The organism is Streptomyces sp. NPDC008092, from assembly GCF_042957285.1.
Classification (GTDB): Bacteria; Actinomycetota; Actinomycetes; order Streptomycetales; family Streptomycetaceae; genus Streptomyces.
This window is the reverse complement of sequence record NZ_JBIBHY010000019.1, coordinates 1-56,651: the sequence shown is the minus strand read 5'-3', so window position 1 is coordinate 56,651 and position 56,651 is coordinate 1. Positions and strand designations below refer to the sequence as shown.

The 56,651-nt window shown below is 69.0% G+C and carries 51 protein-coding genes (1 of these 51 running past the window's edge); 28 read left to right on the top strand and 23 right to left on the bottom strand.

Features of this window, described 5'->3' with window-relative positions; translation table 11 throughout:
- The 4 genes from ACFZB3_RS43080 to ACFZB3_RS43065 all read right to left on the bottom strand — a co-directional run.
- On the bottom strand, positions 1 to 459 hold the 5' portion of the coding sequence (locus ACFZB3_RS43080; RefSeq protein ID WP_391387461.1) for a DUF1918 domain-containing protein. 438 nt of this gene lie to the left of the window's left edge; the window shows 459 of its 897 coding nt (coding positions 1–459); the start codon lies at positions 457 to 459; its stop codon lies beyond the left edge, outside the window.
- A gap of 591 nt (positions 460 to 1,050) precedes the next feature.
- Entirely contained in the window at positions 1,051 to 1,509 is a 459-nt protein-coding gene (locus ACFZB3_RS43075; protein ID WP_391387458.1) for a CBS domain-containing protein, read from the bottom strand.
- A 61-nt stretch (positions 1,510 to 1,570) separates the two neighbouring features.
- Positions 1,571 to 2,560 carry an Acg family FMN-binding oxidoreductase gene (locus ACFZB3_RS43070; protein WP_391387456.1) on the bottom strand — a complete coding sequence of 330 codons (990 nt, stop codon included), beginning with the start codon at positions 2,558 to 2,560 and terminating at the stop codon, positions 1,571 to 1,573.
- Between the two features lie 306 nt (positions 2,561 to 2,866).
- Complete coding sequence (locus tag ACFZB3_RS43065; protein ID WP_391387846.1) at positions 2,867 to 3,172, bottom strand: CBS domain-containing protein; 306 nt, start codon at positions 3,170 to 3,172, stop codon at positions 2,867 to 2,869.
- Positions 3,173 to 3,393: 221 nt separating this feature from the next.
- Between ACFZB3_RS43065 and ACFZB3_RS43060 the strand changes: the two genes are divergently transcribed.
- The 4 genes from ACFZB3_RS43060 to ACFZB3_RS43045 all read left to right on the top strand — a co-directional run bounded on the left by ACFZB3_RS43060 (position 3,394) and on the right by ACFZB3_RS43045 (position 9,242).
- Positions 3,394 to 4,299 (top strand): universal stress protein, encoded by a 906-nt coding sequence (locus tag ACFZB3_RS43060; RefSeq protein WP_391387453.1) that lies wholly within the window; start codon positions 3,394 to 3,396, stop codon positions 4,297 to 4,299.
- A gap of 256 nt (positions 4,300 to 4,555) precedes the next feature.
- Positions 4,556 to 5,623 (top strand): alcohol dehydrogenase catalytic domain-containing protein, encoded by a 1,068-nt coding sequence (locus ACFZB3_RS43055; RefSeq protein WP_391387841.1) that lies wholly within the window; start codon positions 4,556 to 4,558, stop codon positions 5,621 to 5,623.
- A gap of 188 nt (positions 5,624 to 5,811) precedes the next feature.
- Entirely contained in the window at positions 5,812 to 6,684 is an 873-nt protein-coding gene (locus ACFZB3_RS43050; RefSeq protein ID WP_391387451.1) for a universal stress protein, read from the top strand.
- A gap of 179 nt (positions 6,685 to 6,863) precedes the next feature.
- Positions 6,864 to 9,242 (top strand): glycosyl hydrolase family 65 protein, encoded by a 2,379-nt coding sequence (locus tag ACFZB3_RS43045; protein WP_391387448.1) that lies wholly within the window; start codon positions 6,864 to 6,866, stop codon positions 9,240 to 9,242.
- 117 nt (positions 9,243 to 9,359) lie between these two features.
- Here ACFZB3_RS43045 and ACFZB3_RS43040 read toward each other — a convergent pair whose 3' ends face one another.
- Both ACFZB3_RS43040 and ACFZB3_RS43035 read right to left on the bottom strand, forming a co-directional pair.
- A complete protein-coding gene (locus tag ACFZB3_RS43040) occupies positions 9,360 to 10,121 on the bottom strand; it encodes a hypothetical protein (RefSeq protein ID WP_391387445.1) in 762 nt (253 codons plus the stop codon).
- Entirely contained in the window at positions 10,118 to 11,770 is a 1,653-nt protein-coding gene (locus ACFZB3_RS43035) for a protein kinase (protein ID WP_391387442.1), read from the bottom strand. The genes ACFZB3_RS43040 and ACFZB3_RS43035 overlap by 4 nt, the downstream gene beginning before the upstream one ends.
- Before the next feature lie 274 nt (positions 11,771 to 12,044).
- Between ACFZB3_RS43035 and ACFZB3_RS43030 the strand changes: the two genes are divergently transcribed.
- The gene (locus ACFZB3_RS43030) at positions 12,045 to 13,061 is read left to right on the top strand and encodes a helix-turn-helix domain-containing protein (protein WP_391387439.1); all 1,017 of its coding nucleotides are present in this window, start codon (positions 12,045 to 12,047) and stop codon (positions 13,059 to 13,061) included.
- A gap of 47 nt (positions 13,062 to 13,108) precedes the next feature.
- On the opposite strand, the gene ACFZB3_RS43025 is transcribed toward ACFZB3_RS43030, so the two are convergent.
- The gene (locus tag ACFZB3_RS43025) at positions 13,109 to 13,594 is read right to left on the bottom strand and encodes a hypothetical protein (RefSeq protein WP_391387436.1); all 486 of its coding nucleotides are present in this window, start codon (positions 13,592 to 13,594) and stop codon (positions 13,109 to 13,111) included.
- A 380-nt stretch (positions 13,595 to 13,974) separates the two neighbouring features.
- Here ACFZB3_RS43025 and ACFZB3_RS43020 point away from each other — a divergent pair, with 380 nt between their 5' ends.
- Positions 13,975 to 14,424 carry a hypothetical protein gene (locus ACFZB3_RS43020; RefSeq protein ID WP_391387434.1) on the top strand — a complete coding sequence of 150 codons (450 nt, stop codon included), beginning with the start codon at positions 13,975 to 13,977 and terminating at the stop codon, positions 14,422 to 14,424.
- 148 nt (positions 14,425 to 14,572) lie between these two features.
- Positions 14,573 to 15,463 (top strand): hypothetical protein, encoded by an 891-nt coding sequence (locus tag ACFZB3_RS43015; RefSeq protein ID WP_391387431.1) that lies wholly within the window; start codon positions 14,573 to 14,575, stop codon positions 15,461 to 15,463.
- On the opposite strand, the gene ACFZB3_RS43010 is transcribed toward ACFZB3_RS43015, so the two are convergent.
- Complete coding sequence (locus tag ACFZB3_RS43010) at positions 15,411 to 15,815, bottom strand: hypothetical protein (protein WP_391387429.1); 405 nt, start codon at positions 15,813 to 15,815, stop codon at positions 15,411 to 15,413. The genes ACFZB3_RS43015 and ACFZB3_RS43010 overlap by 53 nt on opposite strands.
- Before the next feature lie 168 nt (positions 15,816 to 15,983).
- Here ACFZB3_RS43010 and ACFZB3_RS43005 point away from each other — a divergent pair, with 168 nt between their 5' ends.
- On the top strand, positions 15,984 to 16,178 hold the full coding sequence (locus ACFZB3_RS43005; RefSeq protein ID WP_391387426.1) for a VOC family protein: 195 nt from the start codon (positions 15,984 to 15,986) through the stop codon (positions 16,176 to 16,178).
- 981 nt (positions 16,179 to 17,159) lie between these two features.
- On the opposite strand, the gene ACFZB3_RS43000 is transcribed toward ACFZB3_RS43005, so the two are convergent.
- Positions 17,160 to 17,831, bottom strand: a complete 672-nt coding sequence (locus ACFZB3_RS43000) for a hypothetical protein (protein ID WP_391387424.1) — start codon at positions 17,829 to 17,831, stop codon at positions 17,160 to 17,162.
- Between the two features lie 615 nt (positions 17,832 to 18,446).
- Between ACFZB3_RS43000 and ACFZB3_RS42995 the strand changes: the two genes are divergently transcribed.
- Together ACFZB3_RS42995 and ACFZB3_RS42990 are read left to right on the top strand one after the other, a co-directional pair.
- Entirely contained in the window at positions 18,447 to 19,253 is an 807-nt protein-coding gene (locus ACFZB3_RS42995; RefSeq protein ID WP_391387422.1) for an SDR family oxidoreductase, read from the top strand.
- A gap of 27 nt (positions 19,254 to 19,280) precedes the next feature.
- A complete protein-coding gene (locus ACFZB3_RS42990) occupies positions 19,281 to 20,174 on the top strand; it encodes a helix-turn-helix domain-containing protein (RefSeq protein ID WP_391387420.1) in 894 nt (297 codons plus the stop codon).
- 425 nt (positions 20,175 to 20,599) lie between these two features.
- Here ACFZB3_RS42990 and ACFZB3_RS42985 read toward each other — a convergent pair whose 3' ends face one another.
- Entirely contained in the window at positions 20,600 to 21,868 is a 1,269-nt protein-coding gene (locus tag ACFZB3_RS42985) for an MFS transporter (RefSeq protein WP_391387417.1), read from the bottom strand.
- Between the two features lie 1,951 nt (positions 21,869 to 23,819).
- Positions 23,820 to 24,287, bottom strand: a complete 468-nt coding sequence (locus ACFZB3_RS42980; protein WP_391387413.1) for a redoxin family protein — start codon at positions 24,285 to 24,287, stop codon at positions 23,820 to 23,822.
- A 78-nt stretch (positions 24,288 to 24,365) separates the two neighbouring features.
- Between ACFZB3_RS42980 and ACFZB3_RS42975 the strand changes: the two genes are divergently transcribed.
- Positions 24,366 to 24,818: a MarR family transcriptional regulator gene (locus tag ACFZB3_RS42975; protein WP_391387411.1), complete on the top strand. Its 453-nt coding sequence runs from the start codon at positions 24,366 to 24,368 to the stop codon at positions 24,816 to 24,818.
- Positions 24,819 to 25,046: 228 nt separating this feature from the next.
- Here the strand turns inward: ACFZB3_RS42975 and ACFZB3_RS42970 are convergent, their stop codons facing one another.
- The 3 genes from ACFZB3_RS42970 to ACFZB3_RS42960 all read right to left on the bottom strand — a co-directional run bounded on the left by ACFZB3_RS42970 (position 25,047) and on the right by ACFZB3_RS42960 (position 28,305).
- Positions 25,047 to 26,021: an amidohydrolase family protein gene (locus tag ACFZB3_RS42970; protein ID WP_391387407.1), complete on the bottom strand. Its 975-nt coding sequence runs from the start codon at positions 26,019 to 26,021 to the stop codon at positions 25,047 to 25,049.
- Positions 26,012 to 27,079: an amidohydrolase family protein gene (locus ACFZB3_RS42965; protein WP_391387404.1), complete on the bottom strand. Its 1,068-nt coding sequence runs from the start codon at positions 27,077 to 27,079 to the stop codon at positions 26,012 to 26,014. Before ACFZB3_RS42965 ends, ACFZB3_RS42970 begins: the two co-directional genes overlap by 10 nt.
- 326 nt (positions 27,080 to 27,405) lie before the next feature.
- Complete coding sequence (locus ACFZB3_RS42960; RefSeq protein ID WP_391387401.1) at positions 27,406 to 28,305, bottom strand: alpha/beta fold hydrolase; 900 nt, start codon at positions 28,303 to 28,305, stop codon at positions 27,406 to 27,408.
- Between the two features lie 203 nt (positions 28,306 to 28,508).
- Between ACFZB3_RS42960 and ACFZB3_RS42955 the strand changes: the two genes are divergently transcribed.
- On the top strand, positions 28,509 to 29,330 hold the full coding sequence (locus tag ACFZB3_RS42955) for an IclR family transcriptional regulator C-terminal domain-containing protein (protein ID WP_391387398.1): 822 nt from the start codon (positions 28,509 to 28,511) through the stop codon (positions 29,328 to 29,330).
- A gap of 167 nt (positions 29,331 to 29,497) precedes the next feature.
- Here the strand turns inward: ACFZB3_RS42955 and ACFZB3_RS42950 are convergent, their stop codons facing one another.
- The gene (locus tag ACFZB3_RS42950) at positions 29,498 to 30,253 is read right to left on the bottom strand and encodes an FCD domain-containing protein (protein WP_391387395.1); all 756 of its coding nucleotides are present in this window, start codon (positions 30,251 to 30,253) and stop codon (positions 29,498 to 29,500) included.
- Between the two features lie 122 nt (positions 30,254 to 30,375).
- Between ACFZB3_RS42950 and ACFZB3_RS42945 the strand changes: the two genes are divergently transcribed.
- The 4 genes from ACFZB3_RS42945 to ACFZB3_RS42930 are packed head-to-tail and all read left to right on the top strand — an operon-like array spanning position 30,376 to position 33,960.
- Positions 30,376 to 30,897 (top strand): flavin reductase, encoded by a 522-nt coding sequence (locus ACFZB3_RS42945; RefSeq protein WP_391387392.1) that lies wholly within the window; start codon positions 30,376 to 30,378, stop codon positions 30,895 to 30,897.
- Between the two features lie 32 nt (positions 30,898 to 30,929).
- Positions 30,930 to 32,123, top strand: a complete 1,194-nt coding sequence (locus ACFZB3_RS42940; protein ID WP_391387389.1) for an acyl-CoA dehydrogenase family protein — start codon at positions 30,930 to 30,932, stop codon at positions 32,121 to 32,123.
- Positions 32,124 to 32,156: 33 nt separating this feature from the next.
- A complete protein-coding gene (locus ACFZB3_RS42935; protein ID WP_391387386.1) occupies positions 32,157 to 33,017 on the top strand; it encodes a fumarylacetoacetate hydrolase family protein in 861 nt (286 codons plus the stop codon).
- A 19-nt stretch (positions 33,018 to 33,036) separates the two neighbouring features.
- Positions 33,037 to 33,960, top strand: a complete 924-nt coding sequence (locus ACFZB3_RS42930; protein WP_391387383.1) for a VOC family protein — start codon at positions 33,037 to 33,039, stop codon at positions 33,958 to 33,960.
- A gap of 559 nt (positions 33,961 to 34,519) precedes the next feature.
- Here the strand turns inward: ACFZB3_RS42930 and ACFZB3_RS42925 are convergent.
- Positions 34,520 to 34,744, bottom strand: a complete 225-nt coding sequence (locus ACFZB3_RS42925; RefSeq protein ID WP_391387380.1) for a MarR family transcriptional regulator — start codon at positions 34,742 to 34,744, stop codon at positions 34,520 to 34,522.
- A 180-nt stretch (positions 34,745 to 34,924) separates the two neighbouring features.
- On the opposite strand from ACFZB3_RS42925, the gene ACFZB3_RS42920 reads away from it, so the two are divergent.
- Together ACFZB3_RS42920 and ACFZB3_RS42915 are read left to right on the top strand one after the other, a co-directional pair.
- Complete coding sequence (locus ACFZB3_RS42920; protein ID WP_391387378.1) at positions 34,925 to 35,344, top strand: Ohr family peroxiredoxin; 420 nt, start codon at positions 34,925 to 34,927, stop codon at positions 35,342 to 35,344.
- 280 nt (positions 35,345 to 35,624) lie between these two features.
- Complete coding sequence (locus tag ACFZB3_RS42915; protein WP_391387375.1) at positions 35,625 to 36,038, top strand: ester cyclase; 414 nt, start codon at positions 35,625 to 35,627, stop codon at positions 36,036 to 36,038.
- A 263-nt stretch (positions 36,039 to 36,301) separates the two neighbouring features.
- On the opposite strand, the gene ACFZB3_RS42910 is transcribed toward ACFZB3_RS42915, so the two are convergent.
- From ACFZB3_RS42910 to ACFZB3_RS42895, 4 genes are all read right to left on the bottom strand, one after another.
- Positions 36,302 to 36,715 carry an SRPBCC family protein gene (locus tag ACFZB3_RS42910; RefSeq protein ID WP_391387373.1) on the bottom strand — a complete coding sequence of 138 codons (414 nt, stop codon included), beginning with the start codon at positions 36,713 to 36,715 and terminating at the stop codon, positions 36,302 to 36,304.
- A 172-nt stretch (positions 36,716 to 36,887) separates the two neighbouring features.
- Positions 36,888 to 38,336, bottom strand: coding sequence for an aldehyde dehydrogenase family protein (locus ACFZB3_RS42905; RefSeq protein ID WP_391387369.1), 1,449 nt, complete (start codon positions 38,334 to 38,336; stop codon positions 36,888 to 36,890).
- Between the two features lie 52 nt (positions 38,337 to 38,388).
- Positions 38,389 to 39,573, bottom strand: a complete 1,185-nt coding sequence (locus ACFZB3_RS42900; protein WP_391387366.1) for an oxygenase MpaB family protein — start codon at positions 39,571 to 39,573, stop codon at positions 38,389 to 38,391.
- A gap of 423 nt (positions 39,574 to 39,996) precedes the next feature.
- On the bottom strand, positions 39,997 to 40,662 hold the full coding sequence (locus ACFZB3_RS42895) for a TetR family transcriptional regulator (protein WP_391387363.1): 666 nt from the start codon (positions 40,660 to 40,662) through the stop codon (positions 39,997 to 39,999).
- 295 nt (positions 40,663 to 40,957) lie between these two features.
- Here ACFZB3_RS42895 and ACFZB3_RS42890 point away from each other — a divergent pair, with 295 nt between their 5' ends.
- Genes ACFZB3_RS42890 through ACFZB3_RS42865 form a run of 6 tightly spaced genes read left to right on the top strand, consistent with a single transcriptional unit; the run spans position 40,958 to position 46,561 of the window.
- A complete protein-coding gene (locus ACFZB3_RS42890; RefSeq protein ID WP_391387361.1) occupies positions 40,958 to 41,719 on the top strand; it encodes an aldolase/citrate lyase family protein in 762 nt (253 codons plus the stop codon).
- A gap of 16 nt (positions 41,720 to 41,735) precedes the next feature.
- Positions 41,736 to 42,848: an NAD(P)-dependent oxidoreductase gene (locus ACFZB3_RS42885; RefSeq protein WP_391387358.1), complete on the top strand. Its 1,113-nt coding sequence runs from the start codon at positions 41,736 to 41,738 to the stop codon at positions 42,846 to 42,848.
- Positions 42,849 to 42,875: 27 nt separating this feature from the next.
- On the top strand, positions 42,876 to 44,120 hold the full coding sequence (locus ACFZB3_RS42880; RefSeq protein WP_391387354.1) for a cytochrome P450: 1,245 nt from the start codon (positions 42,876 to 42,878) through the stop codon (positions 44,118 to 44,120).
- Positions 44,121 to 44,125: 5 nt separating this feature from the next.
- Entirely contained in the window at positions 44,126 to 44,320 is a 195-nt protein-coding gene (locus ACFZB3_RS42875; RefSeq protein WP_391387351.1) for a ferredoxin, read from the top strand.
- A gap of 20 nt (positions 44,321 to 44,340) precedes the next feature.
- Positions 44,341 to 45,342, top strand: coding sequence for a phosphotriesterase (locus tag ACFZB3_RS42870; protein ID WP_391387348.1), 1,002 nt, complete (start codon positions 44,341 to 44,343; stop codon positions 45,340 to 45,342).
- Position 45,343: 1 nt separating this feature from the next.
- The gene (locus ACFZB3_RS42865) at positions 45,344 to 46,561 is read left to right on the top strand and encodes an FAD-dependent oxidoreductase (RefSeq protein ID WP_391387345.1); all 1,218 of its coding nucleotides are present in this window, start codon (positions 45,344 to 45,346) and stop codon (positions 46,559 to 46,561) included.
- 320 nt (positions 46,562 to 46,881) lie between these two features.
- Here ACFZB3_RS42865 and ACFZB3_RS42860 read toward each other — a convergent pair whose 3' ends face one another.
- From ACFZB3_RS42860 to ACFZB3_RS42850, 3 genes are all read right to left on the bottom strand, one after another.
- Positions 46,882 to 48,213 (bottom strand): aldehyde dehydrogenase family protein, encoded by a 1,332-nt coding sequence (locus ACFZB3_RS42860; RefSeq protein WP_391387342.1) that lies wholly within the window; start codon positions 48,211 to 48,213, stop codon positions 46,882 to 46,884.
- A gap of 116 nt (positions 48,214 to 48,329) precedes the next feature.
- Complete coding sequence (locus ACFZB3_RS42855; protein ID WP_391387339.1) at positions 48,330 to 49,769, bottom strand: aldehyde dehydrogenase family protein; 1,440 nt, start codon at positions 49,767 to 49,769, stop codon at positions 48,330 to 48,332.
- Positions 49,770 to 49,776: 7 nt separating this feature from the next.
- A complete protein-coding gene (locus ACFZB3_RS42850) occupies positions 49,777 to 51,327 on the bottom strand; it encodes a carotenoid oxygenase family protein (protein WP_391387337.1) in 1,551 nt (516 codons plus the stop codon).
- A gap of 101 nt (positions 51,328 to 51,428) precedes the next feature.
- Here ACFZB3_RS42850 and ACFZB3_RS42845 point away from each other — a divergent pair, with 101 nt between their 5' ends.
- The 4 genes from ACFZB3_RS42845 to ACFZB3_RS42830 all read left to right on the top strand — a co-directional run bounded on the left by ACFZB3_RS42845 (position 51,429) and on the right by ACFZB3_RS42830 (position 56,530).
- The gene (locus ACFZB3_RS42845) at positions 51,429 to 52,052 is read left to right on the top strand and encodes a WHG domain-containing protein (protein ID WP_391387334.1); all 624 of its coding nucleotides are present in this window, start codon (positions 51,429 to 51,431) and stop codon (positions 52,050 to 52,052) included.
- A gap of 698 nt (positions 52,053 to 52,750) precedes the next feature.
- On the top strand, positions 52,751 to 53,437 hold the full coding sequence (locus ACFZB3_RS42840; protein WP_391387331.1) for an alpha/beta fold hydrolase: 687 nt from the start codon (positions 52,751 to 52,753) through the stop codon (positions 53,435 to 53,437).
- A gap of 112 nt (positions 53,438 to 53,549) precedes the next feature.
- The gene (locus ACFZB3_RS42835; RefSeq protein ID WP_391387329.1) at positions 53,550 to 56,333 is read left to right on the top strand and encodes an AAA family ATPase; all 2,784 of its coding nucleotides are present in this window, start codon (positions 53,550 to 53,552) and stop codon (positions 56,331 to 56,333) included.
- A gap of 14 nt (positions 56,334 to 56,347) precedes the next feature.
- Positions 56,348 to 56,530: a hypothetical protein gene (locus ACFZB3_RS42830; RefSeq protein WP_391387326.1), complete on the top strand. Its 183-nt coding sequence runs from the start codon at positions 56,348 to 56,350 to the stop codon at positions 56,528 to 56,530.
- The last annotated feature ends 121 nt before the right edge of the window (positions 56,531 to 56,651 follow it).

Sequence of the window (56,651 nt, the reverse complement as noted above, 5' to 3'; positions counted from 1 at the left end):
GTCGACACCGCCGCCGTACAGCGCGTCGACGGTGGTGCCCAGTGCGTCGGCCAGCCTGATGAGCGTCGCGAGGGTCGGGGACGCGGGCTGCTCCTCCAGGTAGGCGAGGTACGCCGGGGCCATCCGGGCACGGGCGGCCGTCTCCTCCCGGCTGAGCCCCAGCCGCAGCCGCGCCGCGGCCACCCGTCGGCCGATGTCTCCGGGATTGGCCGCCTGGGTCGGCGGCGGAGACACGGGCCCGGTCTTCACCTCACCCGACTCCGTCCGGCCGCTGTCGAGGTGGTGGATGTGCGCGTCGGGCCCGGGAAAGACGAGAGTGACCTCGTCCGAATCCGACCAGCGCACGTCGTAGGGAGGCGTGCCGTCCTCGTGGTGGAGGCCGACGATCTCCCCGTCGCGCCGGGTGGCGCCGGTCGCCGGGCTTTCGATGACGAGTTGGTCGCCGAGGTGAGCTCGCATGATCGCCGCCCTCTCCTCAGAGTCGTCCGGCAAGCGTTGCTTCAGGCGGACCGTCCGGTCGTGGCACCGCTGCCGGGCTGGTCCGCCCCCACGCCCTGGATGTCCCGTTCGGCGAGTGGAGGTTCACCTTCCACTGTGCCGTGTGCATCGCTGCGCTCCTCACGTCGGCATGGAACCGTGGCCCGGTGGCCCGGTGGCCCGGTGGCCCGGTGGCCCGGTGGCCCGGTGGCCCGGTGGCCCGGCGGTCGTGCCGGTGCCGGACATTCATCCCATTGGTCCGCTTTATCCATCGTATTCGTCCACCGTCGATCGGCTTCGGACTCCCTTCACAGGGCCGAAGGTCCCCGCCGAACCGCCGAACCGCCGAACCGCCGTCCGGCCCTGGACAGGGCGGCCTTGCGGCTCCCCGCAGGCGACGATCGCCGGAAGGCCGGGTGGATCTCCTGCCCGGTCGCCTCGTGCGGGACGGGCAGCAGTTCGTCACCCGGCAGGTGCCGCGCGTCGGGGCCCGGCGCCGTGCGACGCCCGTGGCACACGATCGTGGCGGCGACGGTCCCGGTCGGCGGACCGGTCTCGCCCGATCGACCTGGTTCAGGCTTCATTCGGACCACCGTCGACCGAGGGCGGTCCGGGCGGCTCCTGGAGCACGCTCCATGCGACGGGGCCGAGCAGGTCCGAAAGCTGCCGGAAGACGTCCAGGAAGAGATCGTCGATCGTCAGTACCCCGACGACCCGGCCCCGGTCGAGGACCGGCAACCGGCGCACGCCCGCGCGGCCGAAGGTGCGGTACGCGGCCCGGAGGTCGTCGTCGGCGTCGACGGTGAGGACGTCGGCCGACATCACCGCGGTCACGGTCGAATCCGGCGCCAGGCCGCTGCCGAGGCCGCGCAGCGCGAGATCGCGGTCGGTCACGATGCCGCACAGCTCCCCGTCCCTCACGACGAGGACGGAGCCCACGCCCCGCTCGGTCATGCACCGGGTCACCTCCTTCAGGGAGACCCCGGGGTCGACGTGCACGGGAGGCGCGGTCATCACCTCGGACACCTTCATGCGGATGCTCCTTGTCGTCGAGTCGTGCGGCGAGGGTCTGTGCGGGGCGAGTCGGCGGGTTTCACACGATGTCGAGCACGTCGCCCAGGGGCCGCCGAGGGCTCGGCTGCCCTTCGGGGCCGTGGCCGAGCCGGAGCACCATCTGCACGTACCCCATGGCGGAGAGCGGGTCGCGGGCCGCCCACCGGAGGTCCGGCCATTCGAGCGGCTGGGAGGTCACGGAGGCGACCAGCCCGTCCGCGGTGGCCCGCAGCAGGACCCGCTCCAGCGCCTGCCCGGCGTGCAGCCAGTCCAAGGGACCGTCGTCGGCCGTGCCGAGCAGGGCGATGTTCGGCGTCTTCTCGAACGACGCCCGGGGACGGTCCGGCATCGGGCGTCCTGCCGCGAAGTCCCGCACCGGGGCGCCGCCGCCTCGGCGTACCGGGCCGAACGCCTCGGCGGGGATGCCGTCGGACGGTGCCTCGGCCCCCGAGGGTTCCGTATGCGCCCACCGCGCGGTCTCGCCGCGTACCCCAGCGTCCAGCGCCTCCCACTCCTCGGCGTCCCGCACCAGCTCCAGGACCGACCGCACGTGCCAGCCACCCGGGAACAGCAACTGCGCGCCTTCGGCCTCGGCGGCTTCGCACAGGCCCTCGCGTATCGCCGCCGGGATCTCCTCGTCCTGGAACGGGTAGCGGCTGGAGTGACGGCGGCCGACCGCGGGACGCAGCAGGGCCAGCGCGGTGTCCGGCGGACTGCTGCCGCACAGATGCACCTCGGCGAGCAGATCCGGACAGTCCGGATCCGGGAGGAGCCGGACGACCGGCGCCAGCGAAGCCGCGGCGGCGGCCACCCGTAGGTTGAGCAGTGCGGCTCCGCAGCTCATGTGCAGACCGCGTTGCTGAGGATCGGTGTGCGGCAGGGTGCGCACCAGGTCGGCGTACAGGCGCAGGACACCGATGTCCCGGAGGTAACGGAACCGCCAGGGCTGTGCGTTGTGCTGCGAAGGAGCGGCGACGGCGTCTGCCACGAGCGTCTCGACGGTGTGCGTGTCGACGGGTTCTGAGGTCATGGTGGCTTCCCTTCGCTTCGGCCGCGGGAATCACATCCGGCTCGGACGGCACGGCGATGACCGGGCACCGCGCGCGGTGCAGGACCCCTTGGCCGACCGAGCCGAGCAGCAGGCCGACGGATCCGCCCCGGCCCGGGCCAGGGCCATCCGGTGGGCCGGGTCCGGATCGACGCCCACCACGATCGGCCGGGGATCACCGGGCCTGGTCATGACGGCCTCCGCTCGCAGTCTGCTTCGCCTCGCCGGTGCGGCCGTCGGTCCCTGTGCCGCGGCCGTCGGTCCCTGTGCCGCGGCCGATGATCCGGCTCACAGACGGGCGAGCCCTCCTTCCGGGGCACGTGGCACTCGACATCCACCCCTCCCTCGACAGCTCGAACGAGCCGCGCGACCACGGGTACGAGGGATCTGCCGCCTGTCCTGCCCCTGAGCGTGGTGACACCGTCGTGCCCGTCCGCCGCCGAACTCCGAGTCCGGCGGCGGGAAGAGGTACGGAACGATGGCACGCCGTATCTGCGACAGGCCGTGCTCGTCGACCACGGGCAGGCGTTCGACCTTCTTCCGGGCCATGGTGCGGGCGGCCTCGGCCGGCGTGGCCTTCGCCCGGATCGTGATCGCCGGCGGCCGGGCGGGTCATGGCATCGCCGACGGGATGAGAGGTCCCGTACATGACGACTCCGTAGGGGTCCGAGTCAAGCGGACTGACTACTTCCATCATGCGGCGCCGCCGAGTGGCGCGACAGGGGCCCCTCGGCTGCGAACCGGGCCGTTCGGCCCCTACCGGCCCACCGGCGTGCGGTCAGGCTGGAAGGGAACGCTCTCCGGAGGTGGAGATCATGTTCCGAACCGTCACCGTGGGCCTGGACGGGTCGCCCGAGAGCCGTGCCGCCGCCGAGTGGGCGGCGCGCGAAGCGCGGCTGCGCGGCCTGCCGCTGCGGATCGTGCACGTGGGAGAGCCTGCACCCGTTCCCGTGGCGCAGGCTCCTCTGGTGGGTCCCGAGACCCGTCAGCAGTGGACCCGGCAGATGCCCCGCGAGTCCGCGGAGGGCATTCGTCTCCGGCATCCCGGCCTTGAGGTGTTCACCGAACAGCTGGCAGGGAACGTGGCCGGAGCGCTGTGCGACGCGGCGGGCCCCGCCGAGCTGCTCGTGCTGGGCTCGCGGGGTTTCGGCGGCCTCGGCGGGTTCGTGGTCGGCTCGGTGAGCCTGGCCGTCGTGGCCCGTGTGGAACGGCCCGTGGTGCTGGTGCGTGCGGGCGAGCAGGCCGCGGACGAGCACAGGATGGATCCGGCGGGCGTGCCGTCCGCTGCCACACCGTTCCGGCCGGTCGTCCTCGGCCTCGACGTCGGTCACCCGGACGACACGCTGCTGGAGTTCGCCTTCGACGCGGCGGCCCGCCGGGAATCACCTCTGCGCGTGGTGTCCGCGTGGCCGGAGACGGCCGCGTCCTCCTACCGCTTCCCCGGCGACGTGGAACTCCAGGACGACCTCGAACGGAGCCACCGCAGCGCGCTGGCCGAGGCGCTGCGTCCCTGGCGGCAGAAGTTCCCGGGCGTAGACGTGACCGAGGCGAGCCGCTGCGGCAGCGCCGCGCAGGCCGTCGTCGACGCGGCCCGCGACGCGTCCCTGGCGGTCGTCGGCCGGCGCATCCGTTCCGGTCCCCTCGGCGCCCACATCGGCCATGTCACCCACGCCGCCCTGCATCACATCGCTGCACCTGTCGCCGTCGTGGCCCACGGATGAGACGGGAGGCAGGATCGCGCGCGTCCGCGTACCGCTCCGTGCGTACGTACGGCGCAGGTGCCCGGTGTCCTCCCGGCGCGGTCACGCGGGCGACGATCAGCCGATGAGGGCCGGACGGCCCAAGCGGACCCGTCCGGGACAGGACAGGCTGGATCCGTGGGGCAATACCGGTGATGCCGCGACGTCCGGCAGGCACCCGCCGCCGGCGGCCGCCGGCCTCCTGCCCCGCAGTGAGCCAAGGACGGTGAGCGACCCCATGAAGGCCTTCGTCTTCCACGGCCCCGGGCAGTCCGCCTGGGAAGAGGTCCCCGATCCTGACGTCAAGGAGCCCACCGACGCCGTCGTGCGCGTGGACGCCGTCACGATCTGCGGGACGGACCTGCACATCCTCAAGGGCGACGTCCCCGAGGTGCCGCCCGGCACGATCCTCGGTCACGAGGCCGTCGGCGAGATCGTCGAGGTCGGCAGTGACGTCCGGACAGTACGGCCGGGAGACCGTGTCCTGGTCTCCTGCATCAGCTCCTGCGGGCGCTGCTCCTACTGCCGGGAGGGGATGTACGGCCAGTGTCTTGGCGGCGGAGGCTGGATCCTCGGCCACCTGGTCGACGGCACCCAGGCCGAGTACGTCCGGGTCCCCTTCGCGGACCTGTCCGTCCACGCGCTGCCCAGCACGGTCCACAGCAAGGACGCCGTGCTCCTCGCCGACATCTTCCCGACCTCCTACGAGGTCGGCGTCCTCAACGGCCGGGTGCGCCCCGGCGACACCGTCGCCGTCGTCGGCGCGGGCCCGATCGGGCTTGCGGCGATCACCACGGCACGGATGTTCTCCCCCGAGCGGATCGTCGCCGTGGACCGGGCCCCGGCCCGGCTGGAAGCGGCCAAGCGCCTGGGCGCCGACGCCGTCGCGGACGCCCGTGAGGCCCCGGAGCAACTGATCGCCGACCTCACCGACGGACTCGGCGCGGATGTCGTCATGGAGGCCGTCGGCCTGCCGGAGACCTTCGAGCTGTGCACCCGCATGGTCCGGCCCGGCGGTCGCGTCGCCAACATCGGCGTGCACGGCAAGCCGGCCACGCTGCATCTCGAAGACCTGTGGATCAAGAACGTGACCATCACCACGGGCCTGGTGGACACCCGCTCCACCCCGACCCTGCTGCGGATGGCCGCCGCCGGCCGGCTGCCCACCGCACAGCTGATCACCCACACGTTCCCCCTCGATCACATGGCCGAGGCGTACGACGTCTTCGGCCGCGCCGCCGACACCGGCGCGCTCAAGGTCGTACTCGGCGGGGAGCAGCACGAGGTCGCCGTCCGCGGGACCTGACCGAGGGGAGTCCTCCACGCCGGTACGCCCGGGCCCGGCGTCCGGCGCGCCGCTCCGTACCGACAGGGGCTGACCGGGTGCACGAACGGGCCGAGTGGCCCCTCCGACCCGTCCCCGGAAGATGGCACGGTGACATCGGAGCCCCCCTGCTGCACGACGTGGCAGTCCGACGAAAGGCGGTGGGGACGATGGCACTTCCCCTGGTCGTAGGCATCGACGGATCGGACGGCAGCCTGCTCGCCGTCGACTGGGCGGTGGACGAGGCCGCCCGCCACGACCTTCCGCTGCGACTGGTGTACGCCTCCCGCTGGGAGCGCTACGAGGCCGGGGTGCCGTCGGAGGACACGGAGCGCCCCTCGGAACGCGTGCTGGCCGAACACATCGTCGCCTCCGCCGTGGAGCGCGCCGCACAACGCTGCCCGGACGTGCAGGTCACCGCGGACATCCTCCCCGACGACCCGGTGTACGCCCTCCTGCACGAGGGCGACACCGCACACGCCCTGGTCACCGGGTCGCGCGGCCGGGGCGAGCTGACCGGGCTGCTCCTGGGCTCCGTCGGCCTGGCCGTGGCGGCCAGGGCGCGCTGCCCGGTGATCGTGGTCCGCGGCGACGGTACCGGCCCGGCCGGCGGCCACGAACGGATCCTGCTGGGCGCGGGGGAGCCCGACACCGCAGGTGAGGCCGTACGGTTCGCCTTCCAGGAGGCCGAGGCCCGCGCATGCGCCCTGTACGTCGTCCGGGCCTGGCGTTGCCCCGCCCACGAGGTCGGCAACCAGGTGGCGCTCGCGGAGCTCGCCCGCCGGCACGAGGGAAAGGCGTCGGCACTGCTCGACGCACTGCTCCGCGAAGCCATGGCCGCCCATCCGAAGGTCAGGGTCCGCAGCGTGACGGCCGAGGGGCCCGCCCACCGGATCCTGGTGGACCGCTCGGCCGCCGCCGACCTCGTCGTCGTGGGCGCGAGGCGTTGGCACGGACATCTCGGTCTGCACCTGGGCCGGGTGGCCCACACACTGCTTCACCATGCGGCGTGCCCGGTGGCGGTCGTACCGCAGCCGGAGTGATCGTTGTACCTGTCCGGACACCCCGAGGCGGGCGCCCACCCAGTCGGTTCCCGCAGCGGAGGGGAGCACCGCGTGGCCGCTCGGCCTCATCACACGATCACCCCGGTACTGCGGGGTGCGTCCCCGGTCGAACGGCACGCCCGCCCTGCACACCGGCCACTCGCACGGAGGGAGCCGAAGTGAGCGGCCGGACGTGGGCGTACGACGGTTACCTGCCCGCCGACGAGCGGTTGCGGGAGTCGCTGTGCACGCTGGGCAACGGCTACTTCGCCACCCGCGGGGCCCTGCCCGAGTGCACCGCCGACGACGTGCACTACCCCGGGACCTACGCGGCCGGCTGCTACAACCGGCTCGCCTCGGACGTGGCAGGGCGCCGGGTCGAGAACGAGGACATGGTCAACCTCCCGAACTGGCTGCCGTTCCGGTTCCGGCTGCCGGGCGGTGACTGGCTCACCCCGGACACCGCCACCGTGCTCGACCACCGGCAGGTCCTGCGCCTCACCACCGGCCTCCTGGAGCGCCGGACCCGCTTCGCCCTCGGTGACGGCGGAGTGCTGCACGTCCGTCAGCAGCGCGTCGTCCACATGGCCGACCCGCATCTGGCCGCCCTGCGCACCGAGTTCACGGCCGAGGGCTACGCCGGGGAACTGGAGGTCGAGGCCGCCCTCGACGGGAGGGTCACCAACAGCGGGGTGCCGCGCTACCGCGACCTCGACGGCTGCCATCTGACCCACGTGGACGGCGGAGTGGCCGCCCCGGACACGGTGTGGCTCCGCTGCCGCACCAGCACCTCCGGCATCCGCATCGGCATGGCGGCCCGGCTGGTGGCCGACGCGCCGATCACCGAGGCGACCCCCGCGCCGCTCCGAGCCGTGCAGCGCCTCCGGCTACGGCTGACACCCGGACGCACCCGCGTCGTCGACAAGATCGCGGCCGTCCACACCTCGCGCGATCTCGCGGTCGGCGACCCCCTGCGGGCGGCCGTCGACCGTGCCGGCGCCGCTCCCGGCTTCGACGCTCTCCTCGGATCGCACCGGACGGTATGGGAACACCTCTGGCGGCGGGCCGAGTTGGACGTCCCCGGCCGGGCCGGACGGATTCTGCGGCTGCACCTCTTCCACATCCTGCAGACCCTCTCCCCGCACACGGCGGACCTGGACGTGGGCGTGCCGGCCCGGGGACTGCACGGGGAGGCGTACCGGGGGCACGTCTTCTGGGACGAGCTGTTCGTGCTGCCCTTCCTGAACCTGCACTTCCCTGAGGTCTCCCGCGCCCTGCTCCGCTACCGCCACCGGCGTCTGGACCGGGCCCGCGCGGCCGCCCGCGCGCTGGGCCGGCGCGGTGCGCTGTACCCGTGGCAGAGCGGCGGCGACGGCCGCGAGGAGTCCCAGGAACTGCACCTCAACCCCCGCTCGGGGCGCTGGCTCCCGGACCACTCGCGGCTCCAGTGGCACGTCGGCTCGGCGGTCGCGTACAACGTGTGGCAGTACTGGGAGGCGAGCGGCGACACCGGCTTCCGGGACACCGAAGGCGCCGAGACCCTCCTGCAGATCGCCCGCTTCTGGGCCGACTCGGCCACCTGGGACGACCGGCTCGGCCGGTACCGCATCCGGGGTCCGATGGGCCCCGACGAGTACCACGACGCCTACCCCGACGCCCCGCGGCCCGGCCTCGACGACAACGCCTACACCAACGTCACCGCCGCCTGGGTCCTCGCCCGGGCCCTGGAACTGCTGCGCGGGCTGCCCGGGCCGCGACGCCGTGAACTCGCGGACCGGATCGGCCTCGAAGAGGGGGAGCCCGGACGCTGGGAGGACGTGTCGCGCACCCTCCACGTCCCCTTCCACGACGGCGTCATCAGCCAGTTCGAGGGTTACGGCGACCTCGCCGAGCTCGACTGGGACGGCTACCGCGAACGGTACGGCGACATCCGCCGCCTCGACCGGATCCTGGAGGCGGAAGGTGACACCGTCAACCGCTACAAGGCGTCCAAGCAGGCCGATGTCCTGATGCTCGGCTACCTCTTCTCGCCCGCCGAACTCCGGTCACTCTTCGAGCGGTTGGGCTACACACTGGACGACGGGACCTGGGCGCGTACGGTCGACTACTACCTCCGCCGCACCAGCCACGGCTCCACCCTCAGCGGTCTGGTCCACGGCTGGGTGCTGGCCCGGGCCCGGCGCACGGACGCGTGGAGGTTCGTCCAGGAGGCACTGCGCGGCGACATCGCCGACGTCCAGGGCGGCACCACCGGAGAGGGGATCCACCTCGGCGCGATGGCGGGCACCCTCGACCTCGTCCAGCGCGGACTCACCGGCCTGGAGACCCGCGACGGAGCGCTCTGGCTCGACCCGGTGCCGCTGCCGGAGCTGTCGTCGTACGCGATGTCCCTCCGCTACCGCGGGCACTGGGGCGTACGGCTGCACCTGGAGCGAGGACGGCTGGAGATACTGGTGCCGGCCTCGGACCGTGCGCCGATCGACATCCGGCTGCCGGACCGCGCGATCCGGGTGGCGCCGGGAGAGACCTGCCGGCTGGTGCTCCCGGACGGCCCCTGACACCCCCCCCGAGAGGCGCCCTTTGGTCCGTGCTCGGCCCGGGACCCGGGTGTATGCGTGGTGCGAAGGACAGATGGGGTGGGCCGGCCCGTGTATGGTCCGGATCCCGGTCGGCCGTCAGGGACAGTCGTACGAGAAGTGGGCGGCGGTCGCCCGGTGACCGGGGGACAGGATGCGCAGTTCCGCCCGTGCCGCACGGTGGCCCGGTCCCTGGTAGGTCCATCGAAGGTGCAGGCGCGCGTGTCGCTCCCCGCGGACCATCTCCTCGTGCAGGACGCCGGACGAGGTGCCGTCGCTGCGGACCCATCGGTAGGAGAGGGTGCCGGGACGGCCGTTGGTGGTGACCAGACCGACGATGTCCGCGGTGCCGTCGCATCCCAGAACCGCCGGTCTCGCCGTGACGGAGACCTGGGTGACCGCCACGGACTGCCCGAAGCGCTGCCAGGCCAGGAACACGAGGACGGCCACCACCAGCAGTGTCGGCAGGGCGTTCTTGCGCAGCCTCCGACCGGTGGGCGCGGGAGCCGACGGCGTGGCGGGAAGTGCCGGGACGGTGCGGTGCGCGACGGCGGCCGTCACGCCGGGCCCGAAACGCAGCACGCTGCCCTCGACGCGGTCGGGCCGGGTCGGGGGAGCGCTCGCCGGGACCGGTTCGACGAGGGTGTCGTCCGTTTCGGGTCGCTGGATCCAGTGGCTGGCCAGCACGGTGGCGCTGTACTCGCTGTCGGGGTCGGCGGGCCGGTCGGCGGGGACGTGGCCGTCGGCGGGTCCGAGGCGGAGTGTGGTGCTGTGCGCGTCGGCGGGTGCGAGCGCCCGCGTGGGCTCCTCGCCCTTCACCGCAGGCGTGGGCGTGGGCGTGTCGTCGTTCTGAGCAGTCATCCGATCTCACACTGCCTGGTCAGGATCTGCTGCGAGGCGACGCCGGAAGCCGGCGCCGGAGTGGTCGTGGCCTGGATCGTCCAGTAGCAGCCGTCGTTCTGGAAGGTGTGGTCGACGGTGATCGTGTACTGGGTGGCTCCGCTGCGCTCGAAGGTCTGGGACGCGCCGTCGGGGGTGCCGGCCGCTCCGCTCGCCCGGTCCGTGGACCACGAGACGGTGACGGAGATCGGCCCGCTGCCGTCCGTGGTGACGGTGACGGTCGCGGTGGAGGTCGTCGGGCCCGTCTGCTGGAAGGCCGATACCGCGACGTTCTTGACGGCGGGAGCGACGGGCGGGGTGGAAGCGGCGGTGGTCGGTGTCGACGGCGTGGACGTGGTCGCCTCGCTGGGCGTCGTCGACTGGGTGGGTGAACCGGTGGCGGAGGCGGAAGGCTGACCGGTCGGGGTGGTCGACGGGTCCGAGGGGGAGACGCCGGGCGTCGGGGAGACACCGGGTGTCGGCGACAGGTCACCCGACGGGGTGGGCGCCGTGGGCGGGGCGGTGGGCGGCGCCGCTCCGGTGCCGGCCCGGGCCGTGGTGGTGGCCAGGGCGGCTTCGGCGGTCCGCTCGGCGGCGCCTGCCGAAGCGTGCTGCATTCCGTAGGTGAGCAGGAGGCCCAGGAGTACGACGGCAGCCGAGACCAGCATGCCGGGCCGGCCGGGTCGCCACGACCGGGCCCAGCCGTGGCGCGGTGCCTGGCTCAGGACCGTACGAGCGGTGTCCGTGGTGGAGCGGGGAGAGCGGGCCGAGGGCAGCAGCAGCGCCAGAAGGGCCACCAGGGCGGCGAGCCGGGCGCGGCCGCGCTCCTCCCAGTCGGCCCCGTAGGCGGCGCCGGCGATCGCCTCCAGTTCCGTCACGAACGCCTCGGCCTGCGCCGGCCGCTGGTCCGGTTCCTTGGCCAGACCGCGACGGACCAGCTCGCGCACCGCCGCGGGGACCTCCTCCACAGGGACGGGGGCGTCGACGTGCTGCAGGGCCAGTTCGGCGATGTTGTCGCCCGCGTACGGCTTGTGGCCCGTCAGGCACTCGAAGAAGGTGGCCGTGGCCGCGTACACGTCCGCGGCGCAGGAGGCGGGGGCGCCGGTCCACTGCTCGGGGGCCATGTAGGACGGGGTTCCGGCCACACCCGCGCTGGTGCCGGCGTCCACCGCGATGCCGAAGTCGACGAGCTTGGACGATCCGTCCGTCTCGACCAGGACGTTCTCCGGCTTGTAGTCGCGGTGGACGACGCCGATGCGGTGTGCGTCGGCGAGACCGAGCAGCGATCCCTTGAGAAGGACGAGCGCGGCCTCGGGATCGAGCGGCCCCTGACGGGTCAGCAGCGTCCGCAACGAGACACCGTCCACCAGTTCCATGACGATGGCGGCGCCCTGCGGGCTCTCCACGTACTCGTACAGGCCGGCCACGTGCAGGCTCTGCAGTCCGCCGAGCAGGCGCGCCTCCGCCCGGAAGTCGTGCACGAAACCAGGCCGCGTGCGCAGGGACTCACTGAGGTACTTCACCGCGACCCGTACGCCGGTGTCCGCGTGCACGGCCAGCACGACGCGACCGCTCGCACCCGACCCGAGCTCGAAAGACTCCGTGTATCCGGGCACCACCCATGTGTTCACGTCATCCCCCCAGACGGCGTGCCGCCGTACCTGACCGACTCCCGAAGCGGCGGGACCTTGCGTTGAGAGACACATTCTCAGCCACGGCGGTTGCGGAACAGGACAATGCCGGTCCTCCGTCGCCGGCGTGGGCGGTCGGTCGGGCCTGCCGGTGGCGACCGCGCGGTCATACCAGAGGCGCTCCCCACGCGTCCCCATGGATGACCCGTACCGCTTCGCCGACCCATGTCGCGCATCGCCTCGGCCAACCCCCACGACCACGAAAGAGGCCTGCATGCTCCGCATCCACTTCACGCCGCTCGACTTGCAGAGCATCCGCGTGGCCCGGCGTCCGGATCCGCTCTGGGAGCTCGTCTGCGCCGCCTGCCGGCTGGTCACGAACCAGGGGCCGGTCGAGTTCGGGGCGTGGCGCCGCGGCGTCCTCGACCGGACGGTACGGGACCTGGAGGCGCGCCGTGCGCTGCGCCTGCTGGGGACGCTCGTCCCGCCCGTCGGCTACATCCCCGACTTCCTCACCCCGTCCGTCCCGGACGAGGGTCTGGCCGCTGCCCTCGCACAGGTACGCGCGACGCCCCGCCGCCGTCTGCAGCAGGAGTTGGGCATCCTCGCCGGCGCCCGCCCCCTCCCGGCGTGGACGACGGGGCTCGGCAGGCCGGGAGACCGCGGTATGGGATCGCTGGTCAGGGCGTTGGAGATCTCCTCCAAGGCGCTGCTCGAACCGCGCTGGGGGCAGGTTCGCAGGGCCGTGCAGGACGAGGTCGACCTGCGGGCCCGCACCCTCCTGGACGGCGGTGTCCGCGCTCTGCTGGAGAGTCTGCCGTTCGCCCGATGGCATCCCCCCGTGCTGGAGGTGGACTTCCCCGTCGACCGGGACCTGCATCTGGAGGGCCGGGGCCTGCTGTTCCTGCCCTCCTACTTCTGCTGGCGCAGGCCCACCGCGCTCGCCGACCCCGCCCTCGGGCCGGTCCTCGTCCATCCGGTCACCGCACGGCCGTTGGAGACGGCGGCCCCCGACGGCGGCGGACTGGAGCGGCTGCTGGGCCGTACCCGGGCCACCGTGCTGGTCCAGGTGGCCCGTGGCCGTACCCGCACCACGTCCGAAGTGGCGCAGGCCGTGGGCATCGCCCTGCCCAGTGCCAGCTACCAGCTCGCCGTCCTGCGGGACGGGGGACTGGTGGCGAGCCACCGGGAGGGCCAGTTCGTACGGCACTCGGTGACGTCCATGGGTCACCGGCTGCTGGGCGCGGACACCGGACGGCGGACGGAGAGCGATCCGGCCTGCGGTCCCTGAGCCCCCTGAGTCCTGCCCTGTGCGCCCGGCCGCGGAGGCCGTCCGGCTCAGCAGTTGCGGATCGAGTACACCGGTGACCAGTTGACGGCGTAGACCGCGTTGTCGGCCGGGACGGTCTGCAGCAGACCGCCCCCGGAGCCGTAGAGACCGGCGACGGCACCTCCGGTCTGGCTGTTCTGGGCCTCGGCCCAGTCGATCCAGTTCGAGAGGGTGTAGCGGTTGCAGGAGTAGAAGAAGAAGATCTTGAACTGGCCCGCCGTCGGGTCCCAGACCGAGGCGCAGAAGTAGCCGCTCTGGCAGTACACGCCCCCGCCGGCACCGGCGTAGGCCGTGCGGACGGCAGGAGAAGTGGAGGGGGCCGCGGCCAGGAGCGGCGCGGGGCGGGCCGTCCTCGGTGCTGCGGGCATGGTCATGAGGTGACCGTAGGAGGTGCCGCGCGAGGCCGGGGCGGCCTGCGCGGTTCCGGTGGCGAGGAGGGCCGCCCCCGTCGCGAGGGCGGCGCACAGTCCGACAAGTGAGCGTTTGGTAGGCACGGTTCGGCAGTCTCCCGTCCGGCACGGCGGTGTTCGCGCATGCCCGTGTCATGGTCGTCCCCGGTCCGACGGCCGGGTGCGGGTCGCGCACGGCCGTCGTGTGCGGCCGCACCACGGTGGCGTTCGGTTCGGGCGGACGTCAACGACGCCCATGGGCCGTACCGATGCCGTCCCGTGGGCTGATCACGCCGCAACGGGCCTGCGGCCTGGGACAGTCGGCCGTCGGCGGGCGTGACGCGGCCGTGCCCGGGGACAGCGGCCTTTCGAGGAGTTTCGAAAGGCTTCTGCCGGGCCCGCGCGATCGGCGATCGTCGCCGTCAGGGCACCTTCCGTGCCGCTGTCCCAGATGTCCCGCTGCCGTCTCGACGGAGGTCTCATCCATGCGCGCGAAGCGCTCGCTGCTCGGCATCATCGGCGTGGTGGTCTGCCTGCTGATGGCCGTCCTCGCCACCGGTCCGGCGCAGGCGGCAACCGCCTCCGCCTCTCGTTCCAGCAACCATGCACAGGCCGCGGCCGCCGTCTCCCCGACGATCTCTCCGTCCACCACCGTCAGCTACCGCACGGACGACGAGACGTTCACCTGCGCATCGGGGAACCTCTGCCTTGAGGTGTGGGATCCGACCGTGTCCAAGTGGAAGATCTTCTACCTCTACAACTGCAACCGTTACTACCTGTCCAACTGGTACGGCAACGGCTACTACCTCAACAAGCAGACCGGGACGGTCACTTCCTACCTCTACGACGCCAACGGGAACGTGCTGCGCGCCTTCTCCCCGCCGCAGGTGGGCGACCAGGACTGGAACCCCGTCTGGTCCGTCCGCAACTGCTGACACACGTGTCGTGGCCGGCCCCGCCAACGGTGGCCGGCCCCGACACGTTCCTCTTCGGCCCCGTCCGAACCAGGGAGTCGTTTACAACCGCCGGACCGGGACGTTCACCGAGCAGTCCAACGCCCACACGCAGTTCCGTTCCGCCTCGGTGGTGAAGCTTCTGATCGCTCTGGACCACCTGTGGGACCGCGGCCCCGGCTACGGCCTGCCGTCGGACGACCGGGCCCGCCTCGACAGCATGCTGCGCTCCAGCGACGACTCCGCGGCGGACTTCTACTGGACCCAGGACGGCGGCTCGGCGATCATCGGCCGGATGATCCCCCGCCTGGGGCTGACGGACACCGCGGGCCCGCCGGCGGACTACCCCGGCCACTGGGGCTACACGGCCCTCTCGGCGGCGGACACCGTGCGGATCTACCGCTGGATCCTGGACAGCGCACCCGCCGCCCTGCGGGACATCGTCATGGGTGACCTGCGCGCCTCCACCCGGTGCGGCGTCGACGGCTTCGACCAGCGGTTCGGCGTCCCGGCGTCGTTCCAGCAGCCGTGGGCGGTCAAGCAGGGCTGGTCCGGCTTCGGCGAGAGCAGCGACTGCACCGACACGACGGCCCCGGCCGCCGGCCGACGGGGCACGACCGCACCCGGCGCGGCGGTCGACCTCGCCCGGCCCGCACTGCACACGACGGGAACCGTGGGCGCGGGTGACCGTTCGATCGTCGCCGTCTTCACCCTGCACCCGCAGGGCACCCCGTTCGGCGCCGCGTACAGCGCCCTCCTGTCTCCCCCTGTACGGCGGCTACATCACCAACATCTACGTCAACTACCCGGACAACAAACTGCCCGACGTCCCCGTCTGCTGAGGTCCCGGCCGGGCACGTCGTCGGCGATCCAGCCGGAACCCGCCCACGACGGCCCAGGACCGGCCCGCGGCCGCGCAGCCACCGACATCGCGGTGACCGGCCAGGGCAGACACGTCGGCTTCATCGTCAGCACACGGGCAGCGGGTCCGTCTCGCTGGAGATCGCCGTGTCCTTCATGAAACCGAGCCGGCCGTTGTCCGCGACCGTCATCTCCCACCGTGTGGAGTGCGGCCCGCCGACCCATGCCTGGTCGTCCTCCTTGCAGTAGAACCAGCTCGGGTTGGAGTACATGTAGCCGACGACGGTGTTCGGGTCCGGGTAGATGTGGTTGTTCCCGACCGTGCCGTACACCGGTGCGCCGGAGACGTTGTTGCACCACCACTTGGTGGAACCGTCGTTCCAGCACGGGTTGGCGGCAGCCGCGGAGGGTGCGGTCGCCACCGCGACTCCCACGGTGAGCGCCGTGGCCGCCAGCAGAGCGCCCACCCTCCTGGCCTTCGTGCCCCGGCCCGGCCGATTTTCCCTGCGCATGTGCTCCCCCTCGGTTTCACGGGCTGAGTCCGTTCGTCCGAGTCTGGAGTGGCCACCGCACTCCGGTCACACCTTTCGGCCACCGTCGAAAGGCTTGCCAGGCATCGTCGCGACCCCCTGCGCCCGAGGCGAACCCAACGCCGTGCAGGGCTTCCAGGCTGCGCGGAGGTGGTTCGCCTCCGCGACCGGGCCGCTGCCGACGCGCAGCACGGCGACCGCTCCGACGTGGCCGCGCGCCACGAACGGCTGCGGGCTCGCGGCGTCGAGGTCCTCAAGCCGCCGACACCCCAGCCCTGGCGCCGCCGCTCGCTGTGGCTGCGCGACCCCGAAGGCAACGTCGTCAACCTCTACCAGGACGCGTGACGACCGGTTCCCTGCACCTCGGTCCGCCCACTCCGGTCCGGCCTTTGGAAGAAGCCCAGCTTCTTCGGCGAGTACGAGACCAGGAGGTGCTCGGTCTGCTGGTGGTACACGCCGTGCTTGGCAGGCCACTGCGGCAGGCGAGTACAACCGCCTGCACACGGCCGCGCAGGTCCAGCTCGGCCAGACGCGTGACACGTATGTCTGCACCAGCACCTGATCGACTACTCCCTCACGGAGGCACCCGCATGAGCCACCGCGTGGCCCTGGCCCGCATCCGCCCCAACCCCCACAGCCGCGCCGTCCAGCGTGACCTGCGCGACGCCGGCGAGATGCACCGCACCCTCATGCGAATGGTCCCCGAGGCCCTCGGCGACGCCCCCCCGCCAGGGGGCCGGACTCCTCTACCGCCTGGGCGAGACCGACACCACCAGCACCCTCCTCGTCCCGGCCACCGTCCTCGACCCCACCCGCCTGCCCTACGACCACGGGCACGCCGACCTCAAAGACCTCACCCCGATGTTCACCGCCCTCACCAAGGGACTCGCCCTCCGCTACCGGACCCGTCCTACGGCGCCGGCCTGCTCAGCCTCGCCCCAGCAGCCGACGGCCGGTGAGCCCCCCCCAGCACGCAGACGGCGAGGCGCGCCGCCCCCACCCTGATGCCGGTTCCCGGCGCGTCTCAGTGCTTTCCGCCGACGCGGGGCGGTCCGTGGAGCGAGGCCGTCGGCGAGGGCATCGCCCTATCCCGGCCTGTCGACAGGGCCGTCTCGCATCCCCCGTCGGGACGGCCCTGCTGCTGCCATTCGTAGGCGACGCCTTCTCGGTTGAGGTGCGAGTCGTATCCGGTCGGTCGCGTAGAGGGGGGGACTCCGGCGGTGCGGACGGCGCGCGCCGAACGCCTCGCGGCCGGTCCCGGCCAACCCGTCACGGTGGTCCCGCCCGCTGGGGGTACCGCACGATGCTCGTGCGGCCGGGCCGGTGTCAGTTGAGGTGGAGCGTCGTGAGGGCGGTGGTCCAGTCGGTCACGATGGCTTGTTGCGCTTGTGTGAGGGTGACCTTGCCGGCGCAGACCGCGGTGTGCAGTTTGGTCTCCACGGGGTCTTTCTTGTTGTTGACGCCCTGGCTGTTCTTGTGGCCCGGGTCGGTGGGTTCGACCCACAGGTTGCGCGGGTCATTGGGGTCGCCGCCGAGTTGCAGGCTGATCAGGTGGTCGTACTCGGCTTCGCCCATCGCGCCGGTGTAGTCGTAGGAGGCGGCGTTGAGTTTCTTCTCCTTGCCGGTGACGTAGGTGGAGGGGCGTACACCGGAGGTGTAGCCGCCCTTGCGGCATATCGTCGTCTTCAGGTTGGCCTGGGTTACGGCCGGGGAGGTCGCGCCCGGGGTGCAGGCCGGGTCCTCCAGCGGCTCCCCGTGCTCGTACCGGTAGTGGCACGAGCCGGCGGCCGGCTGCTGCTGCACCGTGTACTTCTTCTGCGGGCCGGCCCCCACCGCGATCGCCCGGCCTGCGCCGCCCGCCCCGCTCGTGCTTGAGGCGGTCCCCGACGTGGCCGGGCTCCCGGACGGAGACGGGCCGCCCAGTGATCCGGATTTGCAGCCTGCGAGCAGCAGGCAGGACAGCACTATGACCGGTATGGCGCGGCGGGTGGACAGCATGACGGCCCCTCACGGTACGGCGACGGCTGAGCAGATGCTGCCCTACCCGGTCGGCGCCGCACCGCGCGGGGTACGGCGCGCGGACGCACACCCGGCGTACGACCGTTGACGGGTTCAGCCGAAACACCACGGGACTCGGACGGGCACAGGCTGTAGGACGCTGCTCGTGGAGGGTACGGGGCGCAGCGGGTGCCCGGCTGCCGACGGTCTCTCATGTGCCGATGCCTGCCGGACCGGTCGCTTCGGCTTGGTGGCGCGCCCAGGCGGGCAGCCGGATGCGCTCCCCGAGGTTCGGATCATCGAACACGGATGAGACCGCCGCCGCGGCATGGGTGGATTGCATCTGGGAAGTGCCGTGCCGATCATGCCTGATGCAGTCCTGGAGAAACCCCGGCATCGCGGGTCGCAAGGCACTTTGGGCAAGGGGGTCCTGACAGTACCTGTATCACCTGGGTCTCCCAGACGTCCCAAGCGCCTGTCAACCTGGTCGAGTCGAAAGCGCCGACGACACTTCATGGACACGCGCCGCAGCTTTACCCTCACCAGTTCGATTCAGCTGCCCCGAATGCGCGACCGCGTCGGCGCATTGTTCCACGGCAGAAGGGACGGAAATCAATGGCGGACTCCCAATTCACCACTCGTACGGAACTTTTCGACCTGAGTGGGAAGTATGCCCTTGTCACTGGCGGCACCAAGGGCATTGGGATGATGATTGCGCGCGGCCTCCTCCAGGCGGGCGCCCGCGTTGTCATCAGCTCACGCAGGAAAGACGCGTGTGCGGAGGCACAGCATCTCCTGTCCGAATTCGGCGACGTTCAGGCAATTCCCGCCGACCTGTCCAGGCACGACGAGTGCCGGCGCCTCGCCGATCTTGTCAGGGTCGACTCGGAACGCCTGGACATCCTTGTCAACAACGCGGGAGCGATGTGGCGCGAGCCGCTGGCGACGTTCCCGGACGAGGCATGGGACGCAGTGATCGACCTCAACCTCAAGTCGCCGTTCTGGCTGGTGCAGGCGCTGCTTCCCGAACTTCGCAGGGCGGGCACCGCCGATGATCCCGCGCGGATCATCAACATCGGCAGTATCGCCGCCATCCACGTCGCCGAGTCGCCCAACTACTCGTACGCCAGTAGCAAAGCGGCACTCCATCAACTCACCCGAGTCCTTGCCAGGGAGCTGGGCCCGCAGCACGTCACGGTGAACGCGGTAGCACCGGGAGTGTTCCCGTCACAGATGATGGCGTCCACGCTCGATGCCATCGGCGACACGATCGCGGCGGCGGCCCCTCTGCGCCGGCTCGGCCGCGACGACGACATGGCGGGTATCGCCGTGTTCCTCGCCAGCCGGGCCGGGTCCTACCTCACGGGCACCGTCATCCCGGTGGACGGCGGCATCGCGACGACCGCAACGGGTACCCCTTAGGCTGCGGCACGGGCATACGGTGAGGGGATGGCCACGATGGACCTACGCACCGAGATCCGGGAGTTTCTCAGCTCGCGTCGCGCCCGCATCGCACCCGAGCAGGCGGGCCTGCCCGCTTACGGCGGCAACCGCCGGGTCAAAGGCCTGCGCCGCGAGGAGGTAGCGCTGCTGGCGGGGGTGTCGGTCGACTACTACGTACGCATGGAGCGCGGCAGCCTCGCCGGTGCCTCCGACGGCGTGCTCGACGCGTTGGCCTCCGCCTTGCAACTCGACGAGGCCGAGCGCGACCACCTGTTCCACCTCGCGCGCCGGTCCAGGGCGCCGGGCGGCCCACGCCGGCGCAGGTCTGCCGTGACGGTGCGCTCGACACTCCAACAGGTGCTCGACGCGATCTCCGATGCGCCGGCCTGGATCAGTAACGGCCGTTATGACGTGCTCGCCATGAATCAACTCGCCCGCGCGCTGTTCTCACCTGTGCTGGCCGACCCGCGACGGCCGGCGAACACCGCGCGGTTCGTCTATCTGAACTCCACGGCGGCCAGAGAATTCTTTGTCGACTACGACCAAGTTGCCGGTGACACGGCCGCGAAGCTACGCATGGAAGCCGGCCGCAATCCGCACGACGAGGAGCTGATCGCCCTGGTCGGCGAACTGTCGACGTGCAGTGAGCTATTCCGGCAGCGGTGGGCCTCTCAGGACGTGCGGCTGCACCGGTCCGGACGCAAGCGGGTGCACCATCCGATCGTGGGCCGGCTCGACTTGGACGTCGAGTCCCTGGAACTGCCCGCCGAACCCGGCCTGCACCTCAATGTCTACACCGCACCCGCGGGCACACCGACCTTTGACAACTTGGCGCTCCTGGCATCGTGGGCGGCCACCCAACAGACGCTGGCGACCGAGCTCGAAGCACACAACGGATAGTCCAACTCCTCCTGCCGTACTGGAGGTTGTCCCGTACCTGGTGGGGCGGTGGCGTCGGTACGGCGTCGGGGCGGTCATGCGCAGCGCGGTCACGGACGGGCAGGTCGCTGTCCTGGAGTTCGCGCGGGGACATCTCCATGAGTGAGGTGTCAGCCTCCGCAAGATCGTCACGGCAGTGGTCGGCTCAGCCCAGGACCAGCTCCCGCTCACGGGACAACCTTTGGTAACCAGGCCAGTTGAGTCGATCTCCTAGTGGACTCCAGCAGCCTGCAGTACGCCGAGATAGCGGCTTCCTCGGTGCTTCCTCGGTCCTCGGCTTCATCCCGCTCAGCGCGGCCTTCCCGGTCTTCCGGCGGCAGATCGTCCAGGGCATCGCCACGACGGGCCAAGTGACACACCGCGCCCCTGGAGCGAGGGCGCCGACGTCACCTGCGGCCGGCCACCATGCGCAGAGTGGGTTCGTTGCGGAGCCTGACGAAGGTGGTGGCCAGCGCGACGGCCTGGACGAGGGCGCAGACCATCATCACGTCGCTGAGACGGGCCGGCCGCGTGAGCGCCACGAGGACGCCCGCCACGGGGAAGGGCAGCAGCAGGAGAAGCATCGTCAGGGAGAGCGTCGCCCCGAGCGCCGTGGTGGGGATGATCAGCGACCGCACCGTACGCAGCACGACCGTGAGGCCGCCGTCCCCCGCCATGAAGATCGCCACCAGGACGGTGTAGGAGACGAAGGAGGGGACCTGGGTGAGGGCGAGGCACGCGGCGGAGGCGAGCGTCGCGGACACCATGCCCACCCCCCAGAGGTCGACGCGGCTCAGCACGAACCGGCAGCACGTGATGGCCAGCAGGGTCGCCACGGCGGCGGCGGACCACATGGCGCCGACGTCGGCGGAGGAGCGCCCGAACGTCTCCACCACGATCACCGGACTGGCGGACTGGAGCAGGCCCAGGGCCAGATTGGAACAGGCCAGCCCGGTCACCAGCCAGCCCAGCGCGGGAAGCGTCAGCAGTGTCCGCAGGCCCAGGCGCAGCGCGCCGCCCTTTGCGGTGCCGTCGGCGCGTGCGGCGCGCAGCGGAGTCGGGGGAGTCTGCAGGCCGAGCACGGCGGCGATCAGGGACACCGCGCTCAGGCATCCGAGCATCCAGTCCGGACCCGCCAGGAGGAGCAGGCCTGCGAGCAGCGGACCGGCGACCGTGGCGGACTGGTCGATGCTGACCAGGACCGTCTGGATCCCGTGCGGCCCGGCCTGGTCCCGCCGGGTGACGATCGCTCCGACGGCCTCGTTGGCGACGAAACTGAACTGGGACAGCGTGCCGGTGACGGCCGCCAGGACCAGCGTTACAGCGGTCTCCGCCGGGCTCGGCGGAAGCATGAGCAGGGCCACCGTGGAGACGGCCACCACCACGGCCCGCGCGAGCGAGGCAACGAAGCAGACGATCGCCGCACCGCGTCGGTCGACCGCCTTGCCGGCGAAGACGAACGCCGCGATCCGCGGTGTCCACTCCAATGCGAACGCCAGGCCCGTCAAAGACGCCGAACCGGTAATGGTCAGGACCAGGAGGGGCATGGCGTACGTCGCCATGGAGAACGCCAGCGCGTCACTCGCGCGCGGAGCATATATTCGCCGAAAGAGACTGCCGGCCGGAACGGCGGCATGCCGACCGGCAGGCCGGTCCTCGTGCACAGTGATGGCCACGAAAGAGGGAGACTCTCGATAGATGTGCGGGGGAGGTTTTGGGGAGATCCCGGTCAGTGCACGGAAAATGCATGTCTGGAAAAAGGCCGAGTTGCGTCCGTGCCCATCAGGCTGCGCACTAGGGGCACCTTGCCTCCGCTCTGAGGAAGGAAGAGGAACCGGCATGCCGACGGCGCCAGTTGACGGCTGAACTATACAGCTCTCAGAGTGACGCGGCGTATTCGGTGCGCGAGTCTCCGGCGGAGAACGATATGCCCTTCTCTGGGGCATCGGTGAATTCCTCGGTGCCCCGTCGCCGGCCCGGAGGAGTTGTGCGTCAGGCCCGCACGCTGTCCGCATGGGGTGCGAGGTCAAGAAAAGGCCGCGAGTACCGGCGGCCCGGTCGTCTCCGGCCGGGCCTGCTTCGGGTTCACCACCGTGGCCCGGCACCATCGACGACGCCGGTCCGCCACATCACCCAAGCCCCGCCGCCCCGCTGGGCAGACCGGCTGTTCGAAGCCCGCGCCGCCGGCGCCAACGAGCCGCAGGGGAAGTCTCACGGAGCATGTAGGCGGCGGCGCGCCCCAAGGCCAGGGCCGGGGTCAGGGGAAGGAGCAGATCATCTCCGTATGGGCGAGGAACGCTGACCGTCGAGGCCGGTCAGCTGGCGGATTGTCCCTCAACCTCACGGAACCCCTTCGCGGCTCGGGATCCGTCCTCCGTGCCCGACGGGGACTGACACCTGGCGACGTATGGTTGTGCGGGTTGCCTGGAGGGCAACAGCGCCTCCAGGCAACCGATTTGAGTCCTAGAAGAACCCGAGCTTCCGAGGGCTGTAGGAACAAAGAATGTTCTTCGTCTGCTGGTGGTACGCGACTTACGTGGCTCTGACCAGTACGAATGCGGGCTTTGAAGCGGGGATGGCGGGCTCTGGCCCGTGTATGGTCCGGATCTTGGTCGTGAACTGGGCGAGGCCGGAGTCGGAGAGGGCTTCGCTCAAGACGGGGCGTGATGCGGGGAGGACGAAGAGATCTTCTTGAAGTCGTCTATCTGGTGGCGCTGACCTGCGACGACGTTGCTGGGATTTCGGATGGGGCTGGCTCACGGCAGGGTCAGCGCCACGGGCGATGACGAGGGCGGCATCGTCACCAGAACACCCTCGCGTCGGCTGGAACCATCGGGAGGTGTTATCTCCAGGCCCCGACGGAACACCCCCGCGTCTGCGGGAAGGACATCGAGACAGCCCTCGACGAGATCTGCCGCTACGGAATATCCCCGCGTCGGCGGAAAGACCTCTTCAGACCCTTGGACACCCGGTCGTGTGCCGGAACACCCCCGCGTCGGCGGGGAGGACCCCTGAGAAGGACGGGGGCGGCCCGCGACGAACGGAACACCCCCGCGTCGGCGGGAAGGACGTCTCGAACATGGTCCCCTGCCCCGCGGGGACCGGAACAGCCCCGCGTCGGCGGGAAGGACTACATCGAGTGCTTCCCGCCGACGCGGGGGTGAACCGAAGGGTCCGCGAGCTGGCCAGGAAGTCAGCTAGTGCTTCCAGCCGACGCGGGGGTGGACCGCTGGATGTCGGTTCGGCTTCGGGCCCGGTTCGTGCTTCCCGCCGACGCGTGGCGGTCCGTGGACCGAGGCCGCGAGCGAGGGTATCGCTCTATGCCAGACTGGCGTCGGGGCCGTCTCGCATCCCCCGTCGAGGCGGCCCTGCTGCTGCCGTTCGTGGGCGACGCCGTCTCGGTTGAGGTGCGAGTCGTAGCCAGGACCGGTCGCGTAGAGGGGCGGTCACTCCGGCGCTGCTCGGTCACTCGTGGCGAGTGCCGGGACGTGAAGCCGCGATGTGGTGGGCAACGAGGCACTGGGAGTCGATGCCCGATGCGGACCTGGCAGCAACGTCCACGCGTTGGTGTGCGGTGGCACGATCGCGGTGGACGCGTGCTCGTCGGCTACGTCCCGGCCTCCCGGCTCAGCGGCCCAGTGCCTTGAGTAGTTCGCGGCGGGAGAAGCTGTTCGGCGGCAGTGTCGCGGTGCGACGGTACGCAACAGTCCCGTCGGCGTTCACCAGGAAGGTTCCGCTGTGCTGCAACGCCAGGAACGACCCCAGGCCGGCCGCTTCGTGGCCGCTACCGGAAGCCCAACTGCCCACCGTGTCGTTGCCGATCCGGCGGGCCAGTTCGGCGGCGTCGAGCGGTTCGCCGGGTGCCACGAGGACCACCCGCACGTTGTTGCCCAGGTCGCCCGTGGTGGCAAGGTCGGTCAGGGTCCGTGCGTGGTTCACGCACACCGGGCACGTCGCGGCGCGCAGGAAGTACACAACGGCGCGTTGTCCCGCCCGAACCTGCTGCAAAGTGGTCGCCAGGCCATCCGGGCCGACCAGATCGATGTCCGGCATGGCCGTACCCACTGCGGGAACGGATTCGATGTCTGTGCTCATGGTTACACTTCCTTCTTTAAGCAGGGCGCTTGCCTAAAATAGTCAAGCGGGCTGCCTATATTGTCAAGGGGGTTGCTTATGTTGTCGGACGAAGTGCTGCAAGAGCTGGCCAGTGCCAGCGAGAACGACCTCGGACGGGCACTGCTCGAGGCCGCCCGGGTGGTCAACGCCATACTGTTCGACCAGCTCGTAGGCCTGGGTCACAAGGCGGTGCGCTCTGCTCACACGGCAGTCTTCTCGAACCTGGATCCGACGGGCACTCGTATGGTCACCCTTGCGCAACGGGCCGGCGTCAGCCGGCAGGCGATGAGCCAACTGGTCCGTGATCTGCAGATCGCCGGCTACGTGGACGTTCAGCCGGACCCGGACGATGGCCGTGCCACCCGTGTGGTGCTCACCGACCGTGGCATCGCCTTCTGTCTCGATGCCGCCCGCGTCATTCGTGAACTCGAACAGCACTGGCAGCAGTTGCTCGGTCCGGGCAGGCTCAAAGAACTGCGCGCCACCCTTCGGGCGTTGAGTCAGGCGTAACGCGGCGCGCGTGACTGGCTGTACCGCGTCATACGCGTTGCCCGATCATGCCGCTGGCCCTACCTGTCGACCGAAAGGCGGTTTGCAGCGGAACCTGCAAGATGCGGTGTTGCTGGGTGGAGAGCTGTTGAGATCTGAGGGGCGCTATGTCCTTCGCGCGCGACTCACCGTTGCCCTACTGCTGCCGCCTGCAAGCGTGCTTCTACTTAGCTGTGCACCTCCTGCCGTCTAGGGCAGGTGGGGGAAGAGCCGCCGCGCGTTGGCGGAGGTCAGCTCGCGCCAGGTGAGGTTCGATGCGGGCTGTGGAGCATTGTCGATCGAGGCGAGTTGCGCATCCACGCCGTCCGCGGGAGTCCAGCAGGAGTCGCTGCCGTACAGCACATGATCATGCCCGAGGGCTGTGGTGAGTGTGGGGATCTGATCCGGGAAAGGTGTTCCGGCCATGTCGTACCACAGGCGCCCGAGTTGTTCGGGTGCGACGGCTTTGGTCGATCCTGCGAGCCCGAACGTGCTGCGGAACAACTCCATGCGCTGACCGAGCAGAGGGAGGGCGCCGCCGCCGTGCGGGAAGATCCATTGAATGTTCGGGTAGTTTTCGAGCACGCCGTTGAACAGCAGGTCGCTGGCGGCGCGGGCCGAGTCGAAGACGAACTCCAGCATCGGGCGCGGCCGACCGAGGGCGACGGCCTCGGAGTGTGGGGGAGATGTGGGGTGGACCAGGACCACTGTGTGACGCCGGTCGAGTTCCGCGTACAGCGGCGCGTAATCGTGGTGGCCCAGGTAGACGCCTCCGGTGTTGCTTTTCAGGATCAACCCGTCGCTGCCGAGTTCGTCGAGTGCGTGGGCGGCCTCGGCCAGGGAGCCCTCGACGTCTGGCAGTGGGATCGCGGCGAAGTGGCCGAAGCGGTCCGGATGCCGGGCTTGGATCGCGGCACCGGCCTCGTTGACATGCCGGGCCAGCGTACGGGCCTTGGCGTGGTCCCCGAAGTGGATGCCGGGGGAGGAGATCGAAAGTATCGACGTTCCCACACCCCACTGGTCCATCTGGCGAAGGTGGGTGTACTCGTCCCAGGAGGGCCAGCCCGGCATGCCGTCTGGACGCGCATGGCCGGCGGCTTTGGCCTCTGCGACGTAACGCGGGGTCAGGAAGTGCGCGTGGACGTCGATGAGTGTGGTCGGGTTCATGGGCGTCGTCACGCGCATGCCGGCGTGTGCTCGATGCCGGCACACCACACGCGCTGGAGCGCGCGGGTCGCGCGGATGTCACTGAGCGGGTCGCCGTCGAGCAGGACGAGGTCGGCGCGTGCTCCGGGGGTGATGGTGCCGCGGTCGGTCAGGCCGAAAAGCCGCGCGGGCAGGGTAGTCGCTGCGGTGAGCGCTTCAAGCGGCCTCAGGCCCGCGCGGACGAGCAGTTCGAGTTCGTGGTGCAGGCTTGAGCCGTGTTCGGGGCTGAACGGGACGCCTTCGGTGGTGTTGGTGTCGGTGCCGGCGAGGATAGGCACCCCGGCACCGTGCAGCAGGCCGACACTGCGCAGGGCACCGGCGAATGCCGCCTCGGGGGCACCGACTGCGCTCGCTACTCCTTCCATCATGGTCAGAGTGGGGATGGTCGCGATCTGCCGTGAGCGCAGCCGCGTGAGCTGAGTGTCCGTCAACGGCTGTCCGAGGGGAACGTGGGTGATGAACTCCGGTGAGGTGTTCATTGCCGCCGTGTAGTCCTCGGAGGTGACGGCATGGATGACGGTCTTGAGTCCGTGCGCGTGGGCGGCGTCGACCAGGGCGGCCGCGGTGGCCTCGTCCAGGCCGTCCCCGAGTACGATCTTGATGTAGTCCGCGCCGTTCGCGACTCGGCCGGCGATGAACGCCTTCGCGTCCTGAGGCGTGTCCACGTGGGTGGTTTCGGGCATGCCGGGGATCTTCGCCTGCATACTGCGCGAGCTGATCGCCGGCAGGCCGGGGCTGCGCAGGTCGCAGGTCCCCGGTACACGACCGAGTGTGGACAGGGCCATGTCCAGCGCAGTGGTCACCCCATAGGAGGCCAGCACGTCGAGCAGCTCTCGATGTTCCACGTGTGCATGGGCGTCGATGAACCCGGGCAGCAGGACCGCGCCTGAGGCGTGCACGATCTGGGCACCGTCGGTCGAGGTGTCCGCGGCGATGGACGATCCCTCGATCACCACGGTGCGCGGTTCACTCAGGGTTGTGCCGTCGAAGACCCGGGTGCCGACGATCGCCGTACGAGGCGGCTGTGGTTCGGACATGGGGGTTGACCTCCATTGATTGGACCGGTCTGTCGGGCGAGCGCCGATCACCGGTTTGCTGGCAGTCCTGTTTTCTGGTTGGCGGGGCGGTGAGTCCGGGTAAGGACGGTCCGGGCCCGGTTGAACCCTTGGGCCCGGTCCGCTGGCAGCGTTGTGGACAGGCGGCTCTGATGGCCCTGCGGGTCAGCACTCTGGTCCTGGCCGTGTACGGGCCGATGAGCTGCCACGATCCGCCAGGACATCGGTGAGTGCTGAGGTGTGCGGGCCCGAATGCGCTGCCTGCAGCCGAGAGCTCTGCACCTGGAGGGTGCGTCGTGAGGGCGGTGTCAGTCGTCGGCGCACCGTGCGGCGAACTCCAACTGCAGCTGATGGAGTTTGTCGCCTCCGTGATGGCGGTCGATGTTGTGGCCGGTGCCGTGGAAGATCGCCGCGTCGACTGACGAGGCTGCGGTGAACTGCCCGGCGAGGTCTGTGACGCGCTGCTGGTCGGCCATCCAAAGGTGGTCGTGTTCGGCGAGGACGTAGTGCACGGGCACCGTGACCTGCCTTGCCAGCGTGGGGAATTGCTCCGGCCAGAGCCGGACGACCTCCAGGAACTCCGGCGATGGCACCGGCTCCCAGGCCGGGGTGGCTCGCTGCACCGCATCGGCGTGCATGATGACGTCCGGGCCGTACATGATCTGTCGGCGGAGGCCTGTGGGGCACACTACCGGCTGCCCCGGGGGCATCGCCTTCCAAGCGCCGTTCCCCTCGGCCGGGCCCATGTCGTCGATGCCGTTCAGCGCGATGCCCAGCAGCGGCCACGTCAGCCGACCGGTCAGCGGCCACGTGGGGTGGCCGGCGGCCAGGTGCACGGCGATGGCAGAGCCGATGGAGTGCGACACGATGACGACGCCGGGGCGGCCGTCTCCGTACTGCTCCCAGAGGCGGCCGATGGCGGTGTCGAGGATTTCTGCCTGGCGGGCGAAGGCGCTGTGCTCGTCCGGGAGGGGAGCGCTACGTGTGTAGCCGGGACGGTTCAGCGCGAGGACTGTGAAGCCTTGCGCAGTGGCCTTGTCCAGCAGCGAGAAGCCGGGGATGTCGAAGTACTGTGCGTCGTGGCTTCCGCCGCCGGGGATGCACACCAGCAGGGGCAGCCTTGCCTCGTCGTCCGGCTGGTCCGGGAAGGCTGCGATGCCGGTCACACGTAGTGCGTCGACATCGACGTCGAATTCACGCTTGTCCATGGTCGTTCTTTCGATGGGAGGTCGGATGGCCGACTCACGCGATGGCGCAAGATGACCAAGGGCCGGCCGCAGGCCGATGTGGCGCGCTCTGGTTCTGCTCCAGGCGATGCGTTGATCGGGCCGCATCAACCGAGCATCACCGCACGCTGCTCGCCTGTCCCACCGTGTTTCATTCAATGGCACGGCGCGGCATACTTCTCACCGTGTCGCACCCCACGCCCGCGCGTTCGCGAGGCCGCAAGCCCGCGCACGGGGAACCCGTTCTCGACCGCGCGCTGCGCCTCCTCACCGTCTTCGAAGGGCACGACGGGCCGCTGTCGCTGACCTTGCTCTCCACGCGGGCGGGACTGCCCAAGAGCACCACGCTGCGCATCGCCCGCCAACTCGTGGCTTGGGGAGCCTTGGAACGTACGGGCGACGGTGAGTTCGTGATCGGGCTGCGCCTGCTCCAGCTCGCCACGCTCGCACCGCGAGGGCACGGGCTGCGCTCGATCGCCATGCCTTTCATGGAGGATCTGCACAAGGCCACCGGCCAGCACGTTCTGTTCGCGGTGCGCGACGGCGAGCACGCGGTTCTCGTGGAACGACTGTCCGCGCACCGTGCCGGACGCGTTGACTTCCGCGTGGGCGGTCGGATGCCGCTGCACAGCACCGGCATCGGCCTCGTGCTGCTGGCCCACGCCCCGGCCGAGGTCCAGGAAGCCGTGCTCGGCGCCGACTTGGTAGCCGAGGACTCTGGTCGGAGGGTCGATCCTGCCGAGTTGCGCCGGACGCTGGCGCAGGTCCGGCAGGAGGGCACAGCCGTCAAGATCCGCGGGGTTCCGGAGCCGATGGCCTCGGTGGCTGCACCCATTCTCGATGCCCGTCAGCACGTGATCGCGGCGTTGGCCGTCATCGCCCCGGCGCAGTCCATGCAGCCTCCGGCCATGAAACCGGCGGTCGTCGCGGTCGCCCGCGCGATCTCGCGAGCCGTGCGATCCTCCGACATCGCTCTGGGACCAGGGAGTGACGGGCAGGACTCGTAGTCCGGTCCGCAGGTGCGGACGGAAGCATCGGCTGCGTCACACAAGACGCATGTGATCAGGCCGTGCCGTCGCGGGAATGCCCCTTGCGTGCCCGGCGGCCTGGCTGCGCCGCCTGCATGGGATCGGTGTGGGGTGTCGCGCGCCAGCGGTTGCTCATGGGTGTCGTTTCAGCCGGTCGTGTTGTGCTCGGCGACAAGCCTCATCGCTGTGACGCGGTCGCGCGCCGCGAGAGCCTCGACGAGCGCTGCGTGGAGTTCGTACCGCTCGCGGATGTAGTCGGCCAACGGGTGCTCCGCCGCAGGCAGCACGGAGAGTGTGTGCGACTCGATCAGATCGAGCAGGCTCACGTAGAGCGAACGCAGCAGCGTGTTCGGGGAGATCGCGGCGATCCGCGCGTGCAGTTTCCAGTTCGCCTTCACGAAGGCGACCGGGTCCCCGCCTCCCGCCGCGTCCTGCATGGCGGACAGCAGCGTACGCAGTTCGGCGAAGTCGGCCGGGGAGCCGTGCCAGAGCGCGTCCTCGATCAACAGCGGGTCGAGCGCGTCGCGGACCCGGACCGCGTCGGCCACGTCCGTCGGTTCGGTGTCCAGGGCGAGTACCGAGTTGCCGAGCCGGACCATGGGGGGCTGGCTCGCCGCGAACAGCCCGCCGCCGGGGCCGGGCCGTACCGAGACCACGCCGCGAGCCTGCAGCAGGCGTAGTGTCTCGTTGAAGGTCCCTACCGAGACGCCGCACAGGGCGCGCAGTTCTTCCTTCGTGCCGAGCCGCTCGCCCACCGGGACGCCGCCGGCGAGCGCGGTGATCTGCGCGGCCGCCTGCATGGCTCGGTGCGAGCCCGCGCCCTGACGGTCCCAGTCCGCGCGCCGCAGCGCGGGCGGGTCCTCCGAGCCCGGTCGCGGTCGCGGTCGTTCGCTCTTCGGCACGTCGCCTCCTCAGCGCACCCAAATTGATTATGAAGGATATCAGTTTCGTCTCTTGACGACGCTTCCACCTGGACACAAGATGGCCATAATCATCATGATGATTTAGGTTGGAGGCGGGTGTCGTGGTCAGTGATCAGGAGTTCCGTGACCTGATGGCGGGAGTGTGCAGCCCGGTCACCGTCGTCACGGCGATGGAACAGGGCAGCCCGTGCGGAACCACGGTCGGCGCGTTCGCCTCGCTCTCCTTGCATCCCCCGATGGTCACCGCCGCGCTGGACCGTCGATCCGGTCTGCTGGACGTGATCAGGCGCCGCGGCGTGTTCGGCGTGAACGTCCTGGGCCGGGGCCAGGAGGGGATCGCCCTACGCTTCGCCCGTCGTGGCATCGACCGGTTCGCCGACGTCGAATGGCGCCTCGAACACGGACTGCCGCGCCTGGCCGACGCGCCCGGCTGGATGGCCTGCCGAATTGCAGACCTGGTGGAGGGCGGCGACCACCTGCTGGTCCTCGGCACGGTCGAGGCCTGCGCCAGCGGACTCACCGCACCGCTGGTCTACGCACACCGCACCTTCGGTACGCATTCCGGCTTCGAGTTGCGCCCCCGGCGCCCCATCACCGAACAGATCGCGGCCCTGGCCCGATGAAACCCCGCACAGAGACCTACTTGGAGGTCACGATGAATGACTCCACCACCGGCATCCCGGCCCGTGAAGAACTCGTCGCACGCGCCGAGGCCCTGGGGCCGCTGATCCGCGAGCACGCCCCAAAGACCGAAGCCGACCGCCGCGTCCCGGACCAGGTCATCGACGCACTGAGCGAGGCGGGCCTCTTCAAGCTGAGCACGCCCCGGCGGTACGGCGGCTACGAGTCCGGGATGCGCGCGATGCTGGACGTCTCGGCGGCGGTCGCGCGGGCTGACGGCTCGACCGGCTGGGTCGTCGCACTGGTCAACGTCTGCAACTACATGGCCGGGCTCTTCCCGGTACGTTCCCAGGACGAGGTGTTCGGCGCCGACCCGGAAGCCAAGGTCACCGGCGTACTCAGCCCGACCGCCAGCTCGGTCAAGGTGGACGGCGGCTGGAAGGTGAACGGCCGCTGGTACTACAACTCCGGATCCTGGCACTCGTCCTGGGCGTTGCTCGGCATCCCGGTGACCGACGCGGGGGGTGAGGTCGTAGACCAGGGTCTCGCTCTTGTCCCGCGTGCGGACCTGCAGATCGAGGACACCTGGTTCGTCGCCGGGATGAGGGGCACAGCGAGCAACGCTCTGATCGCCGAGGACGTCTTCGTGCCCGAACATCGGGTGATCTCCGTGCCCGCGGCCGTCGAGGGCGAGTTCGGGACCGAGATGGGCGACGAGGAGCTCTACCGCTCGGCGTTCATCCCCGTGCTTGCGCTTGTCCTGATCGGGCCGCAGCTGGGCCTGGGGCGCGCCGCACTGGACTACGTGATCGAACGCGCAGGCAAGAAGCCGATCTCCTACACCTTCTACGAGACGCAGTCCTCCTCCGTCGGTGTCCAGCTGCAGATCGCCGAGGCCGCGCAGCTGATCGATACCGCGCGTCTGCACGCCGAACGGGCTGCCGCGGTGATCGACCACTACGCGGCGGTCGGCACCCAGCCCGATCTGGTGACCCGTGCGCGGGTGCGCGCCGATACCGGGTGGGTGGTCAAGAACACGCTCGCGGCGCTCGGCATCCTGCTCGACGTGCACGGGGCCGGCTCGTTCGCCGAGGTCAACCCGCTGCAGCGGATCTGGCGCGACGCCAACGTCGGCGGCCGCCACGCGATCGCGGCCCCCGAGGTCGCGCTTGAGGTCTATGGCAAGGCACTGCTCGGCATAGAGGAGCAGATCACCCCACTCATCTGAGGCGAACCCCACCCACCCAGAACGGACAACGACATGCGTATAGCCAACGTGCACGGCCGCGTCGTGCTCGTGAACGCAGCCGGGCGTGCTCTCGACATCGAGCAGGCCAGCGGCGGACTGTTCGGCGCCGACCCGCAGGCGCTCTACCCGCGGTGGGCAGAGTTCCGCCGCTGGGCCCGGGAAACGGGGCACGAGACGGCCGTCCTGGCGCCCCAGCCCTTCGAACCCGAGCACCTCGGTTCGCCGGCCCCCTTGCCCCGGCAGGTGTTCTGCGTGGGCCTGAACTACCGCGATCACGCCGCGGAATCGGGCTTCGCCGTCCCGGACACGCTGCCGCCGGTGTTCACCAAGTACGTCAGCTCCATCACCGGACCGGTCAGCACCGTGAGCCTGCCCGAGGGCGGCCACACCGACTGGGAGGTGGAGCTCGTCGTCGTAGTGGGCAAGACGGCCCGCCACATCGAACCCGCCCACGCCTGGGACCACGTGGCGGGGCTCACGGCCGGCCAGGACCTGTCCGAGCGCATCACCCAGCTACAGGGCCCCGCGCCGCAGTTCGGACTTGGCAAGTCCTTCCCCGGCTTCTCGGCGATGGGCCCGTACCTCGTCACTCCCGACGAGTTCACCGACCCCGACAGTCTCGAACTCGGCTGCTCGGTCAACGGCGTCCAGGTCCAGAAAGGCCGTACCGGCGATCTGATTTTCTCGGTTCCCGTTCTGTTGGCCCGGCTGTCGGCGATTCTGACGCTGCTGCCCGGCGACGTGGTGTTCACCGGGACCCCGTCCGGCGTCGGTATGGGGCGCAGCCCGCAGCAATTCCTCGCCACAGGCGACGTACTGGTCAGCTATGTCGAGGGCATCGGCGAGCTGCGCCAGACCTTCACGGCGGCGTGAGAGGCGACAGGAAGACGACATGACTCTGCACCGCCTGTCCAGCGTCGAGGTGGGCGTACCCGACATCGGCGCGACCAGCTCCTACTACGCGCAGTTCGGTCTCACGGCACAGCCCGACGGATGGTTCAGCACCACCGACGGCGGCCGCCAGCTGCACCTTGTGCCCGCCGCGCAGCGCTGCCTGCGTGAGATCGTCATCGGAGTGGACGACCAGGACGACCTGGCTGCCGCCCGGTCCCGGCTGCAGAAGCTGGGCATCGACAGCGTGGTCGACGCCACCACTGTCTCGGCACGCGAACCGGTCTCCGGGGTGCGCGCGACCCTGCGCATCGAGCCCCGCATCCAGCAGCCGACGATCGCAGCGACCCAGTACAACGGACCCGGCCGGATCGAGCGGCCCGGCTCCCGGGCACCGGGCATCCTGCGCGACGACCCCGTCAGGCCGCGCAAGCTCGGCCACGCCGTACTCGGCACGACCGACTTCGCCGCCACGACCGCGTTCTTCCACGACGGCCTGGGATTCAAGCTCAGCGATCGCATGGGCGAGATCGGCGCCTTCCTGCGCTGCTCGACCGACCACCACAACCTGCTGGTGCTCCATGCCCCGGTGCCGTTCCTGCACCACACCTCCTGGCAGGTCGACGACATCGACGAGATAGGGCGCGGCGCCGCCTCGATGCTCGAGGGCCACCCCGAGCGTCACGTGTGGGGCCTCGGCAGGCATCACGCCGGATCGAACTTCTTCTGGTACCTGAAAGACCCGGCGGGCAACTTCAGCGAGTACTACTCCGACCTCGACTGCATCCTCGACGACCAGCTGTGGAAGCCAGAAGTCTTCGAGGACGCGAAGGGCCTGTTCAGCTGGGGACCGCCCCCGCCGCCCTCGTTCATCCAGCCGGACGACCTGGCCGCGTTGATGGCCGGGCTGCACAGCCCGCAGTGAGCCGCTCAACCGTCCCAGGGCCCACCCGCGTCTGCCGGCGTGGTACTCGCAGAGCAATACCTCATCTGCCGAGAAGCCACACACCGTGGGCACAAGCCGGGGTGCTCCACCTCATCCTCCTCGGTTACGGACCCTCGCTCCCGCTCCGGCTGAACCGTCCACAGGGGGTGCCCTGGTAAGCAGAGGCGTTCGACCGCCGGCCGCCTTGCCAGCCAACGGCGTACCTCGAACTGCCCTGCATTCCGGTCACGGCGACACGCGGCGACGGCACCGCCGAACTGCTCACCCACGCATGAGTCCGCTGCGATCTGTGCACCTGGCACCAGCCACCGACCAGGCTGGGTCCAGCCTGGTCGGTGGCTCGCATTCGATGTCGCCGTGTCAGCCCAGGGGGCCCGACCGTCGATGCGGCGGCATGATGCGCTTACGCGGGCGGCTTGGCCTGCCCTGGCGTCCGCAAGGCATCGTCCAGCACATCGAGCCGAGTAACTGCCGCCATTGCTGTTCGAGTTCGCGTATGACGCTGCCCGCGTCAGCGAAGAGGCCGATGCCCGCTTGGTCAACGGCACGCGGGTGGCGCGTCCGTCGTCCCGGCGGCCAGACTGAACGTCGACATATCGGAGGCTTGCAGGTCACCTACAAGCTGGCTCATCGCCTGCCGGGTGATGCCGGCGCGCTGCGCGAGTGTGACCGTCCTCGTGCCGGACGGATCAAGGTTCATGAAGACCACCGCGTGTGCTGTGCCCACGGTCGGGTGACCACGTTCCCCGAGCCGTTCGAACACTGAGACATTGACCACGCAGGAGGCGCCCCAGGCCCATCTCGCGTGCTGAGGCCAGGTCCCGCAGCCCTTCGTCCGCCAGCATACGCAACCACCTTGACAAAATGCGCAGCCTCCTTGACTATTTTAGGCAAGCGCCTTGCCTAATGGTAAGTCCCGCATTTCGACCGAAAGGGCTCCGCTATGGAAGCCATCTACACCGCCTCCGCCATCGCCACCGGCGACGGCCGCAACGGCCGTGTCCGTTCCAGCGACGGCATCCTCGACCTGAACCTGGCCATCCCCAAGGAGATGGGTGGCCCGGGCGGCGCCCACTCCAACCCTGAAATGCTCTTCGCCAGCGGCTACTCCGCCTGCTTCCACAGCGCCCTCAAAGTCGCCGCCCGCATGAAGAAGATCGCGCTTGGCGACACCACCGTCACCGTCGAAGTCGGCATCGGCTCCAACGGCCAGGGGGGCTACCAGCTGCAGGCCGCCATCGAAGTCCAGATCCCCGACGTCGACGAGGCCACCGCCCGCGAGCTGATCGAGGCCGCCCACCAGATCTGCCCCTACTCCAACGCCACCCGCGGCAACATCGAGGTCACCCTCAACCTCGCCTGAGTCGCTCCGTGTGTCACGCAGCGCGCGGCCGTGCGATTCTTCCGCACGGCCACGCGCTGTCGTGTGAGTTACCTCAACATCGTTCTGCGAGGCGGGCCCCTTCATGTCCTTGGGCCAGTCCCAAAGGAGAGAAGAGGTCTTCCTCAGGTCGTCTACCTGGTGCCGCTGACCTGCGATGATGTTGGTGGGAACGTCTCTGGCTCGGGCTGATCCGTCTTTCTGGGCCTTTCGCGCTCGTGCCCGGTCATGGGCACCGCAGGACGTCGAGTCGAGGCTCGCCATGATCCAGTCGATCCGATCCGAGGCGTCGGCCCGGAGGATCCGGCTACACGGCTCGGCAGGTCGGAACAATCATGATGCGGAAAACTTCATCGCCAACGTCCCCGGCCGCCCCGAGCCCCTGCATGGCCGGGAGATTCGGCGCTACGGAACTCAAACCATGTTGGACGCTTTCCCCGACCTGAAGATCGATGTTCACGGCATCTTCGGCGCTGGGGGCAAGGTCGCGGTGCCGGTCAACTTCCAGGGCACCCACGTCGGAGCCTTTCAGTGGTTCGAGGCGACGGGCCGGACGGTCGCCTACCGCAGCGTCGAGGTCTACCGCATCGAAGGAGACATGATCGTCGAGGAGTGGGCCGCTCCGGGCCTGATCAGCCTCATGCAGCCGATCGCGCCCACCGCGACCGACTGCTGACCCACCCGGTCCGCCGTGCCCAGTATCGGGATCACGATAAACGGGCTGATTCGCTGGTTATGGCTCTTCCGTTGCTCTCGGAACGGAAGAGCCATTGGATTTGAGCATGGTCCCGGCGGCGGTCGGAGACGCTGGTCAATATCTTCGCGTAATTTGCGCGCCGCCGGACGCCTGTCCTGGAAAGATCTTGTCGGGCTTGGAGTGCGGATAGCTCGCCTGGTCAGTGTGAAGCCCGCTGGCATTTTGAAATCAGCCTCAGCGGTTCAGCCCTCCAGGGCCCTCTTAACGTTCTCCAGATACGTGCCGTGCGTGTCATTTTCGGGAGAGCGCACCGTCATCTCACGTGTGAATTCTGTCCCCCCGTCGACCTCGTCGAAGGAGTACACGATTTGGCAATGCACTCCGGGATCCCGGAGATTGGGGCACACGATCACCCACCGTGCACCCGGGATGGCCTCGGTGACCGTCCATTCCGCCTTGAAGGGTGCAGTCCCCTGGGAAGCGATTATCTCCGTCCAGCGAGCACCCTGCACCGCGGAGTGATCGGTGTTCTCCCCGTGTACCTCCGCCGTTACGGGATGAGTGCCCACCCAGTTGTCGGGTGTGGTCACGAGATCATAGGCAACCTGGGGCGGGCACTTCAGGTGGATTCGGTTGATGCGAGTAAGGGATCGCATGATGACTCCTCTCCTAGGGACTATGAGGCCGCAGGGCACCGCTGGTGCTTCTTTTGATGCACAAACGGATGTCGAACTGAATGTACGGACTTTAACCGGTGGTCAGTGGGGGATGTTGTGAGATCGGCTCAGGCCGCATGCACCGGCCGATGTGGGACTCGGGGGCTTCAGCTCATTGGCTGGCCTGCCGCGGCTGATAGACCGACTTCAGGTGGAGGTACGCCGACAGGCCCTCGGGACCGAGTTCGCGGCCGAGTCCGCTGGCCTTGTAGCCGCCAAAGGGCGAAGCGATGTCCAGGCTGTAGCCGTTGATGCCCACCGAGCCTGTCTGCAGCCAGCGGGCAACGGAGTTGGCACGGTCGACGTCAGCGGACCACACCGAGCCGGCGAGGCCGTACTCGCTGTCGTTCGCCAAGGCGATCGCCTCTTCCACGTCCTTGTAGGCGATGACCGAGAGGACAGGACCGAAGATCTCTTCCTGCGCGATGGGCATGCTGTTGAGTACGTCTCCGAAGACGGTCGGTTCGACGTACCAGCCCCGGTTCAGGTCGGCAGGGCGGCCGCCGCCGGTGGTCAGCCGGGCGCCCGAAGCGCGGCCTGACCGGATGTACCGCTCGATGCTCTCGCGCTGGCGGGCCGTCACGACAGGGCCGATCCGGGTTGCCGGGTCGAGCGGGTCACCCACTTTCAGCGAAGCCACCATCGAGGTGACAGCCTCCAGGGTCTCCGCGTACCGGTGCGCCGGGGCGAGGATACGAGTGGAGGCGTAGCAGGTCTGCCCATTGTTGGCCAGTGATGCCGACGCCAGTCCGGCTGCGGTGGTGGCCAGGTCCGCGTCGTCCAGAACGATGGCGGCGGACTTGCCGCCGAGTTCCAGCGTCACGGGCTTCAACAGGCGTCCGCAGATCTCGCCGATGCTGCGCCCGACGGGCGTGGATCCGGTGAAAGCGATCTTGTCGACTCCAGGGTGGGCAACCAGCGCCTGTGAGGCTGCCACGCTGCCGGGGACGATGTTGAGCACGCCCGGCGGCAGGCCGGCTTCCTCGGCGGCCGCCGCCAGCTCGTTCGCGTCGAGGGCGGTTTCCAGAGCGGGCTTGAGGACGACGGTGCAACCCGCGGCCAGCGCCGGGGCGATCTTCATCATGGCCAGCATCAGCGGGTAGTTCCACGGGACGATGGCGCCCACCACACCCACCGGCTCGCGTCGCACCTTGGTCACGCCCTTGGCGAGCGAGGGGCGGTCCTCCTCGAACTCCAGCTTCCGCACCAGACCCGCGTAGTAGGAGAGTGTTGCGGCGGGTGCGTAGACATTCGCGGGGACCGACAGGCTGATCGGCATGCCGTTCTCGCTGGAGACCAGTGGGCCGATCACGTCGGCACGGGAGATGAGAGCGGCCGCGAAGCGATCAAGGATGTCGGCACGGTCTGCCGCAGCCGTCTGGGACCAGCTGACGAATCCGCGGCGCGCGGCGGCCACCGCTACGTCGATGTCTTCCGGGCCGGCTACAGGTGTCTGACCGATCGGTTCCTCTGTTGCGGCTCCGACCACGGTGTTGACCTCGGTGGAAACCGGCGTTACCCAGAATCCTCCGATGAACAGCTTGGTGTGTACGTACTTCACGGCTTCTCCTACGGCGTTTACGGCATGGAGGGTTGGAATCCCGCAGGACGGGTCACTCGTCAGGTTGCGCGTGCTTCTGATACGCGGTGTGGCCCGGCAGGTTGTTCACGAGGCCGCGGTAGTACTGGCTGATCAGTTCACGCTCTTGCGCCGCGACTCCGGGGACGGTGGTTTGGGAGCGCCGGAGCTGGGCGTTGCCGACCGCGATGATCGGCAGTACGGGCATGGCCGTTGAAGGAGGGATGGCCAGCGCGTCTGCGAGCGCGTCCCCGTGATAGAGCCGTGCCACCCCGTACAGGATTGCCTGTGCCCCCGCTTCGGTGAGGAACGAGGTGGGCCGGCCCGAGAGCACGTGCACGGCGGCGGTGTACAGGGCCAGCACCAGGGCACGGCTGTTGTCATCGGGAGGCGCGACCGTGGAATCGAGCAGGTCCAGGAGGGGAGACGCGGTCGCGTGGTCCTTGATGTCGAGGAAGAAGCTCTCGTCCAGACCGAGCAGATGTGCGATGTACCACCAGTGCTGATAGAGGCCCTGTTGCTCCTCCTCCTTGAACACGAAGCCCACGCGCTCCAGGAAGAGGAAGGGCACGACGGTAAAGGCAAGCCACGTCCGGGCAGTGTCGACCTGGTTGATCGGCACGCCCCATTGCGCTGTGTCCCACCCGTGTTTGAGGGCTGTGGACCGGACTCGGGCGTGCAACAGCCGGACCTGAGCGGTTTGCACGTATCCGGGCGCACCGCGCAGCAGCCCGCCCGGGAGAATGGCATTCGCTCGCCACACACCGGTCTCCGACAGACGACGTGGCGCCATCTTGTCGAACTGTCCGGTCTGAACCAGGAGTTTGGCGATGCTCGGTGAGCTGTAGGTGTGAGTGAGCGAGCCACCGATGAACGCCAAGAGGTTCCAGTGCGGCGGAACCAGCAAGGAGACCGGGTCGCCGGCGACCAGGGACTCCTGACTCACCCAGTCAGGAACGGTTTCCAGTTGGCGCAGCAGGGCCGCGATGGCCGGCGGTGGATTGTCCAGGCTGTCCAAGCCGTCCGTCAGTCCTCGATTGAGGATGAGGCGACCGTCCTTGCCGAGGGCGTCCAATTCCGTGATCACTGCGTCAGCGAGCAGATCACCCACGTCGAGCATTCGGGCCATGGCGTCGGCCTTCTCGCCGTGCTTGGCCCGCGCCGCATCGAAATTGACGAGCCGCTGGGGAGGCTGCGGACAGTCCTGTGCCGTGGTCATGTTCTACCGTCCCGAGATCGTGAGTTTCAGCGCCTGGAGCGCCGCTCGGTGAGCTGTGACCGCGTGCACTCGACAACTGGCCGGTCACTGACGTGCACCACTGTGAGGCTACGCCCGGAGGGCCAAGTATGACAACAGTCGTTGTCTAATATCCCTGCAAGGTCGAAGTCTGGCGCGGGGTGGCCATCCGGATCGGGTCAGGGGCGCCAGGGCGGAATGGCCTGCTCTGGCGCGGAGAGCCGGGATCGGGATGGCGCAGGTATCAGCCGGGGGGATCGCGTCCGGACCCGGCTATGACCGCTGCGGGCACTTTGTACTTCGACCATGCCGTGATGTCGGAACGGGAGCCTTTGGGTGCCCCGGGCGGAGCGGTAGGGGGCTGATCACCCGGTCGCGACGGGGTGGAGCCGGTTACTCGGGCAGCTACCTGGTGCGGCGCTCTGTGCGGGAGCTCACGCCCTGCACGGCGCGGAACACGCCGAGAATGTGCCGGACCATACGTTCCTTCGGCACTCGCAGCTGGCCGTTCACCCATCGCATGATGAGTTCCCCTTGGGAACCGACCAGCGCCGTGGTGTTGAGAGCGTGATCTACGGCGTCCACCTCGCCGCCGTCGGGGTCGGTCGCGAGCAGTTCGGTGAACAGCGCGACGGCACGGTTGCGCCCGGGCCTGGGGTGTGTGCCCGGTGGAAACTCGATCTTGGCCTCGACGAACTGGATCCGGCCGCGTCGAGGGTCTTCGCTGAAGAAATCCAGATACGCGCGGATCATCGCTTTGACCGGGTCGGCCTTGGCGGTGTCGGCCTGGCGGCGGGCTTCTTCCATGCGGGCGAAGCCCGCCGCGGACACCTGTTCCACGACGGCGGCGATAAGGCTTTCCCTGCTGTCGAAGCTCTCGTAGAAGTACCGCTCGGTGAGTCCGGCCCTCCGGCACGCGCTGCGCACTCCCAGCTCACCCGCACCCTGTGTGCCGAGGATCTCGAAGCCTGCGTCGAGCAACTTCGCCCGGCGCAGCTCGCGGCGCTGATCGGCGGTGAGGCCCTTCCACTTGCTGCCGGATGCGCCTGTGGGTTCGGGGGTGTCGGTCATGGTGAACAGTTTGTCATCTGGACGCCTTTCGGAGATCTCCGTACGGGCGGTGCCGGCGCCGCCCTGGCGAAGTATGGAACCAAGGTTGACATCAATCGTTGTCAACTGTCTCATGGTAAGGGCAAGCCTTGCGAGTGTCTGGGCCGCTCCCCACGTTCTGGGTGTCACGCACGCCGGTGCCGGACGGTCCGACGGTGAGCCGCCCCCGGCTCGGGCCACCGACCACGACCGGGGCTGGTGATGGAGCAGACGCATCCGGCTTTCCCGGATCGCTCATCAACCTACGGAGAAGCCCATGCAACCAATCCAGGACGTCATTCGCTCCCGGCCGGCGATCGGGGGATGGTTCAGCGGGACCGGTGCCGTCGGCGCGGAGCTCATGGGGAGGGCAGGGTTCGACTTCGTCGTGGTGGACGTTCAGCACGGGGCGGTCACCTGGGACACCTTGCTGCCCGCGGTCCAAGCGCTACAGCTCGGCGGCGTGCCCGCTGTGGCACGCGTCGGCTGGCCCGACCCCGCCCAGGTGATGCGTGCGTTGGACGTGGGCGCGAAAGGGGTGATCGTACCCATGGTCGAGACGGCCGACCAGGCGCGGCTGGTGGCCGATGCCATGCGTTACCCCCCGGCCGGCGTGCGGTCCTACGGGCCGGTGCGCAGCGTGTACGGGCTGTCGGCCCAGGCCGACCAGGATGTGCTGTGTCTCCCCATGATCGAGACGGCCGAGGGGCTGGCGAATGTCGCCGAGATCGCAGCCACCCCGGGGGTGGACGGACTGTTCGTCGGTCCCGTGGATCTCTCACTCGCGCTGGGTCTCGACCGATCGGACCTGACCGGTAACGCCAAGCTCAACGAGGCCATGGACGCGATCATCGCTGCGGCCGACCGGCACGGTCGTTTCGTGGGAACGCTCGGGTTCGGTGAGGCCCACGCCCGGGACCTCATCCGACGAGGTGTTCGGCTCATCACCCTGGGCAATGACCTCGGCTATCTCAGAGCAGGCATTGCTCGCGACGCGGCCGTCGCTCAGTTGCTCACCAAGGATTCCAATGCCGAGTGAAGGCGGGAGTGCATTTATGACCATGCCCAAGAAGGTGCTGTTCCCCTCCTTTTCCGCCAGCGCCCGGGTGGATGCCGTGTTCACCGACGCCGGCTTCGAGGTGATGACCGGAATCGACGCGGACGAGATGGGCTTCGGGCGGTCTGCCCCGTCCAGGGCCGGCATCCGTCGGGCGGCTGTCGAGCGGGCCATGCACGAAAAGCTGCCCGCGGCCCACGCCCTTCAGGCAGTAGGCGTCGGTGGCCATCTGCCGGTCACCGCGGAGGTACTGGACCGCGCGCCACTGCTTGAGGTGGTGTTCATCGGGGCTGCGGGATTTGACAAGATCGATGTAGCAGCGGCCACCGACCGCGGCATCGCCGTCGTCAACGGGCCCGGAGGCAACGCCGCGGGCGTGGCAGAGCACGCCCTCGGTCTCATGCTGACGCTGACCCGCCGGATCGCCCACACGGATCGATACGCACACCGCGAACTGAGGGAGCTGTCGCGCTCCGAGGTCTTGGCCACCAAACCCGGGCTGGGTGTCCTGTACGGCAAGACGGTGGGGCTGGTGGGCTTCGGATTCATCGGCCGGCATCTGGCCCAGCGCTGTCAGGCGATGGGCATGGATGTCCTCGCGTACGACCCGTACTTCGACTCCATCGAGGCCGAACGCCTGGGCGTTCGTCTGGTGAGCGACCTCGACGTGGTACTTCGCACGGCTGACTTCGTTTCGATACACACGCCGCTCACGTCGGCGACGCGCAAGCTGATCAGCACACGCGAGCTGGAGTTGATGAAGCCGACCGCCTACCTGATCAACACGTCCCGCGGCGCCACCGTCGACACCGACGCCCTGGTGAAGGCCCTGAAGGAGCAGTCCATCGCCGGCGCGGGCCTCGATGTGGCCGAGCCGGAACCACTGCCCGATGGACACCCCTTGTTCAGCCTGCCCAGTGTCGTGCTGACCCCGCACATCGGGGGTGTGTCCCCCGAACTCATCGAGGCTTCGGCGCTGACCGCGGCCAGGCTGGCCGTGGAGATTCTGCATGGCCGACGCCCCCCGCACCTGGTCAATCCGGAGGTGTGGCCGGAGCACATCAAGCGCTTCGGCTCCGCCGAATCGTCTTCCGGCACCGACCGGACCTGAGGCATCACACCCCAAAGGACCTGCACTATGCCAACCGTCGACAAGCCGTCCTTCAGCTACGATCCGTACTCGCCGGAGGCGATGTCCGACCCGCTTCCCTTCTACAGGATTCTGCGCGACCGCCACCCGGTCTACTGGCTCGAGGAATACGACGCCTGGGCCATATCGCGCTTCGAGGACGTGTACTCGGTGCTGGCCGACCCCGACGGCCACTTCGTCGCCACCAACCACACGGTGATAGGCCGCTCAGGTCTGGCCTCTTTGGAACGCGGTGCGATTCGCCGGCCCAGCCTCGACCCTCTGGAGTCCTTCAACCGGCTGGACGACCCCCAGTACGGCGAGGTCCGCCAGGCGATGGGCGCGCCCTTCAGACCACGGGCCGCATCGCGTCTGGAGCCGTTCGTACGCGAACAGGCCCGGCAGCTGTTGGACGAGCTCGCACCACGCCGCAGCTTCGACGTGGTGGCGGAGTACGGCGGCCAGGTTGCCGCGCGGACCATGTGCTGGCTCTTCGGACTTCCCCTGGAGCGGGCGGCGGAGCTGCTGCAGGCCGTGAACGGCATGGCCCACATGGACTCGGTGACGGGGAACTTCACCGAGGACAGGCTTCACTTCGCCGAGCGCTGGATGGCTGTCGCGCACGAGGCGGTCGAACGGCGCCGAGCGGCCGGCGCCGACGGCTCTGTCCCCGCCATCGACGGTCTGATTCATCACGAATTCGACGGCCGGCGGCTCAGCGACTCCGAGCTGGCACCGCAAGTGGGGCTCGTCCTGGTCGGCGGCTCGGAGACGCTTCCCAAGGTGGTGGGGCATGGGCTGCTGGAACTCCAGCGCCACCCTGTCCAACGCGAAGAGGTAGGCGCTGACCCTGACCGCCTCAAGACCGCCCTCGAGGAGATGATCCGCTTCTGTGCCCCGGCTCAGTTCTTCCTGCGAACCGTGCGCAAGCCGATCGAGATCGGCGGCAAGCAGCTCAGGCCGGGCCAGCGGGTCCTGCCGCTCAATATGTCCGCCAACCGGGACGAGCGCGAATTCGAGGCGCCCGACGAGTTCCGCTGGAACCGGGTGATGGAACGTCATCTCTCCTTCGGCCAGGGAATGAAGTTCTGCCTGGGCACTCACGTCGCACGGCTGGAGGGCCGGGTGCTTCTCGAGGAGCTCATCCGGCGCATACCGCGCTACGCCATTGACGAGGCCACGGCGCAGCGCCCGCCTTCCAGCTTCCAGTGGGGCTACGACCACCTGACGCTCCACACCGACACAAAGGACTGAGAACAGTGAGCATCGACATGAAAGTCAACTGGAACCTCTGTGAGGGCAACGGTGTGTGCGCGGCAGAGGCCCCCGAGGTGTTCGATCTCGATGACGACGACAACCTGCTGATCCTGGACGAGCACCCCGACGACACGCTGCGCACGAAGGTCGAGGCGGCTGCCAGCGCCTGCCCCAAGCGCGCGATCTCTCTGAGTTGACCTCGGTAAGGAGAAGCAGGATGACTGCGGTAGAGACCGTGCGGGGGCCGGTCGCCGCCGGCGATCTGGGCAGGACGTTGGCCCACGAGCATGTCTTCAACGTCGACGCCGAACTTCAGCGGGACTTCCCGGACTTGAGCTGGCAGGGCTCCAGGGCTCAGGCGATCGCCTATGTGGCCGGCAAGCTCACGGAGATCAAGGCCCGCGGTATCGACACACTCATCGACGCCTCGGCCATCGGCCACAGCCGCGACGTACGCGCCTTGGCGGAGGCCAATGCGGAGGCCGACATCAACATCGTGGTCTCCACCGGGCTGTACACCCATGACGCACTGCCGTGGTTCTACCGTTCCCGGCCGCCCGAGCGGGGCGCCGACGGGAAGCTCAAGGACGTCATGGTCGACATGTTCGTCCGCGACATCACTCTGGGGGTGCAGGGCACGGACATCAAAGCCGCGCTCATCAAGTGCGTCACCGACAAGGAAGGCGTCACCGCCAACGTCGATCGGATCCTGCGTGCCACGGCCCGAGCGCATCGCGAGACGGGCGCGCCGATCACCACCCACAGCGACTGCGAGACCCGTAACGGCCTGAACCAGCAGCGGATCTTCGCCGAAGAGGGTGTGAAACTGGACCGGGTCGTCATCGGACATGCGGGGGACAGCGACGACTTCGACTACTTGCAACGCCTCTTGGACGCCGGCTCCTTCATCGGTTGCGACCGGTTCGGCTTCTACATGCCCGGCCGGCCGACGATGGAGCAGCGCATCGACACCGTGGTGCAGTTGTGTCAACGCGGTTATGCCGGGCAGATCCTGCTGGCGCATGACGCCAGCATCTACACTGACTGGTTTCCCGTCCTGCCCCAAGTCTGGCCGGTGCTCCCCGCGCAGTGGACCCAGACCCACATCCCCGACGAGGTGCTGCCGGCGATTAGGCAGCGAGGCATTTCCGACGCCCAGATCCACCAGATGCTGGTCGACAACCCCCGCCGGCTCCTGGAAAACAACGAGGCGTACTGACATGGCCGCTCCACTCAGCAACATCGTCGTCGTCGGCGCCTCACTCGCGGGGCTGCACGCCGCCCGAGCCCTGCGCGACGAAGGGTACGACGGCCGCCTCACGGTGATAGGTGATGAACCTCAACTGCCTTACGACCGCCCCCCGTTGTCCAAGCAGCTACTGACCGGGGCCTGGTCGGCGGATCAAGTCAGCTTCGACATCGAGACGGACGCCTTGAGCGCAGAGTGGCTCACCGGGAATGCCGCCGTCGCTTTGGACACACGAAGTCGTCGTGTCCGACTCGCTGACGGCCACGTCCATCCGTACGACGGCTTGGTCATCGCCACCGGCGCGCACCCGCGGCGGTTGTCGGCTCTCGACATGCCCGGTGTCCACGTGGTGCGCACCCTTGCCGACAGCATGTCCCTGGCTGCCGACATCGCCGCCCGCCCTTCGCGTGTCGCCGTTGTCGGCGGAGGGTTCATCGGCGCGGAAGTGGCCGCGTCGTGTCGCGCCGTAGGCATCCCCGTCACCCTGATCGAAGCCGCGCCGGTGCTCTTGGGCCGAGTGGTAGGTCCCCGCATGGGCGAGGTGATCACCGCCCTGCATCGGGACCACGGCGTTGACGTCCGTCTCGGTGTCTCGGTTGCCGCCCCACTGGGCACCACTCGTATCAGCGGCCTTGAGCTGAGCGACGGCAGCGTGGTCCACGCGGATGTGGTGGTCGTGGCCATCGGTGTGACCCCCGCAACGGGATGGCTGGCAGGCTCGGGCCTCACGATCGACGATGGCGTCCTGTGCGACGAGACCTGCCTGGCTGCGCCGGGCATTGTCGCTGCCGGAGACATCGCCCGGTGGCCCAACCTGCTGTTCGGCGAGACCAGACGTGTCGAGCACTGGGACAACGCGATCCGGCAGGCCCGGCACGCGGCCTGCCGGCTCCTGGCCGGCGACAGCGAGGCCGGCCGCGTTCCCTACCAGCCGGTGCCCTGGTTCTGGTCCGATCAGTACGACCGCAAGCTACAGCTCGTGGGCTCGACAGTGGGCCACGATGAGGTACGGGTCGTCGAGGGCGACCCAAGTGACGGCCGGTTCGTGGCCCTCTACCGTCGGGACGGCAAGGTCACCGCGGCGCTCGGCGTCAACCGAGCCCGAAGCATTCAGCGTTATCGAGGTCTCATCCTCAGCGGATTGCGCTGGGCTGACGCCGTGTCCGACAGCGAGCGGTACGCATCGTGAGGTTGCAGGCCATGGGGTGGCGCGCGCGTCTTGCGGTGCCCGCTCCGGCCGGCGGCCGGTGTCCACGGTGACAATCGTCCTGCACCGACGTGATCACTGGAGCCGTGCAACCTGCGCGAGAGTGGGCACTCAACCTACCCGGACTCCAAAGACACCAGCAGCACTTGCCACAGAGGGTCCGTCAGCGAGCTGACGGACCCTCTGTGGGCGACCAAGGTCAGTCGGTAGCTGTCTTCCGGGTGAGGACTTCCATAGAGGCGACACCCCACTCGACGAGACTCATGACCGACTGCGCCCAACGGTTCTCATCGGCCGTCCCGTCAGGATTTTTCGATGAGAGGGACGTCGAGCAGGGCCTTGCGATGACTGAATGTGGCGAGGGAGTAGGAGCCGTGGTAGCTGCCCATGCCGCTCGCCCCGACCCCACCGAACGGCAGTTCGCCGACACGTACGTGGGCGATCGGCAGGCCGAAGTTGAGGGCACCGGAGGTCGTCTCCTCGGCCAGGCGGTTACGGGTGGCTTCGCGATCGGCGAATCCGTAGAGCACCAGTGGCTTACTGTTCTTGTTGATGAAAGCGATTGCCTCATCCAGGCCAGCGACCTGGATGATCGGAAGGATCGGTCCGAAGATCTCCTCCTGCATGACGGGATCGCCCGGGCCCACGTCTGCCAGGACGGTGGGGGCGATGTACAGGTCCTCGCGGTCGGTCTCTCCGCCGACCACGGTCCGGCCCGATTCGAGCAGCGCTGCCACGCGGTCGAAGTGGCGCTCGTTGATGATGCGCCCGTACGCCGGGGAGCTTGCAGGATCGGGTCCGTACAGCTCTGTCACTGCCTGTGCCAACGCGGGCTCCAGAGCCCGGGCGGTGGCCGGATCCGTGAGCACGTAGTCGGGGGCTATGCAGATCTGCCCGGCGTTGGCGAACTTACCCGCGGCCAGCCGCTTGGCAACGACGGTCAGGTCGACGTCGGTGTCGATGAACACCGGCGATTTGCCGCCCAGTTCCAGTGTGACCGGGGTCAGGTGCTCGGCGGCGGCCCGCATCACGATGCGCCCGACCGTACCGTTGCCCGTATAGAAGATGTGGTCGAAGTTCTGTTCGAGCAAGGCGGTGGTTTCGGAGACACCTCCCTCGACCAGGGCAAGGACGTCTGCGTCGAAGTGGGCCGGTATGAGCTCTGCGAGCAGGGTCGAGGTGGCGGGTGCGATCTCACTCGGCTTGGCGACCACGGTGTTGCCGGCCGCCAGGGCGCCGGCCACCGGCACGAGGAGCAGTTGCACCGGATAGTTCCACGGCGCGATCACCAGCACTGTGCCGAGCGGGTCGTACTTGACTGCTGCGCTCGAGCCCGGGGGAAGGAAGTCGAGTCCTTCGGCGGCCAGCGGCCGCGGCTGGAGCCACCGACCGAGGTTCTCGGCGAGATGGTCGATCTCGTGGGTGACGAAGTCGACCTCCGCGTGGAAGGTGTCCAAGGGGGCCCTGTGCAGGTCCGCGTAGACGGCCTTGATGATGGCGTCCCGGTTGTCGTACACCATGGACCTCAGCCTCATCAGCTGTTCGATCCGCCATGCGAGCGACCTTGTGACACCGGAGTTCACCGTGGCGCGCAGCCCTTCGAGCAACGCCGCGAAATTGGGCGGAGTGTTCATGATCAACCTCATTGTTGTATTCATGTTCGATCTTGGAGGGTCAGGAGTCCGCGAACCGCCGAACTCTCGTATCGCCTTGTGATCGGCGGAGCGCGGATTCCGGGAGTGAGAGGCGGCTACCAGTTCACGGCGAGGTACTGGGTCTCGAGGAACTCGGCCATGCCGTGGTGGCCTCCCTCCCGGCCGATGCCGCTCTGCTTCGTCCCACCGAACGGCGCGGCGGGATCGGAGACCACACCGGTGTTGACGCCGACCATTCCGGTGTCCAGTGCCTCCGCGACCCGCAGCGCGTGCGCCAGATCGGCGCTGAAGACGTACGAGGCCAGGCCCATGTCCGTCTCGTTGGCCATCCGGATCACTTCGTCGTCGTCCCGGAAGGCGATGACGGGTGCTACCGGCGCGAAGAGCTCGTCCTGGAGGATGGCGGCGTCGGGCTTGACTCCGCTGAGCACACTCGGCGCGATGAAATGCCCTTGCCCGGGGTGCTCGCTCTGGTTGGTGAGCAGAGCCGCGCCGTCGTCGACGGCGGCGTGAACGCGTTGCATGGTGGCGTCGACGGCGGCCGCACTGATCAGCGGGCCCAGTTGGGAACCTTCTTCCAGCCCATGCCCGATCTTCAGGGCCGACATCTCCTCCGCCAGGCGGACGGCGAACTGCTCCGCGAGGTCCTCGTGAACGAAGAACCGGTTGGCGGCCGTGCAGGCCTGAGAGCTGTGCCGGAGTTTGGCAGCCAGCGCTCCGCGGACCGCAGCTTCGAGGTCGGCGTCCCGCAGGACTATGAACGGCGCGTTGCCGCCCAACTCCATGGAGCAGTTGATGACCCGGGCGGCAGCCTGGGCCAGCAGGGCGCTGCCCACTCGTGTGGAACCCGTGAACGACAGCATCCTGACCGGTCCACGTTCCAGCAGGTCCCCGACCACGGGGATGTCCCGTGTGGTGGGTACGACGTTCACTACGCCGGCCGGGGCTCCGGCCTCGGCGATCAGCTCGGCCAGCCGCAGGGCGACGAGCGGGGTCTGGAAGGAAGGCTTGACCACCACAGTGCAACCGGCCGCCAAGGCAGGAGCCACCTTGCGCGTGACCATGGCCGCCGGCAGGTTCCAGGGCGTGATCAGCAGGCTGACACCGACCGGTTTCGAGATGGTCAGGATACGCCGCTCGCCCCCGGGGGAACGGGTGAGTTCGCCCGGCGCACGCACGGCCTCCTCGCTGTACCACCGGAAGAACTCCGCGGCGTAGGCGACTTCTCCGCGGGCGTCGGCCAGCGGCTTGCCGTTCTCGCAGACAATCAACCGGGCAAGCTCTTCCTGATGGTCCATCATGGCTTCGAAGGCCAGGCGCAGCACCTCGGCCCGCTCACGCGGAGACGTGGCCGTCCAGCCCGGTAGCGCGTCGGCCGCGGCGTCGGCTGCGGTGCGGGCGTCGGCGACATCCGCGTCGGCCACTTCGGCTATGACGGCTTCGGTGGCCGGGTCGGTGACGGCGAAGCGGGCGCCGCCGGCTGCGGAACGCCACTCTCCGCCGATGTACAGGTCGGTAGGTCCGACGTAGCTCATCGTGTCCTCACAGCGTCGAGTAGTGCTCGCCGAGGAACTGACCGTGCAGCCCGTACGGGATCGCGGTGTCCAGCTGTGCGCGGGCGACCTCCGTGAGGTCCTTCGCGTTGAGGACCAGGAGGAAGGAGCTGCGCACGGTGGTGTCCAGAACCAGGCAGAGGATCACGCCGTCGTCCTCCGCCACAGCGTCGGGCGCGGGCACGAACACGGGCTCGCCGGGGAAGCATCCGTCCTGGAACCAGGTGTGCGTGACCTGGGTCTCCACATCGGCCTTCACGACCTGGTTGTAGGCCACCTCAGGCAGATCCTGGCGCATGCCGGCGGAGTAGACATACCGGTACGGCTTGGTGTTGAACCTGCGGTAGTCATAGGTCGGCAGTTCCATCTGAGCGCTGGACAAGACATGGTAATCGGCGTTCGTGCCTGACCCCAGCGGCAGGACGTAGCGACGCAACTGCCCGAGCGAGAGGGGAGAGCCGCTGCGTCGCCGATCGAGGTAGAAGTCGCTGATGTGCTCTGCGGTGTCGTAGGCCGCGACGTCCATGACGATCGCGTCGCCGGTCTCGTAGGCGTTGGCGTGGTGCACCACGAAGAAGCCGGGCGTCTCGAACTGCTTCTTCAGCGCTCCGTCGGAGCGGTCGATCACATAGATCTTCGTGGAGTCGGTGGGGTCCCATCGGAAGGCGGCAGCGAGCCTTTCCCTGGGATGCTCGGCCAGGGTCTGCAGGTCCAGCCGCAGCGGGTATTCCATCACGATCACGTGACGGTCGGTGATGGAGAAGTGGTGACGGTATCCGGGGTTGCCGACCTGAACCGGCAGCGTGGAGAGCACCCTCTTCACGCCGGAGGAGTCCGTGGCGACGACCTGGTAGGCCGGCTTCTCACCGAAGACGGTGTGCACGTTGTACCGCGTCTTGCGGTCGAAGTCGCTGTGGGGGTGAGGTGTCGAGGTGTGGAACCCGGGCCACGCGCCTTGCGTCGGCATGTGGTCGATCTCACCGAGGGCTCGCAGCGTTGCAGGGTCGAATGCCATCGCCATCGGTGTCTCGGACAGCGCGACGATCGCTTCGCCGATCTTGGTGATGTTGATGTTGGCATTGATGGAGTGCGGCACGAACTCGGTCTTCTCACCGGCAAGCAGGTCGGCGCACGGATCCATGGCGAAGGCCCGCCACGTGAGCCTCTCGTTCTTCTGGACGGCCTCGTACGCCGGGGTTTCGAGGAAACGGGCGCGGTAGGAGACGTGGCCGTTCTGGAACTCGAACCGCTGGAGCAGTGCCAGCCCGTCCCACCAGTGGTTCAGCTGTTGTCGACCGAGATCCCACTTGGCCGGGCCAGTACGCAACAGCGTTCCGGAGAGCCATTCGGGCAGGGCGCCCGTCACCGGTACGTCGGGCCTGTCGACTTCTTGCGCCGACAGGTCCTCCCATCCGAGTGCTCCACGCAGGCTGCCCAGGTGCTTGCCCGCGCCTCCCCGGTAGATGCCTTGTCGGACGAGATGGTCAAGAGATGGAAGCCGGTCGAGGTTGTCAGGCGTGATGCCGTCTGAGCTGGGCATGGAACGAACCTTTCGTAGATCCTGGAGCTATAGTTATGTGACGCTGTTCTATAAGTCAAGGCTGACGGCCATGAGGTGGCAGGTGGGGGAGGATGGGCCGCATGAGTGATTCGCCTGCTGCGCGTGTGCGCCGGTCCCGGACTCCCAGCGTCGACGTCCGCCGAGAGCTGCTGGCTGCGGCCGAGGTCGTGCTGGTGCGAGACGGGCCTGGTGCTTTGACGGTGCGCGCGGTGGCGGCCGAGGCGGGAATCGCCCCGATGGGGGTGTACAACCATCTGGGGGGTAAGGACGGCCTGATAGAGGCCCTACTGGTCAAGGGTTTCGATCGTTTGCGTGCCGCGGTCGAGCCCGGAGACGAGGCCGATTTCGCCGACCGGCTGATGAATGCGCAGCTCCGTTATCGCGCATTCGCGCTTGCGAATCCGCACTTTTACGCGATCATGTTCGAGAATGCGGTCGTGCATGAGCATTCGTCGCCGGCGTTCGCGCAGCACGCGGTGGCGGCGTTCGCCGCGCTGGTTCGCAACGTCGAATTGGCCGCCGCGGCGGGGGTGATCGTGGTGCATGATCCCCGGGTAGCTGCGCAGCAGATCTGGAGCGCGGTGCACGGCGCTGTCACGCTCGAACTGAAGGGACTTGTCCAGGTTCGGGATCCGGCCGCCGTTTTCCAGGCTATGGTCTCCACGATGCTGCGCGGACTGGCGGCACCGGACGCTCGCCGTTGAGATTGGGGCTTTGAGGTTTGTTCGGAGTGGGAGTCCGTCGACCGTCGTCCTGACTTTGCGAGCGGATTAGGCGGGCGGCGACCTTCCCGCCTGAAAGGGCGGTGCACTGGCGGTCGACCGTTACCAGTGCGGTTCCGGACCGGACCACGGCCCCGCGTACCATACGGCCTCTGGCCATGGATGTGGTGGCCTTCTGGGAGCAGGTCGTCATTTTGGGGCGCTCCTTGCACGGACGACGTTCAAATCGCGCTGCATCGATCGCTCAGTGAGCGCTTTGCGGCGGTCGCGCCCTGGAGTCGCTGGGAAAACCGCTGCCACCGGGGCTGGTCGTCCTGTGAATATTAGGCAGAGGCTCAACCATCTCCGCCCTTAAAAATCCGAAAGGCGCACAGGGCGAGTTCTCTCTGGCTGGACCCGTCGGAGCGTAAAAGGAAACGACCTTGATTGCCAGAAGGGAGGGCAGCCTATGAAGCTTCCATTTGCTCGGCATCCGCTAGATGACACAGTGTCTCGTAGTCTCGATTGCGCTTTTCTCCTTGTTGTTTCTGCCCGGGGGGCAGGTACCGCAGCCGACGTTCAGAACCTCACGCTCTGCAGAGGTCCCGCCGATGTACGTCACGTGACGGATTCGCTGGTGGCAGCTGCCGCCTAGCTTTCTTCGCGTGGCCGCGACGGTCGGGCACGCTGAAGGAGAAGCCATGAGTACGCGATCGCGGAACGCTGTCCTCGTCCACGGAGGCTTCGTGGACGGATCCGGCTGGCGGGGGGTCTACGACGTCCTCCAGCGGGACGGGTACAACGTCAGCATTGTCCAGAACCCGACGCTGTCGCTGGAGGGGGACGTCGCCGCGACACGAACGGTCATCGACGCGCAGGACGGTCCGGTCGTTCTGGTGGGGCACTCCTACGGCGGCGCCGTGATTTCCGAGGCCGGCAACCACCCGAAGGTCGCGGCGCTCGTCTACATCGCCGCGTTCGCGCCCGACAAGGGCGAGTCGGTCAGCTCGCTCATCGCCGACCCTGCGCCGGGTGACCCGGTGCCGCCGATCCTGCCGCCCAAGGACGGTTTCCTGTTCCTGGACCGTGAGAAGTTCGCGGACTCCTTCGCCGGTGATGTGTCCGCCGAGCTGGCGGCGTTCATGGCCGACTCGCAGGTCCCGTGGGGTGTCGACGCGCTCAACGGTGCCGTGTCGGAGCCGGCGTGGCGGGTGAAGCCGAGCTGGTACCTCGTCGCCACCGACGACCGTATGATCCCGCCGCCGGCGCAACGTGCGATGTCGGAGCGGGCGGGCTCGCAGGTCGTCGAGGTGCCCGGCAGCCACTCCGTGTACGTGTCGTCGCCCGATGCGGTGGCCTCTGTGATCAAGCAGGCCGCGGGGCACTGACCGCACCGTCGGACAAGACGGCCGGGATCCGGGCGGCCCCCGTGATCCCGGTCTGGGGGTACCTGCTGGCGCCGCCCCGGCGTAGGGTACGGACGTCGTCAAGGAGACGTGCATGGACGGTACCGGTCATCCTCCGGCGGGGTCGGGCGGGCGGCTGATCGGGCGGGAGCACGATGTCGATCTGCTGCGGAGGTTCGTCGACGAGGCCGGGGACTCGGGCGGCGCACTCCTGTTGTCCGGGGACCCGGGTGTCGGCAAGACCGTCCTGCTGGACGCCGCGGCCGCGCACGCCCGGGACGCGGGTATGCGCGTCGTACGCGCCGCCGGCGTGGAGTTCGAGAGCACGGTCGGTTTCGCGGGGCTGCATCAGGTCCTGCATCCGCTGCTCGCGGGGCTGGAGCGGTTGCCCGGCCCGTATCGCGGTGCGCTGAGCGTCGCCCTGGGACTGGACCAGGGGGTGCCGTCCGATCAGTTGCTGGTGTCGAACGCTGTGCTGACGCTGTTTGTGCAGGCCGCCGAGGAACGCCCGATGCTGGTGGTCGTGGACGATCTGCCGTGGCTGGACCGGGCCAGTGCCGTGGTGCTGGGTATCGTCGCCCGTCGTCTCACCGGCAGCCGGGTCGGCCTTCTCGGCGCGTACCGGGCGGAGGAAGGCACGTTCTTCGAGCGCGGTGGGGTGCCCCATCACCCTGTACGGCCCCTGGACGCGACCGCGGCGGCAGTGCTGATCCAGGACCGTTTTCCGGCCCTGGCGCCCCGGGTGCGGGAGCGTCTGCTGGCCGAGGCGCAGGGAAATCCGCTGGCCCTGCTGGAGCTGCCCATCGCACTGCGTGACACCCAAGGCATCACGGCCGGTGTGCCTGAGGTGCTGCCGCTGAGCCGTCGGCTCCAGGCGGTGTTCGCGTCCCGGGTGGAGACCCTGCCCGCCGCGACCCGGTCACTGCTCCTGTACGCGGCCCTGGACGGCACCGGTGACCTGCGTGTCCTGACGTCGGCCGGGGTCGGGGCGGCCGCAGTGGAGGATCTGGCGCACGCCGAGCGGGCGGGACTGGTCCATGTGGACGACGGCACCGGCCGACTGGCCTTCCGCCATCCCCTGACCCGCTCCGCAGTCGTGGAACTGTCGACCAGCGGCCAACGCCGCGAGGTACACCGTGCGCTGGCCGAGTTCTGGGCGGAGCGGCCGGAGCGGCGGGCATGGCACCTCGCCCAGGCCACGGTCGAGCCCAGCGAGGATGTCGCGCGGTTGCTGGAGCAGGTGGCGCGGGACACCGTACGGCGTGGTGACGCGGGCGGTGCCGTCGCCGCCCTGCTGCGCGCCGCGGAGTTGAGTCCGCGCGGGTACGACCGCAGCCGGCGGATCGCCGAGGCGGCGTATCTCGGTGCGAATCTGACCGGCGACCTGCGCGATGTGCCGAGGCTGCTGGAGGAGGCCCGCAAGGCCGACGGAGGACGGGCGGGGCCGCTGGTCGCCGCCGTCGCGGCGGCACATCACATCCTCCTGAGCGGCGAGGGCGACCTCGGCACCGCGCACAGGCTGCTCGTCGGCGCGATCGAGATGCAGCACCAGCCGTACGACGCAACCGACATTGCCATGCTGGAGGCGCTGCACAATCTCGCCTGGGTGTGCCAAGCGAGTGAGCGGGCCGAACTGTGGGAACCGCTGCACCGGGCGCTGGAGCTGCTGAAACCCGAGGTCCCGGACCTGCTGGCGCTAAACCCCACCGCCGTGGCTGATCCGGCCCGGACGCCGCTGCCCGCGCTCCGCACACTCGACGACCTGGTCGCCTCGCTCGATCAGGAAACGGACCCGGTCCGGGTCCTTCGGATCGCTGTGGCGTCCGTATACGTCGACCGGCTGCCTGGGTGCCGGACAGCGCTGCGGAGGCTGCTCCGGGAGGGCCGGGACAGCGGTACGGTCACCGTGGAGATCCTGGGACGGGTTTTCCTGGGCAGGGACTGTTTCGCGGCAGGGGCGTGGGACGAACTCGAGACCCAGGCCGACCGGGGCCGTCGGCTGGGTGACACCCACAATTATCGGCTGATGTCGGCGGCGTTCCTGTACCAGCAGGCGCTGGTAGCGGCCGCGCGTGGCAACGAGGCGGCTGTCATGACTCTGACGGACGAGATCGTCCTGTGGGCGAGACCGCGCGGGGTGGGTTTCCATCTGTCGTGCGCCTCGCACGCGCGGGCGCTCGCGGCGCTCGGCCGGGGCCGGTTCGAAGACGCGTATCGGCACGCGTGTGCTGTCAGCCCAGCGGGCGAGCTGGCATCGCACGTGCCCACCGCGCTGCTCCTCATCATGGACCTCGTCGAGGCCGCGGTGAGAACGGGCCGTGACGCTGACGCGGCGGCTCATGTCAGAGCGGCCCAGGACGCCGGTGTCGCCGCGATCTCGCCACGGCTCGCCATGATCGTGAAGGCGTCGGCGGCACTTGTCGCCAACGACGAGAGCGCAGTCGGGCTGTTCGAGGAGGCACTCGCCGTGCCCGGCACCGACGGCTGGCCGTTCGAGCTGGCCCGGGTGCAGCTCGCCTACGGCGAACAACTGCGGCGGGCGAAGTCCACTACGGAGGCACGCGCCCGTCTCGGAGCCGCGCTCGACACCTTCGAGAGCCTCGGCGCCTGCCCCTGGGCGGCCCGGGCGGGCAACGAGCTGCGGGCCACCGGGCTGTCCGTCGGGACTGCCGGTGTCACCGGGCTGGCGTCGCTCACCCCGCAGCAGCGCGAGATCGCCATGCTCGCGGCAGCGGGCCTCACCAACAAACAGATCGGCGAACGACTCTTCCTCTCCCCGCGCACTGTCTCCACTCATCTGCACCGGCTCTTTCCCAAGCTGGGTGTGGCTTCACGAGCCGCGCTGCGCGACGCGTTGGCGGACGACAACGGCGCCTGATCACCAACGCTCCCGTGCGCACCGACCCGAAAGCCGATCCCCGGCAGGGAATCGTCGGTCTGCCTTGGGCATCGCAGGTTCTGGTTCGAAGCGACCGATCCGGCGAGGAGGTGCGCATGTTCAAGATCGAGGTACAGCAGCTGATCACTAACGACCCCGACCGTGCGCGCACCTCGCTACCGATCTCGGGTCGGTGATCTACAAACCGTGGCCTTGCCTACGGCGGCGGCCGGAAGATTTCAAGTCCAGTGAGACGGTCGTGACGCTATGAGGTTTGTGCTGCGGGTTCACGGCGCTTGGCCGGGTCGTTGATCCACG

Coding starts and splice junctions, on each gene's coding strand:
- ACFZB3_RS42920 (WP_391387378.1), top strand. CDS start 34,925: ATGGAAGCCATCTACACCGCCTCCGCCATCGCCACCGGCGACGGCCGC.
- ACFZB3_RS43000 (WP_391387424.1), bottom strand. CDS start 17,831: ATGCTGTCCACCCGCCGCGCCATACCGGTCATAGTGCTGTCCTGCCTG.
- ACFZB3_RS42990 (WP_391387420.1), top strand. CDS start 19,281: ATGGCCACGATGGACCTACGCACCGAGATCCGGGAGTTTCTCAGCTCG.
- ACFZB3_RS42940 (WP_391387389.1), top strand. CDS start 30,930: ATGAATGACTCCACCACCGGCATCCCGGCCCGTGAAGAACTCGTCGCA.
- ACFZB3_RS42870 (WP_391387348.1), top strand. CDS start 44,341: ATGACTGCGGTAGAGACCGTGCGGGGGCCGGTCGCCGCCGGCGATCTG.
- ACFZB3_RS43010 (WP_391387429.1), bottom strand. CDS start 15,815: ATGCGCAGGGAAAATCGGCCGGGCCGGGGCACGAAGGCCAGGAGGGTG.
- ACFZB3_RS43020 (WP_391387434.1), top strand. CDS start 13,975: ATGCGCGCGAAGCGCTCGCTGCTCGGCATCATCGGCGTGGTGGTCTGC.
- ACFZB3_RS43040 (WP_391387445.1), bottom strand. CDS start 10,121: ATGACTGCTCAGAACGACGACACGCCCACGCCCACGCCTGCGGTGAAG.
- ACFZB3_RS42835 (WP_391387329.1), top strand. CDS start 53,550: ATGGACGGTACCGGTCATCCTCCGGCGGGGTCGGGCGGGCGGCTGATC.
- ACFZB3_RS43070 (WP_391387456.1), bottom strand. CDS start 2,560: ATGACCTCAGAACCCGTCGACACGCACACCGTCGAGACGCTCGTGGCA.
- ACFZB3_RS43050 (WP_391387451.1), top strand. CDS start 5,812: ATGGCACTTCCCCTGGTCGTAGGCATCGACGGATCGGACGGCAGCCTG.
- ACFZB3_RS42880 (WP_391387354.1), top strand. CDS start 42,876: ATGCCAACCGTCGACAAGCCGTCCTTCAGCTACGATCCGTACTCGCCG.
- ACFZB3_RS42930 (WP_391387383.1), top strand. CDS start 33,037: ATGACTCTGCACCGCCTGTCCAGCGTCGAGGTGGGCGTACCCGACATC.
- ACFZB3_RS42965 (WP_391387404.1), bottom strand. CDS start 27,079: ATGTCCGAACCACAGCCGCCTCGTACGGCGATCGTCGGCACCCGGGTC.
- ACFZB3_RS42995 (WP_391387422.1), top strand. CDS start 18,447: ATGGCGGACTCCCAATTCACCACTCGTACGGAACTTTTCGACCTGAGT.
- ACFZB3_RS42840 (WP_391387331.1), top strand. CDS start 52,751: ATGAGTACGCGATCGCGGAACGCTGTCCTCGTCCACGGAGGCTTCGTG.
- ACFZB3_RS43075 (WP_391387458.1), bottom strand. CDS start 1,509: ATGAAGGTGTCCGAGGTGATGACCGCGCCTCCCGTGCACGTCGACCCC.
- ACFZB3_RS43060 (WP_391387453.1), top strand. CDS start 3,394: ATGTTCCGAACCGTCACCGTGGGCCTGGACGGGTCGCCCGAGAGCCGT.
- ACFZB3_RS42885 (WP_391387358.1), top strand. CDS start 41,736: ATGACCATGCCCAAGAAGGTGCTGTTCCCCTCCTTTTCCGCCAGCGCC.
- ACFZB3_RS42910 (WP_391387373.1), bottom strand. CDS start 36,715: ATGCGATCCCTTACTCGCATCAACCGAATCCACCTGAAGTGCCCGCCC.
- ACFZB3_RS42935 (WP_391387386.1), top strand. CDS start 32,157: ATGCGTATAGCCAACGTGCACGGCCGCGTCGTGCTCGTGAACGCAGCC.
- ACFZB3_RS42975 (WP_391387411.1), top strand. CDS start 24,366: ATGTTGTCGGACGAAGTGCTGCAAGAGCTGGCCAGTGCCAGCGAGAAC.
- ACFZB3_RS43030 (WP_391387439.1), top strand. CDS start 12,045: ATGCTCCGCATCCACTTCACGCCGCTCGACTTGCAGAGCATCCGCGTG.
- ACFZB3_RS42850 (WP_391387337.1), bottom strand. CDS start 51,327: ATGCCCAGCTCAGACGGCATCACGCCTGACAACCTCGACCGGCTTCCA.
- ACFZB3_RS42900 (WP_391387366.1), bottom strand. CDS start 39,573: ATGACCACGGCACAGGACTGTCCGCAGCCTCCCCAGCGGCTCGTCAAT.
- ACFZB3_RS42890 (WP_391387361.1), top strand. CDS start 40,958: ATGCAACCAATCCAGGACGTCATTCGCTCCCGGCCGGCGATCGGGGGA.
- ACFZB3_RS43055 (WP_391387841.1), top strand. CDS start 4,556: ATGAAGGCCTTCGTCTTCCACGGCCCCGGGCAGTCCGCCTGGGAAGAG.
- ACFZB3_RS42915 (WP_391387375.1), top strand. CDS start 35,625: ATGATCCAGTCGATCCGATCCGAGGCGTCGGCCCGGAGGATCCGGCTA.
- ACFZB3_RS42960 (WP_391387401.1), bottom strand. CDS start 28,305: ATGGACAAGCGTGAATTCGACGTCGATGTCGACGCACTACGTGTGACC.
- ACFZB3_RS42860 (WP_391387342.1), bottom strand. CDS start 48,213: ATGAACACTCCGCCCAATTTCGCGGCGTTGCTCGAAGGGCTGCGCGCC.
- ACFZB3_RS42970 (WP_391387407.1), bottom strand. CDS start 26,021: ATGCGCGTGACGACGCCCATGAACCCGACCACACTCATCGACGTCCAC.
- ACFZB3_RS42855 (WP_391387339.1), bottom strand. CDS start 49,769: ATGAGCTACGTCGGACCTACCGACCTGTACATCGGCGGAGAGTGGCGT.
- ACFZB3_RS42865 (WP_391387345.1), top strand. CDS start 45,344: ATGGCCGCTCCACTCAGCAACATCGTCGTCGTCGGCGCCTCACTCGCG.
- ACFZB3_RS42980 (WP_391387413.1), bottom strand. CDS start 24,287: ATGAGCACAGACATCGAATCCGTTCCCGCAGTGGGTACGGCCATGCCG.
- ACFZB3_RS42895 (WP_391387363.1), bottom strand. CDS start 40,662: ATGACCGACACCCCCGAACCCACAGGCGCATCCGGCAGCAAGTGGAAG.
- ACFZB3_RS42845 (WP_391387334.1), top strand. CDS start 51,429: ATGAGTGATTCGCCTGCTGCGCGTGTGCGCCGGTCCCGGACTCCCAGC.